Source organism: Nonomuraea sp. bgisy101 (assembly GCF_057708945.1).
In genome coordinates this window covers 1-55,908 of record NZ_JBYITD010000044.1, presented here as the reverse complement: position 1 = coordinate 55,908, position 55,908 = coordinate 1, and the positions used below count along the sequence as shown (strand labels likewise).

The following is a 55,908-nucleotide window of genomic DNA, read 5'->3' as shown; positions in this document are numbered from 1 at the left end:
CAGCGCATCGACAACGACGACCGGGTCCGCGACGCCATCAAGATCGCCGCGGACAAGGGCATCGCGCTGCTCGAAGTCACCCGCGACAAGCTCGACCGCCTCACCGAGGGGGCCGTCCACCAGGGCGTCGCCCTCCAGATCCCCGCCTACGACTACGCCCACCCCGACGAGCTGGTCGAGCTCGCCCACGACGCCGCCGAGGTGCCGCTCATCGTCGCCCTCGACAGCGTGACCGACCCCAGGAACCTGGGCGCGATCGCCCGCTCGGCGACCGCGTTCGGCGCGCACGGGCTGCTGATCCCGTCCCGCCGCGCCGCCGGCGTGACGGGCGGGGCATGGAAGACGTCCGCCGGCACCCTCGCCAACCTGCGCGTCGCCCGCGCGGCCAACCTGACGGCGGCGCTGCGCGAGTACCGCGAGGCGGGGCTGTTCGTGGTCGGCCTGGACGGAGCGGGCACCGTCGACATCGACGAGGTGTCCCTCCTCGAGGAACCGCTCGTGGTGGTCGTCGGGTCGGAGGGCAAGGGCTTGTCCCGGCTGGTACGCGAGCAGTGCGACGTGGTCGCCCGCATCCCCATGCACGCGGCGGCGGAGTCGCTGAACGCGGGAGTGGCGGCGGGAGTGACGTTGTACGAGGTCGCTCGTCATCGGCGGCGGTAGCGTCTAGACTGTGAGGCCGCGCCGACGTAGCTCAATCGGCAGAGCATCTGTCTTGTAAACAGAAGGTCAGGGGTTCGATTCCCCTCGTCGGCTCTATGGTCAAAGGCCCTTCCGGGTGATCCGGGAGGGCCTTTTTGATCTCCGTACAGCAGCGTTGTACAGCAACCTCTCCGGCTTCTGTCGGTCTTGCCTGCGATGATCTTCCCCTCTGGCTCTGGGCTGATGGAGGTCAGCGTGGTTGATGATCAGATGGCGCGTGAGACATACCTGCACTACAGGCGGTTGCTCGATGACAGCTGGATGGGAGTGGCCATCTGCTGGACGGTGTTGGTGCCCCACGACGGGTCTCGGCTGAGTCTCACGGAGATCGGCGAACGGGTGAGTGAGACGGGGCACCACAAGGTCTACGAGACGGACACCTTCGAGCATGAGGCGGCGCTCATGCACCTGTCGGATGGCGCGCCCTGGGCGATGCTCGTCGATCCTTCTGATCGGCATGTCGCGCTTTTCGAGAACAACGGGTACTGGGGAGTTCATCCACCGGTGCTATCCCGCCTGAGCATGGGTGGGCGAGCATACAGCGCGTACTGGAACGTCAACGCCCACAATTCCGTCGGCTTTGCCGTCGATGGCGAGATGGTGCTCTCCTTCGACGCCATGTACGCCGAAGAGGCGGTGGGGCTGCCTGGTTGGGAGCGGTGGCCGCAGGTGCAGGCGGTCCTTCCCTATTTCGATTGGAGGAGGGGGGAAAGCTGGCGCGCTGCTGCTCTGACGGCTATCGAGCTCGCCACAGGAGTGAGGCTGAGCGAGGAGTGGGTTGGCGAAGCGCCGTCCTTCCTGACGGGCTGATGGAACGAGCTGGACCCTCGTACATGGGAGGAAGGTCCTGCTCCTGGGCGTCACGAGTTGGGCTGGCTGTTATCGAGGCTGGCGTTCAGCCGGTCAAGGGCCTTGCGGGTTTCCGGGCTTGGGATCTGGGTGTAACGTTCATGGTCACCGAGATCTGTGAGTGCCTGAGGATGCGCATCGCGACGCGCGGATGGACGTCGAGGGCGGCCAGGAGCGAGGCGCAGGTGTGCCGGGTGTCGTGGACGCGGATGCGAGGGACACCGGCGTTCTTGCAGTGAGCGTCGAAGGCACGGTTGAGGTTGCGCGGTTCGATGGGTGTGCCGTACTTCGTGGTGAACACGAGGTCGGAGTCCTGGGCTTGGTCACCACAACGCTGACGCCGAGGTTCATCGGACGCTCAGTGATCCGGATGGCCGCTCGTCCACGATGACGGTGGAGGTCGAGCATGACCCGGCCGCCACCAGCCAGGGCAGTGGTCTGATCTGGTCGGGCAGCACCACCAGCGCTGTCGGTCGTGGCTCCGCCGCCATGATCACCATGCCCACCGGCAAGCTGAGCGACGGGTGGAAGGTGCGCTGGCGCGCCCGGGCCACCGCCGCAGGCGTCAACGGCGCCTGGACCACCTGGCACACCCTGAGCGTGGACATCTCCAGCAACTCGCCTACTGGCACCGCGAGCCAGGCGAAGATCCCCGTAGCCTCCCGAGGCCAACTCACTACCACCGCAACGGCCAGCAAGAGGTTCCCTACCAGCACGTCACGCATGACGAATGCCTCACCAATGTGGCGAAGATGAACGACCCCACGTACTCCGGTTCTTACCATCAGACGAGCTGGTATTCGAAGAACTCCTTCAGTCTCTGCTGGGCAGGATGTGCCGGACTATCTACGAGCTACAAGAGCCCGGACAGCTGCGACGAGTTTCCTTTCGCGTCCGCGTACGAGGGCGCGGCCAGCACGAGCAATCAGTACTCGGTCGAGTTGATCGACGTGAAGGACAACTGTTCTTCGGGGTCACGCCTCGGTGTCTGGTACATGAGGAACCGGATCAGGGAAGGCTCGCCGTTCGCGGTGGACGTGATTCCGTTCGGTCAGACCCGACCGGTCAGCGGCGCGCCAGGAGTGGTCGTGACGGACCCCTTGCCAGATGAAGCCGACTACTTCAACGTTTGCACGATAGACGGCGTCGGAGAATTCGTCGGCCCCATCCAGCCGCAATAAACTCATCCGATCGAGGTCGGGGCAGGAACCCTGCCCCGACCCACCCTGTCCTTCGGACAAGGAAAGATGATGATCGACCTCTTCGCCTCCTACGCCACTACACGCGACCTACTCCCCGACCAGGGATCGATCACCTGGGTCGGCATCGCCGAGACGGAAGCCCTCGTAGAACTACTGGGAAACCCGACCAGAGAGATCTCCGGTGCCACCATGGACGACGTGTGCGCCACTGCCATGGACCTCTCCGGTGAGGAGGCAATCGTCCTCGTCTCTCAGCACGGCGGGTGGACAGTGCTCTTCGAGCCGACCCCTTTCTGTGGCTCCGATCCACGCGCCTTCCAGCAATTCTCCGCACACAGCGCTGCCCTAAATGTGAGTTGGACCGTGAATCACGACGTGTGGGTCACCACGCGTCCGGCGGTCAAATCGTCGCCAGGTTCGATCCGCTCGACCTCGCAGCTGTCCAGCCGAAGTCCGGAGCCGTATGGCTTCGAGAACTTCCCGTAACCTCCTCGCAGTTGGCGGCCGACTGGATGGCGGCATGCCTGGCACTCGGCGAGCACCTCTCGGGGATCGGGCTCGATGCGAACTGGTTGCGAGCCGGCCACCGGGGCGTCGTTGTTCGCCGGAGCCCTGTAGTCAACACCGCAGTCTCGCATCTCGACCTCGATGACGACGAACTCGCTGCTGCCCAGCAGGACCCCCGGGTCGCGGCCGTGATCGCCGAACCCACGGAGGACAAGCTTCCGCTCATCACCGAACTCATCGCGCGGATCGCGGTCTCCTCCGCGAACCTGCCCGGACACGTACTGGTCGACAGAGCGTTTCAGCTGATCACAACGGACCCTGACCACCGTGGCGACACACCCGAGATGCGCGCTCAGCTACGTGCCTGGAGCAACGACCTGGTTAGGCAGGCAAACGCGGCCTTCGAGTCATCCGAGGCGAACGGCTCGGGACACGTGCTTCCAGGCCACGAGACCGCCCACGGCCGCCTGCTGCTGCAGGGAGCGGCCGTAGAAACGCTGATAAGGGCTCTGGCAAACGACGATCCGGCGTATGTCGCTTACAAGACCGCCAGTCAAGCCCAAGCGACCCACCCGAACACGGCCAATGGCGATGCCGGGCGTCTGCGGGCCCTGCTGCTGGCGGCTCATCACATCTACGAGCAAGGGTGAGTGTGGGAGTTCGCGAGCCATATTCGAGATGATCAAGGAGTGCTCTTCGCCGTCACCGCATGTTCCTGCAGCTCAAGCTTTCGGGCCACATCTAGCAACAGCCGCTCTCCTAATGCGGGTGTCGGATGGCTGCCGCGAGGCTTCCGCTCCTCGGGCCTGGCGGCCCTGCGGTGCGGGTCCTCTTGCCACCGGACATGAGGGCGGGCGGCCGTAGCTTGTTGCTGTACAGCAGAGCCGTACAGCAACACCGCCTTACACGATCACACACCACCGGACCACATGTACCGCCTGAGCAGGGCGGAAGGCCATAGACGAGGCACTTGCCCTTCCCTACGGATCTGGTGGTCAGGTGTCGTACAAGCCGTCCCAGGGTTCGTAGAAGCCGAGGTCGTCCGGGTAGAGCTCGGCGTGCTCGGTGCCTTCGAAGGTCTCAATGACGAGACCGAAGAGCACGTCGTCGACTTCGTGGCGGAAGGGCCGGATGGCGATGTCGCCGAAGCGGAGGCCGGGGAGGGCATTGAGCCACTGCTTCAGCCGCTGCTGCGCTGCGTCGCCGGCGGCCCGGTAGTTGTCGTCGGTCCCGGTGCGCTCGATGCGGGAGTCGAGGTGGTGGCCGGCGGCGTCGAAGGTGTGCAGGACGGCGTGCCAGCGTTTGTGCGCCTGCCAGTCGTCGGTGTGCGTGTTAGCAGGTGAGCACCGACCACAACCAAGCCGCAGGACGCGACCTGGCGGCCTTCTACGCCTGCTACCGCGTCTTCACCTCTGGCCAGCTCGAAGGCGGCGCGGGCAACTGGCCATCCAATGCCTTCTGGGTCAGAATCCGCAACGGCGCACCACCGTCATAACGTCATAGCCGGGAGAGGGCCTCGCCCTCTCCCGGCTCCTCCACCATCGGAAGGTGAGCATGCAGTCGCCGACGCACCTGCGCGATCTCCTAGTCTCGACCATCTTCACCGAGGGACTCGATGACGAGATGGACCTCTGGACGCTGGGATTCAGCGCCCTCTGGGTCAAAGGAATGGATCGCGACGCCGTCGCCGAGGCCTTCTCCCTGGACCTCGTCACCAGCACGCCGAGCCACCTGAACGAATTGCTCGACAACAGTGAGGAAGGCGGGCCCACCTGGGTCGGCGAGGCCGGAGGGTGGACCTGCATCATTCCGGGGCCGACCGACGACGATTTCCTGCTGCCGTTGACGGCGGGCGGGCGGGAGGCGCTCTGCTTCAGTATGGATATGGGCGGCCATGACCATTTCAAGTATCTGAAGGACGGGGAGGTGGTTGTCGCCTTCCAGCCCACCTGGCCCGACCCCATGCACGGGAGCGATCCGCACGCGCTCGACCACCTCATGGAAGGGCTGCGCTTCCAGACCAGCGGCGACGACGTCATCGAGGATCGCGTGGACGAGGGCGAGAGCATCAGCTCCGTCCTGACGCTGATCGGCCGGATCACGGGGACGGACATCGCCGCTGACTGGCTTGAGGCGACGCACTCGCTCATCTACCCTCGCTAAGGCCTGTCTGATAATTCGGTTTGGCGGAGCCACAGCATGAGGGAAGCGATGGTGACGCCCGCGAGATAGCGGCTGGCGAGCTTGTCATAGCGGGTAGCGACGGCTCGCCACTGCTTGAGCTTGGCAAAACACCGCTCGACCAGGTTGCGGTCCTTGTAGGCGGTCGCATCGAAGGAGGGCGGGCGGCCTGCGCGGTTGCCTTTGCGCTTGCGGTTGGCGATCTGGTCCCGTCGTTGCGGGATGACCGCCCGAATGCCGCGTCGTCGCAGATACACGCGGATCTTGCGGGTGGAGTAGCCCTTGTCGCCGATGAGCCGGTCTGGCCTGGTGCGGGGACGGCCGATGCGGCGGCGCAGCCGGAAGGTGGCCATCACCGACTCGAAGGCGAATCCTCGCCGAGTGCTGGGTGCCGGATTCGGGGTTGGTCCCGAATTCGGCACCCGGGCACTGAACCTTTCCGCGTAACCCTTGATCGGCCGCGACCGATTGAGAGTTTCTTTTGTGCTCCAGCGAGTACGAATTATGCGGAACGCAGGTCGCGCCGCAACGCCAAAGGGGGCATCAATGCGCGTATCGCAGTCGCAGCTCGTCCATTGCGAGGTCCCAGAAGGACCTGTAACGGTTAGCCCCGGGCAACCCTGCTTCGAGGTACCAGGCTTCCCACTCACCTTCAGCGGTGCGGACGTGGGGATTGAGGAGAGCCACTCCGTCAGCCCAATATCCGATCAGAAGGGTGTCGGGCACATACTCCCCTCTGTAATGGATGGAGTCCTGCTCCAGTCCGTAGACGAAGTAGAGCCCGTCGGGCACGCTCCATGAGTTCTCCCGCTTGGGTGCTGACCAGCTCTCGGCGATCGAGGGATCGACGTCGCGGAGCCAGCCGACTTCGTTGACGCGTAGCAGGCAGCAGTCATCATCGCTGCCCCACCCGTTGGCGAACAGGAGAAACTGCCGGTAACTCGGCGGCAGCTCCATGCCCAGCCGCTCTTCAAACTGGCGGACCTCTGCTTCGGTAGCCGAGGGATACAGATCGCCGAGTGGACTGACCGCCGGGTGACCGGAACTTTTGGTCACCGGATGCTTTGCAGGGAAGCGTTCAGGCCATGCGTACTGGGCACTCATGGCGAAGAAGATATCCCGTTTCGAGTGGCTGCTGCATTTGACGCACAAAGCTAGGGCTGCCCCTTCCGATAACCTCCAGGTGTGGGACATACGCGAGATGATCAAAGCATGGCTCTATCGATGCTTGGCATCCCCGCAGGTCACCCAGCACAGGAGCGCCACTTTCCTAAGACCGTGACTCATTTGGGGATTGATCGTTAGATCGTTCGTGGATGCGTTCCTTTGGCGGCTTGTGCCAGATGAGTTGTGGGAGTTGTTCCAACGGGTGGTTCCGCCGGCGCCGACGCGGCCGCAAGGTGGCGGGCGGCGGCGAGTCGACGATCGGGCGATCCTGGCGGCGATCGTGTATGTGGCCACCACCGGGTGTGCGTGGCGGCAGTTGCCGCCGGTGTTCGGCGCCTCCTGGCAGACGGTGCACCGTCGCTTCGCCGAGTGGAGCGCCGCGCGGGTGTGGGCCAAGCTGTATCGGATCCTGCTGGACGAGCTCGGCGCCCGAGGAGAGCTGGACTGGTCGCGGTGCGCGATCGACTCGGTCAGCGTGCGGGCGGTCAAAGGGGGGAGCTGACAGGTCCGAATCCTGTCGATCGCGGTAAGAAAGGGTCGAAGATCCACCTCATCACCGAGCGGACCGGTCTGCCCCTGGCTGTCGCGATCAGCGCTGCCAACACCCACGACAGCCTGGGCTTGGAACCGCTGGTGCGCAGCATCCCGCCCATCCGTTCCCGCCGTGGGCCTCGACGTCGCCGGCCGGGAAAACTCCATGGTGACAAGGGCTACGACTATCCCCATCTGCGGACCTTTCTGCGCGGCCGGGGCATCATCCCGCGCATCGCCCGCCGCGGGATCGAGTCCAGCCAGCGGCTGGGCCGCCATCGCTGGGTGGTGGAGCGCACCGTTTCCTGGCTTGTCGGCTGCCGCCGCTTACACCGGCGCTACGAACGCCGAGCCGACCACTTCGCATCCTTCGTCGCCATCGCCGCAGCCCTTATTTGCTACCGCCGACTCACCAAATGAGTCACCTTCTAAAGCGGGTGTCCTTGGCTGCCGCGGGGAGATCCTGGAGCGGGCCTTCGTGTTTGTCAGGACATCCTCGGGATCTTGCTAAAAGGTGGCTCCCGTTACTCGCCGATCGACTGGGCGGAGACGTCTGCCGCCGAGGCTTCCGCCGCGCGGATCACGTGAGCGTGGACACGCAGTGTGATGGACGGGTCGGCGTGGCCGAGGCGGGTCGCGACGACGTGGACGGGCGCGCCGGCCCGGAGGAGCGTGGTCGCGTGAGGTGGACGGGCTCACCCCAGCCGGTCGTGAAGACGTAGCCGTCGTCACCTCGCCGTTCAGGGCCGACGGTCTGCATTCTGTGCTGGTTGCGGAGGACCGCGATGGTGCCGTCGTCGAGGCTGACGATGCGTTTCCTGCCGCTCTTCGTGGCTCCCCGGAGCGGCAGCAGGCCTGGCGTCCTCATCGCCGGGTGCCACAGCAGGTGCTCGGCCAGTGACTCACCCTGGTCTCCGTGCCCGTTCCGGCGAGGGTGGCCGTTGTCGGCTTGAGTAACCGGTATATAGCTCTTTTTTGGACTTGCGAGTCCATTTTTGACATCGCATGATGAGTGGACCGTGAAGTCCAGAACGGAAGCTCGCCAACTTTCTGTGGTGCCCACATCACCGAGCAGCCCGCTTGAGGCTCCGGCCGGCCGGAGCGCAGCACCGGCGGGATGTCCGCCCACATCACCGGTAGAGGGATGATCGATTATGGATGCCATTGAGCGTCTGAGCATTACTGAGGATCTTCGTCGTCTGATGGCTCGCTACGTCCGTTACGCGGATCATCAGCGCTGGCAGGACCTGGCGAATCTGTTCACGCCAGACGGCACGTTCACCCCGCACAAGCCGGATGGATCGGTGTGGTTGCACATGGAGGGCCGGGAAGGGATCGCCGCCACGGTCGGCGCCAGCGGCGGCCCCGGCGTCACCCTGGTCCACCACCTGTTCTCCGACGAGATCGACGTCGACTCGGCGATGGCCGCCCATGGCGTATGGGCGATGGAGGACATCATCACCCGGCCTGAGGACGCCGACGTGTCCGAGGACATCCCTTTCAGGGGCATGCACGGCTTCGGCCATTACCACGCACGATTCGTCATGGCGAACGGCTCCTGGTACATCGCCGAGCTCAAGCAGACCCGGGTCCGCCTGGACTTCACCAACTGACGCTACCTGCGGCCCCCTCACACCTCGCCCGGCGGCCGGTCACACCCGACCACGGCACGACCGGAACACCGGCAGTCGGCGGCACCCGCCTGCCGGACAGCAACTTCTCTTTCACCACTACGCGAAAGCAGCCTTGCCGTGAGCAACAACATCAAGTTCAGCGCGCTGGAACCGTACAAGATCGATGTCTCCCATGAGGCCCTGGACGACCTCAAGGACCGTCTGAAGAAGACCCGCTTCTTCGACGACCTGGACAACGAGGAGGAGTACTACGGGATCAGCACCGCCTACCTCAAGCCGCTCGTGGAGTACTGGGCGGACGGCTTCGACTGGCGTGCGCAGGAGAAGCGGCTGAACACCCACGACCAGTACAAGGTCGAGATCGACGGCACGCCCGTGCACTTCTACTACGTGCGCGGCAAGGGCCCGAACCCGGTCCCGCTCGCCATTCATTCCGGCTGGCCGTGGTCCAGCGGGTTCAGCCTCCCGCTCATCGGCCCGCTGACCGACCCCGCCGCCCACGGCGGTGACCCGGCCGACTCCTTCGACGTCATCATCCCCGACCTGCCCGGATTCGCCTGGTCCACCCCCGTCGGCAGGGGCGACCTGAACTACTGGAAGATCGCCGACATCATGCACAAGCTCATGACCGAGGTGCTGGGCTACGAGAAGTACGCAGCGGCGGGCTCCGACTACGGCGCCCTCGTCACCAGCGCGCTCGGCCACAAGTACGCCGACAGCATCATCGGCCTGCACTACGGTCACGACATGCCTCCGGGCCAGTTCGCGAACGAGCGGTTCTGGGACCTGACCGACGGCGCCAAGATTCCCGAGGACGCCACGCCGGAGCTGCGGGCAGGCCTGGAGAACCTCGTCAGCACCTACGTCTCCCACGTCGCAGTCCACATGCTCGACGCGTCGACCCTCACCCAGGGCCTGAACGACTCTCCCATCGGCATGCTCGCCTGGCTCCTGCGGAGGTGGAAGAAGTGGAGCGACAAGAGGGGTGACTTCGACGAGAACTTCCCCCGCGACTTCATCCTCACCGAGGCCACCGCCTTCTGGGTGAACCAGGCCATCGGCTCCTCCATCCGCATGTACCGCAACGCGGTGCGCTACCCATGGGTGCCCTCCCACGATCGCCGGCCCGTCGTCGAGCCGCCGGCCGGCTTCACCTTCCTCCTTGGCGACGCCTACCCGCCCGGCGTCGACACCGTCGAAGCGCGTATCGCCGCCTTTGAGAACGGCCCCACGCGCAGCTCCTTCAACGTGATCAACGTCAACGCCCACATGAAGGGCGGCCACTTCGTCCACTACGAGAACCCCGAAGCCTTCACCGACGACGTCCGGGAGACCTTCCGAAAGCTGCGCTGACCATGTAGCCGTTCGGGCCATCCACCGGCGCCACAGGTGGAGAATCGGCGGCGGCCAAAGGCGGTTGGATCTGTTTCGAAGACGAAGCGGGCCGGGGACTGAGACCGCCTCGCGCCCGTCGCTGGGGCCGGCGCGGTCACACCCCGAGGGTGCACGTGCGTGGCAGCGGCCCGCCGGGATGGTCTGCTACGAATCCGGAGCCCGCTCCTGGCCGATCTACCGGCTGCACCTGTACCGCGGTCGCAAGGACGAGTCCAGAAGCTTCGCCCGGACTCGTCGATCGCGAGCTGCTCCTCAGGCACACCGGCAGCTGGATGCCCCGATCGTGTTGGTGTGGGACAACCTGGTCCGGCACCTGGTGCCCGGTATGAAGGCGTTCATCGAGGAGCACGCCGTAGCTGACCGTCTTCCAGCTTGTCCGGGTCATCAAGCGGGGCCTGAAGAAGATCCAGTACCGACGGATGCCTCACCGGCACCGGTCTGGCTCTCGACAGCTGACCAATTCGAGGACCTGTTGCCCCATTTCGGTAGCATCGCGTGGCCAAGATGAGGGGTTCGGCCGGACGAATCGAGTGAGCACATGAGCGACGACGTCCTCTCGGTCATCCCGACCGATCCGCACTGGCAACCCAGTAAGGCAGCCGCTGACCGCGCCGCCGCGATCGTTGCGGACCTGGCGCCCGGCACGCCTGGCGGCGTCGATGTCGAGATCGACGTCACCTGGCACGACACGCTCACTGTCGTCGACTGCGGCCAGAATCTGGAAAGGATCGGCTGTCCGCACTGCGGGGCGTCGATCGACACCGAGTGGTGGGCGGCTCTTCTGGAAGCGAACTGCGAGGACGGCTTTGCCACCCTGGCCGTCGAGGTCCCCTGCTGCGGCGTCGAGTCGACACTGGACGCGCTGGACTACGACTGGCCGTGTGGATTCGCCCGCTTCGAGATCGCCATCTGGAATCCAGACCGTATCTGGTTCACCGACGAAGAGCTGGCTGCGCTCGGGGCGGTGCTCGGGCACCCTGTGCGTCAGATCAGGGCGCACATCTGACCCTCGCCCGCCGGAAGCCAGACACCCCGATCAAGCCGACAACACGAATTCACGGTCAATACCTCTTGCCCAGGCATGCCATGGCCGTAGCCCAGGTCGGCGAGGTCCTGTCGCTCGGATGTTGGCCATGGGTGGGAGTGATCGACAGCTCGCTTCCACATGGACGATCATGCGGAATCTCGTAATGAAGATGTAGAGGCCCTGGCATTCGAGATGCTTGATCGATGAGCGTGCCGATCGGCGACAGCGAGCTACAAGAGATCGAGACCCGTGCCCAAGCCGCAACGCCTGGACCGTGGTACGTGCGGTTCCTTGACGATGACGCTGCCGCGAACCTGGTCGCTATCAGCACCGTGCCCGACGTCGGAGAGGGTAAGCGTTGGCCGGCGTGGAATGGCAGTGAGATGGTGGCGGCCACATTGGTGCAGTTTCCGAGGCCCTACGTCGCAGGTCCTGACGATCGTTGGGATGAGAACGCGACGTTCATCGCGCACGCGCGGTCCGATGTCCCGCGGTTGCTGGCCGAGATTCGGCGCCTGCGCACTCTGCTGGAAAACACGCACCGCGATGACGCCGACGACGGCCGGTCTTGCTAACGCTGCTGCTAGCAACGTCCCTGGATGCCGATGGACATTCATAGAAAGTGATCACGGCGGAGGTGTCCGTGAGCAGGCATTTCTGGCACTGGCCTGAAAGGGGTGGCGCCCTGCTGCCTCTTCTTGCGGAGCCGGCCTGGCTCATGTGGTTTTGGGGCGGTGCGGCCGTGGCCGATGTCGTACATTCCGGGCGCCGTAATGATCTGCGGCTCCGAACGGCTCGCGGGGAGTGCCGGAACGGGAATCAGCGGTAGCGGGCCGACACGTCGGCGTGGGTGACGGCCGCGACCGGGGCCGGGCCATCCTGACACCACTGGTGAGGGCCGGGCGCCGACCTCGCCCTGAACGCAAGAGGCCCGACCGGACTGGACCCCCGGCCGGGCTCGGCCGGCTGCTCTCCGCCGTATGTCAGCGGCGGCGTCAGGACGGTGACAGCCCGGTATCAGCGCGGTTGGCGAAGGTGGATGTCGAAAGCACACAGCACAAGGAGCACATGATGCAGAAGTTCGACACCCCCGCCCCGATCTCCGCCGTCCTGGACATCCCCGCGGGACGCGTCCAGTTCATCGCCGCCGACCGGGCCGACACCGCGGTCGAGGTCCGGCCCACGAACGCCGCAAAGAGCCGCGACGTGAAGGCGGCCGAGCAGACCACGGTCGAATACGCCGACGGCGTTCTGCGGATCGAGACGGCCGCGGCGAAGAACCAGTACCTCGGCCCGTCCGGATCCATCGATGTGACGGTCGAACTGCCCGCCGGTTCCCAGGTCGAGGCGAAGACGGCCAGCGCCGAACTCCGGACCGTCGGCCGCCTCGGCGACGTCGCCTTCGAAGGCGCATACCGCCAGATCAAGATCGAGGAGACCGCAAGCCTCCGCCTCACCGCGACCGACGGCGACGTCGAGGTCGGTCGGCTGGGCGGCCCCGCGGAGATCAGCACCGCACGGGGCGACATCCGGATCGCCGAGGCCACCGGCGGCAAGGTCGTGCTTCGCACCCAGTCCGGCGACATCTCGATCGTCGCCGCCGGCGGAGTCTCGGCCGCCCTGGACGCCGGCACCAGCCACGGCCGCATCACCAACGCCCTCAAGAACGACGGCACCGCCGTACTCGACATCCACGCCACCACCTCCAGCGGCGACATCACCGCCCGCAGCCTGTGACCGGCAGCCTCCAAAAGAGAGGTAGACCAAGCCCGGTGACGACGAACAGCCCTGGTCCATCGATGTGGACTGGGGCCGTTCCAGGCCCTTCACCCGGATTCGTGTGACCAGACGCAAAGTGGCTCGGAGTGACTGGGGTCTCCGGAGGGCTTACTAACGCGACCTGGGAAAACGCGCCGCAGGGGTGACTCCCGGCCATCCGCTGACGGCCTTGGACGATGGCCGCCGTTCATGGATCACGTGGGCGTAGCACGGGAGCGTGATCGCCGGGTCGGCGTGGTCGGCAGTCGGGGTTCGTTCCCGCCTGCGAAGCCCCTCAGGCCGACCGCACGATCTCGTCGATGAGGGCGGCCAGCCGGCGTGGCTGGGACAGGAACGGAGAATGACCGCCAGAGAGCCGGCGGATCTCGGCAGCTTGGGCTGCCATCTGCTCCTGCAGTGCGGGAGGGATTGCCTTGTCGTCCTCTGTGATGATGTAGGTGGACGGGATGCTCCGCCAGGCGGCTACGTCGACCTTCTCCGCGAACGATCGGATGGTCTGGTTGACCAACGTGCTCACCGCCTGCTCGGCCTCTGCATCGGGCAGATCGCCGTAGAGCGAGGTGCGCGGTTCGTTGATGAGTGGGAACAGGCCGCCCGTGTCTTCGGGATCGGGGATGCCGTGGATGGTGTACATCGACTGTCCACTGTCCGGCATGTAGGCGGCGAGGTAGATCAGCCGATCAACATTGCCCACTCCGGCGGCGGCCTCAGTGATCGGGATGCCCCCGTAGGAATGGCCGAGCAGCACGACAGGTCCTGCGATCGACGCCAGTTCCGCAGCCAAAACGGCGGCATCGTCATGCATGCCCGCGGTGGGATGTTCGCCGGCGCTCGGGAGCGCCGGCGTGTGCGTGCCATAGCCGAGCGCGTGCAATTCGGCCTCAAGCTTCGCCCAACTGTTCGGCTGGTGCCAGGCGCCGTGGACGAGCATCACGGTAGTCATGAATGGTGCTCCAAGGTTCTCATGCGATATATCGGATATAACGGCGCTCTGCCACCGGGAAAGCCCGATGGCCGCGGCCGCCTTCTGGGGTGCGCGCCGAGGTGGGGGCGATCGGCGAGCGCGGCTGGGCCGCGCCGGCGACGAGGCTTCGGTCAGCGGTCCGCTGTCGCTGTGAGCGCGTAGTCCCAGAGACGGTCCGCGGCGGCCGGGTCCACCGACCAGGCGGCGACGCCTGTGGTCGCGTCCGGGCCGCCCGACACCACCTCGGCCTCCTGGTTGTCCGAGGAGAAGAACCGGCCCGTCACGCCCTCCAGCAGTGGGGACCCGGCGAGCAGCACCGAGGTGGCGGCGCCCTGCTCCGGGGTCTTGTAGTGGTCGGGGGTCACCAGGTTCCCCTCGTCGTCCATCGCGCCCGCTGCTCGCATGGTGTCGTCGTCGAGGTGGCGCTGCAGGTTGGTGTGGATGTAGCCGGGCTCGAGCGCGTTCGCGGTGATTCCGTCGGCGGCCCAGCGCCGGGCGGCACCGACCGCGAGCAGCACGTCGGCCGTCTTCGACTGCGCGTACGCGACCCACGGGTCGTACGAGCGGCGCTCGAAGTGCGGATCGTCGAAGTCGAACGGCGCCAGCAGTTGAGCGCCGGAACTCACCATGACCACTCGCGCGTCGCCGGCCTGCCGCAGGTTCTCCCGCAGGCCGGTGATCAGTGCGAAATGCCCGAGAAAGTTCGTCGCCAACTGCAGCTCCCAGCCGTTGGCGGCGACCTGGCGGGTGGGCAACGCCATGATCCCGGCGTTCGCCACGATCGCGTGCACCGGCCCGATCCAGCCGGCCACGAACGCGCGCACCGAGCCGAGATCGCTCAGGTCCAAGGCTCGCCGGCCGCTCGTGGGGTTGCGGGTCGCGACGGTGACCTCGGCTCCCGCACCCCGCAGCGCCCGGACGGTCTCCAAGCCGATCCCCGAGGCTCCGCCCGTGACGATGATCCGCCGCCCGGTCAGGTCGAAACCGGCGAGGATCTCGGCGGCCGTGGTCTTGGCGTTGAATGGGGTGCCCATGCGCGTCATGGCCGCAACGGTAAAGATCGGGTGTTGGACTTGGAATGGTTCAGGGTCCAACATAGTTGAGTGAGCGTCCAGCAAGCCGACCCCCTCGAAGACGTCCTCGCCCTCCTCGGCACGAGCAGCCGCCTGTCCGTCAGGCTGGTGGCCGGTGGCGAGTGGGCGGTGTCGTACGAGCCGCCGCCGGCGGTCAAGTTCGTCGCGGTGCGCCGCGGCCACTGCCTGCTCACCGTCGACGGCGTACCGGAGCCGATCGAGCTGGCCGAGGGCGACTGCTTCCTGCTCACCCAGCCACGCGCGTTCGCCATGGCCAGCGGTCCAGGGGTGCGGCCGGTCCCGGCCGGCCCTGTCTTCGCGGCGGCGACCGACGGCGTGGCCCGGGTGGGGACCGGCGAGGACGCGGTTTTCATCGGCGGCCGGTTCGACTTCGGCGAGCGAGCCCGCGAACTGCTGCTCGACGTGCTGCCGCCGGTGATCCACGTGCCCGGCCGCACCGCCGAGGCCGCAGCCGTACGCTGGGCGCTCGAGCAGATCGACGCCGAGCTGCGCGACCGGTCGCTTGCCTCGACACTGGTCACCGAGCATCTCGCCCTGGTCATGCTGATCCACCTGCTGCGCCTGCACCTGGCCGTCGCCGGGCCGGGCGTGGCGTCCGGCTGGATGGCCGGGCTCACCGACCCGATTGTGGCCCCGGCGCTACGGGCCATGCACGCCCGTCCGGCCCACGCCTGGACGGTGGCAGAACTGGCCGAGGCCGCGGCGGTGTCCCGGTCCACATTCGCCGCCCGCTTCAAGCAAACGGTCGGGCAGAGCCCGCTGGACTACCTGACCGGGTGGCGGATCGAACTGGCCACCGACCGCCTGCGCCGCGGCGACGACACGGTGGCGACGATCGCCGGCAAGGTCGGCTACGGCTCGGAGAGCGCACTGAGCAACGCGTTCAAGCGCGTCACCGGCGCGTCCCCGCGCGAGTACCGCCGCCGGATCAGAACGGCGGGCGGCGGTCAGATCGTGCACAGAGCTGGGTCCGATCTTGGCGCGCAAGGGCCGTACCGCGGAGTTTCCCAGGAAACATCACCTGGATGAGTGCGGTGATGGAGTTCCAGAGAATTCCCGTCCGAGAGCACTTGGGCAGCGCGTGTGAGGGTGAGCTGCAGATCGTTCTGGGCGAGCGTGAGGCTGGTGCAGCGCCATGAACGCGCCCGCCAACAGGACGCCCAGCCGCCTCGTTCAGCGATCAGTTTGCATAGAAGTCCAGGTCATCCTCGTCGGGTTTGATCGGCGCGTACTGCCGCAGCTCACCGCCCCTCAGCATCCACACCCTGAAGAACCAGTCCTCCTGATCCATCACGAAGAACTGCAATGCGTTCGGGCACCGCCAGGGCATCTGCGCGATGTGGTCAAGGACAGCGTTCAGGTCGGCGTGGTTGAGCGCGCCGGCCCACACGTCGCACTCTGGGTACTTCCCCCCGCCCCACGCCGTGTTCTGACCGGTGGCCTCGCGGAGAAAGCCACACCCCTGCCTCGGCGGATCCCCTCGCAGCGGCGCCTCCGTCCGCAGCCACTCGCTCAACGCCGCCACGTTCGGACGGTCATCCGGATGGACCGACACCATCACGTTGGCTACCCAGCTCATCGGCCCATTGTCCGTCTCTTGGGCCTGGCGGTCCTGCACTCTGGATCGGCCTGCCGTGGGGTCCCTCTGTGGTTGCTGCCAGGCGGATGCCCCTGGACGGCGTCCGAGCCGTTCGCTTGCACACGCCAGTCTCGGGCGACCGGCGACGTTGGGCCGGGATCCGGCTTGTAGATCTTGTGGAGTCGCAGAGCGCTCGTGTCACAGCCCTCCGGGCCGAAAACCAGACACACACCATGGGTGAGGGTGCGCACCCCGCGTGCCCTGTCGCCGAGTACGAGTTCCGGGGCGTCCTTCCACGCGCATCCCGCCGCATCGAGGGCATCGAGCACCTCGGAGAGGGGGAGATGGGACGGCATGGGCATGTCCTCCTGTCCGCGGAGGCCATCGGGTAACGTGACCGACTCGCGCCAGAGGGGCAGACCTATGTCGACGACGAGTCCATGGCAGATCACGACTTCCACGTCGTCCCAGAAGTAGAGCCTGGGTCGCCGGCGACGGGGCTTGGAATCGTGCATGCGGTCGTGAAAAGGCCCGATCAGTTCCTCGACGCCTTGCAACGTCATCCCGCAGTCCAACGAACCGAGCCGGCCGCTGGAAGCGAACCGCACGACGAGATCAAGTACTCGAGTCACCGGGTCAGACAAGCAGATACCTGAGGGATGTCTCCACAGGAATGCGTCCTCGGCCATGCCTTGTAGGCCATCGCTCACCTTGTGGGGACGATGGCCTACGAGAACATCAGGCGAGGGTGTCGCGCTCGGTCACGCGGTACGCCCAGGTTGAGCAGCCGGGTCACGCAGGTGTGACGGAGTTCGTGCGTGCGCGTCTCGCCGAGGCGGGCGGTCCTGGAGCGCCCGCCACGCGGAGCCCGTGGTCAGCGGACCTTGCGGAAGAACGCTCGGACGTCGTCGACCAGCAGGTCGGGGGCCTCCATGGCGGCGAAGTGACCGCCCCGGTCGAACTCCGACCAGTGGATCACGTTGTGCTCGCGCTCGGCGACACGCCGGATCCCGCCGTCGCCGGGGAAGACCGCGACCCCGTGCGGGACCTCCGAGCGCTCGACCGGCACCCCCCACTGTGCCGAGCCCTCCTTGTAGAGCCGGGCGGACGAGGCGGCGGTGCGGGTCAGCCAGTAGACCGTCACGTCGGTGAGCATCTGGTCACGGTCGACCGCGTCCTCGGGCAGGTCGTGCGCGGGGTCGGTCCACTCCTTGAACTTCTCCACGATCCAGGCCAGCTGGGCGGCGGGGGAGTCGTGCAGGCCGAAGGCGACGGTCTGCGGCCGGGTGGCCTGGATGATCGCGTAGCCGGAGCGGTCGTCGTCGGCGTAGAGCCGCATGCGGGCCTGCTCGGCCTCGGTGAGGCCCTCCATCTCGGCCGGGTCGAAGGTCGGGAAGCCGAGCGCGCCGTTGACGTGCACGCCGACCACCTGGTCGGGGGCGACGCGGCCGAGCTCGGGGGAGATGACCGAGCCGCTGTCGCCGCCCTGGGCGCCGTAGCGCTCGTAGCCGAGGCGGCTCATCAGCTCGGCCCACGCGCGGGCGACCCGGCTCAGGTCCCAGCCGGTCTCGCGAGTGGGGCCGGAGAATCCGAAGCCGGGGATGGACGGAGCGACCACGTGGAAGGCGTCGGCGGGGTCGCCGCCGTGGGCACGCGGGTCGGTGAGCGGGCCGATGACCTTCATGAACTCGACGATCGAGCCGGGCCAGCCGTGAGTGAGTACCAGCGGCAGCGCGTCCGGTTCGGGGGACCGTACGTGCAGGAAGTGGATGTTCTGGCCGTCGATCTCGGTGGTGAACTGCGGGTACTCGTTGAGCTCCGCCTCGTGCTTCCGCCAGTCGTATCCGCTGCGCCAGTACTCGGCCAGCCGCCGCACGTACGAGACCGGGATGCCGTACGACCAGCCGACGCCGGGCAGCTCGTCGGGCCAGAGGGTGCGCGCCAGCCGGTCGTGCAGGTCGTCGAGCGCGGACTGCGGGATGTCGATGCGGAACGGGCTGATCCCCGTGGTGAACGTCATGGAGAACACGCTAGGGACGAGTTAGGACAAGTCCGGTCCTAGGAGTGGGGCAAGCTGGAGAACATGTTGGAGACATCGGCCCGGTTGCTCAGACTGCTCTCACTCCTGCAGACCCACCGGGAGTGGTCGGGCGTGGAGCTGGCGGAGCGGCTCGGCGTGACCGCCCGGACCGTCCGCCGTGACGTCGGGCGGCTGCGCGAGCTCGGCTATCCCGTGCACGCCACCGCGGGCACGGCCGGCTACCGGCTCGGCGCAGGCACCGAGCTGCCGCCGCTGCTGTTGGACGACGACGAGGCGGTGGCGGTCGCGGTGGGGCTGCGGACGGCGGCCGGGGGCTCGGTGTCGGGGATCGAGGAGACCTCCGTGCGGGCGCTGGCCAAGCTGGAGCGGGTACTGCCGTCCCGGCTCCGGCATCGCGTGCACGCACTGCGGTCGATGACCGTGCCGATGGGACGGGCGGGTTCGGTGGTGGACCCGGCGTCTCTGACGCTGATCGCCGCCGCCTGCCGCGACCATGAGACCCTGCGGTTCGACTACCGGACACGCGACGGGCAGGAGAGCGTCCGCGCCGCGGAGCCCTACCGGCTGGTCCATTCGGGGCGGCACTGGTACCTGCTGGGCTGGGACACCGGCCGGGCCGACTGGCGCACCTATCGGATCGACCGCCTGAGCCTGCGGACGCCGAACGGACCCCGGTTCGCCCCCCGCGACCTGCCCGACTCCGACGTGGCGGCCTACATGTCCCGGTCGATCTCCAGCGCGCCCTATCGGTACCAGGGTCGCTTCACGATGCACGCTCCGGCCGAGGTCGTCGCCGAGCACATGTCGGCCACCGTGGGGACGATCGAGCCGATCGACGAGTGGTCCTGCACGTTGTCCAGCGGCGCGAACGACCTTGACGAACTCGCCGTATGGGTCGCACTGATGGACATCGACTTCGAGGTGCACGAGCCGCCCGAGCTCGTCGACCGCATCCGCGTCCTCTGCGCCCGCCTCGCCTCCGCCACCGCCACCTGACCGACTCCGCGTGTCGGCCTCACGGCTGCGGCTCCCGCCGGCGGCCTGCACGCGTGCGACCGTGACTCACAAAATCGTTGGACAACCCGTACACCCATGACGATCGTTGACGGCATGCGCCAAGAGGAGATCTGGGACGTCGAGACCGCCCAGCGCTATGACACGCCGGGCACCGGCATGTTCGCGCCCGAGGTCCTGGAGCCGACCGTGGACCGCCTCGCCGAGCTCGCGGGCGATGGACGGGCGCTCGAGTTCGCCATCGGAACCGGCCGTGTGGCCGTGCCGCTCGCCGAGCGGGGGGTGCCCGTCACCGGCATCGAGCTGTCGCCTCCGATGATCGACCAGCTGCGGACGAAGGCGGACGAGGCGACGATTCCGGTGATCGTCGGCGACATGGCGACCGCTGCCGCGCCGGGGACGTATACGCTCGTCTACCTTGTCTTCAACACGATCTCCAACCTGCTCACCCAGGCCGAGCAGGTCGCGTGCTTCCGTAACGCCGCGCGTCACCTCGCGCCCGGTGGCCGGTTCGTGATCGAGCTCTGGGTGCCTGAGCTGCGCAAACTTCCACCGGGTCAGCAGGCCACGGTCTTCCATTGCGAGCCCGGCTACATCGGCCTGGACACCTACGACCTTCTGCGCCAGCACGTCGTCTCGCACCACTTCAGGTTCGATGAGAGCAGGGAGGCTCGGCTGTTCCGCAGCCCGCACCGCTACATCTGGCCGGCCGAGCTCGACCTCATGGCTCAGTTGGCCGGGTTCGCGTTGGAGTCCAGGCATGCCGACTGGGCCGGTGCCGACTTCACCGCCGAGTCGCGTTCCCACGTGTCCGTCTACCGCATCCCGCCGGGCCGCTAGCCCCGCCCGCGGACCGGACACCTGCGAAGATCCGCGGCATCTCAGCAGCATCAGCACGGCGGCGGCGACGGGCTCGGCCGGGCTGCACGGACGATGCTCCGGCCGTCCTGCGGAAGCGAAACCGCGTCACGGGCGACGGCGGCGACGGGCTCGCCGGGCGCTGTTCCGGCCGTCTCGCGGAAGCCGACCGCGTCACGGGAGGACGACGATCCTGCCGCGGGGGAGGTGGGGGTCGGTGCCCTCCTGGAGCCGGTGGGATCGGGCGGCCTCGGTGAGCGGCAGCCGCGTCCCGATCCTGGAGACCAGGGTGCCGCGAGCCAGAAGGTGGTTGATCGCCGTGGCCGCCGCGGCGAGTTCGGGAACGGTGGCGTTGCTGATCACGAAGCCGCGCAGGCTGGCGTCGCGCGTGTAGAGCTGCCCGACCGGTAGCACGGGGGCGGCGGCGAGACCGGCCATGATGATCATCCGGCCGCCGAGGGCGAGCAGGGGGACGGTCTGCTCCAGGTGGTGCCGGCCGGAGTTGTCCCAGAACACGTTCACCCCGTCAGGGGCGAGTTTGGCGATCTCGGCGTACATGTCCGGGTCGCTGTAGTCGACGACCTCGTCGGCGCCGCACCGTCGGCACCAGTCGACGTCGTCCTCGCGCGCTGTCGCGATGACCCGCGCGCCCGCCGCCGCGGCGAGTTGGACGGTGGCCGTGCCGACCCCGCCGCCCGCGCCGGTCACGACGACCGTCTCCCCGACCTGCAGGCCGGCCTGCTTGAACAGGCCGAGGTGTGCGGTGGCAGCGGTGTGCAGGGAGGCGACCGCGTTCTCCGGGTTCACGCCGCCGGGCAGGTGGTACAGCCGGTCGGCGGGCACGGCGGCGTACTCGGAGAAGGATCCCTGACGGCCGTCGAGCCCCAGGCTGTTGCTCCACACCAGGTCGCCGGGGGCGAACCCCGGCGCCTCCGTGACCACGCTCCCCACCAGGTCGCGGCCGATGACGAACGGGTAGGGCAGGCGGGTGCGGTAGGCGCCGGAGCGGACGAAGGTGTCGACGTGGTTGACGGCGAGTGCCAGCACCTTCACCAGGACCTCCGACGAGCCGGGCTCGGGCACCGGTAGCCGGCCGACCCGTATCTCGTCCGCAGGACCGGGCCGCGTGATGTACGCCGCGGTCATGGTCTCCTGGTCGCTCATCGTTCCTCGTCCAGATCGCCGAGGTAGATACGCGCCCACGCCTGCCTGAGGTCGTCCTCCGCGGCGTCGCCGAAGGTGTAGGCGGGGGACAGGATCGGCAGCACCCGCTCCACGCGCACCAGGATCACGCGATGGGCGGGGTAGCCGGGACCGTTCAGGTCGAGCAGCCATTGGTGCAGCCACTCGTAGACGGGATCGCCCGGCTCGCGGAACTCCGCCGTGCCCTTGAACCGGTAGCCCCGTCTGCGGAAGAAGTCGATCGAGTTGATCTCGATACGCGGGTCGCGTTCGAGGTTGGCGACCGTGTTCGGGGACGCGATGTCCATGAAGGCGATGTGCTCGTCGTCGTATACCCGCATCGACCCCTTGGGCGAGAGGTTGGGCGAGCCGTCGGGGCACACGGTGGCCACGAAGGACAGCCGGGCGCTGTCCACGATCAGGCGCATGTCGTCGTCGATCGTCTTCATCGTCTCTCCTTCGGCAGGGCTGAGCTTCAGCCTTGAGGGAGGAGATCAAGGTCTCGTGCTGACGCGTGCGCGCGGACCCGCGGCGCCGTGCCGTACGCGATCTCGCGGCATCGCGGGCGCGAGCCGGGCCGCGGCCCCGATCTCGCCGTCACACGCCTGCCGACCAGCGTACATGGGGAGACCACGTACACCGGAAAGGGGTGGTGGCCCATCCCCGCCCACGAGGCGCGGGCGTGACGGACCGAGGCGCTCGCCCGGCGATCAAGCAAAATGGCTGTTTATCGTCAGGTTGACGATAAAAATCCGCCCATACTAGCCTGATCTCCGTGGCACACCTGCGCATCGCCCTGGCACAGACCAACCCCGTCGTCGGCGACCTGGCGGCCAACTCCGCCAAGCTGCTGGACTGGACGCGCCAGGCCGCCGCCGGCGGCGCGCACCTGGTCCTGTTCACCGAGATGTTCCTGACCGGCTATCCCGTGGAGGATTTGGTCCTCCGCTCATCCTTCGTCGACGCCTCGATCGCCGCGCTGGAGCAGGCGGCGGCCCGGCTGGCCGAGGAGGGGCTCGGCGAGCTGCCCGTGCTCGTCGGCTTCATGGACCGGGCCGACCTCGCGCCGCGTGTCGGCCGGCCCAAGGGCGCACCGCTGGACGGCGCCGCCCTGCTCCACCAGGGCAGGATCGTCACCCGTACGGCCAAGCACCACCTGCAGAACTACGGGGTCTTCGACGAGTACCGCTACTTCGTCCGCGGCGACCGGCTGCCCGTCTTCAGGCTGCACGGCGTCGACGTGGCCGTCGCGGTCTGCGAGGACCTGTGGCAGGAGGGCGGGCCCGTGGCGGTGGTCGGCCAGGCGGGCGCCGGGCTGCTGGTCGCGCCGAACGCCTCGCCGTACGAGCGGGGGAAGGACGACGTCCGGCTGGAGCTCCTGGCCCGGCGGGCGCGGGAAGCGGGCTGCGCGCTGGCCTACGTCAACCAGGTGGGCGGGCAGGACGAGCTGGTCTTCGACGGCGACTCGATCGTGGTCGGGGCCGACGGCGAGCTCGTCGCGCGGGCGGGGCAGTTCCGCGAGGAACTGCTGCTGGTGGACCTGGACCTGCCGGTGGCCGACCGGGAGCCGGGCAGGACGGCCTACGACGCGGGCGACGGGACGACGATCACCGTGGACCGGTTCGTGCTCTCCAGCGAGCCCGTGACGATCGACTCGCCCGTCGCGCCCTCGGTCGCGCCGCGGCTGGACGACATGGCCGAGGTCTATGCGGCGCTGGTGCTGGGCGTGCGGGACTACGTGGCCAAGAACGGCTTCACGTCGGTCATCCTGGCCCTGTCGGGAGGCATCGACTCGGCCCTGACCGCCACCATCGCCTCCGACGCCATCGGCCCCGACCGGGTCCACGTCGTGATGATGCCCTCGCGCTACTCCTCCGAGCACTCCGTCGCCGACGCCGAGGAGCTGGTGCGCCGCCAGGGCGTCAACGCGCGCCTGGTGCCGATCGACGGCGTCGTCACCGGCTTCGAGAAGGAGATCGAGCTCACCGGCCCGGCGGCCGAGAACCTCCAGGCCCGGGTGCGCGGCATGGTGCTGATGGGTCTGTCCAACGAGCACGGGCACCTGGTGCTCACCACAGGGAACAAGAGCGAGCTGGCCACCGGCTACTCCACCCTCTACGGCGACTCGGCGGGCGGCTTCGCGCCGATCAAGGACGTGCCCAAGACCATGGTCTGGGAGCTGTCGCGCTGGCGTAACGCCCACACCGACGGCTGGTTCCGCATGGACGTCGCCCGGCCCATCCCGGAGAACTCCATCACCAAGGAGCCCAGCGCCGAGCTCAGCCCCGACCAGTACGACACCGACTCGCTGCCGCCGTACGAGGTGCTGGACCGGCTGCTGGACGACTACGTCGAGAAGGACCTGGGCTCGGCCGAGCTGATCGCCGCCGGTCACGACCCCGACCTGGTGGCGCGCGTCATCAGGCTGGTGGACCTGGCCGAGTACAAGCGGCGCCAGCACCCGCCCGGCCCCAAGATCACCCCGAGGAACTTCGGCAGGGACCGCCGCCTGCCCGTCACCAACCGCTGGCGCGAGACACCTGGCTAGGCGCGCCAGAGCGCGGCGAGCCGCCGGGTGGCCAGCCATGACGGTACGGCGCGCAGCGACGCGTCGCGGAGCCACGCGGCGACGCCGGTCTGTGAGGTCAGCCGCGACTGCCGGGACGCCGCCCGCATCATGCGGTTGGCGCTGGGCCGCCGCTCGGCGTCGTAGCGCAGGAGCCGCTGGGCGACGTCCGCCGGCTCGGCGCCGGCCAGGTGGCGGGTCAGCGCGGCCGCGTCTTCGAAGGCCTGGCCGGCGCCCTGGCCGAGGTCGGGCGGCATGGCGTGCGCGGCGTCGCCGAGGAGCGCGATCCTGCCGGCCGTGAACGAGGGCAGGGGTTCGGCCAGACCGGTGATCGGGTCGACGAAGATGTCGGCGGGCGGGGTGGCTTCGATCAGTTCCGTGACGAGAGGGTGCCAGTCGGCCATCAGGGACAGCATCTGCCGGCGAGCCTCGTCCGCGCCGGGCGGCGTGCCGTGCAGGACGGAGTCGGTGAACCAGTACAGGCGGTTCTCGCCGACGGGGAACAGGCCGAACATCGCCCCGCTGCGGCGGTCGACCAGCTGGCTGGCGAGCAGGTCCGTCACCAGGCCGGCAGGCCTGGGCAGCATGCCGCGCAGGTCCATCCGGCCTGTCCGCCGCAGCCCTGGATGGCAGGGGAAGAGCTGTCCGCGCAGCCTGCTGCCGATGCCGTCGGCCGCGATCACGGCGTCCGCTCTCGCGACGGGGCCGCCGCCGCTGATCACGGTGACCCCGGTGGAGTCGGGCTCCAGGCGCTGGACGGGGGTCGCGGTTCGCACCAGGTCGGCGGGCAGCGGGGCGCGTAGCACCCGGTGCAGCTCCGCCCGGTCGATGATGGCGGGCGTCCCGACCTCCTGCCGCGCCTGGACCGCATCGGTGACCAGCAGCGGCCGTCCGCGCCAGTCCCGCAGCCCCGCGCGGACGGCACGCATAACATGCCCGCGAACGTCCTCGGCCAGGCCCAGCGCGTCCAGCGCGCGGAGCCCGTTGGGCATGACCACGATCCCGGTGCCCGCCTCCCTGAGCTCGGCGCCCCGTTCGAAGAGCGTCACCTCGTGCCCCAGGCGGTGCAGGCCCACCGCGATCCGGCTGCTGGCGTCGTCGGGCGTGCATGGGCTGACCCACCGCGCGGTGGAGAAGGAGGCGGACCTTCCGCCGGGAACGGCCTCGAACTACTTCCGCAGCAGGGAAGCGCTGCTGGTGGCCGCAGCGGAGCGCATCGCCGAGCTGCATCACGCCGACACCGACCGGGCCACCGAGCGGCCCGCCACGCTGGTCGACCTGCTGACGGAATCGCTGCTCACCGCGGCGACCACGCTGCGTGACCGCTATCTGGCGATCTTCGAGCTGCAGCTGGAGGCGGCGCGCAGGCCGGCGCTGGCCGCGGCGCTCGCGGGCCTGCGGGACACGGCGTCGCAGCTGACGGCCGGGCACCACGACAAGCTCGGCCTCGCCATCCCGCGAGAGAAGATCCCCGCGCTGATCGCGCTCTACGGGGGTGCGCTGTTCACCCTGGTCACCGCGCCGCCAGGAAGCGTCAGCAGGGACGTCGTCCAGGGCGTGGTCCAGGTCATGGTGTACGGCAGCGCCGGGGTGCCGTTGCCGCCGGCCGTCCCCAGGGGTTGACCTGCGGTATCGAGCATTCATAGAGAAATCGATATCGGACGCTTCCCGATATCGCTATTAGACATCATCTGATCACGTCTGCTTGGCTCCTTGTCTCTGACAGACGGCAGCAAGGAACCTGACATGCGACACCTCCGCCCCCTCTCGAGGGCCTTGGCGATCTCTCTCCTGTTCGGTGGCGCTCTCGGCGGGAGTACGGCCTCGGCCGCGACAGCCGTCGCGGCGCCGGCAGCGGCTCCCGGAGTGGCCCAGGTCAAGGTTCCCGGAGAGGCCCAGGTCAAGAAGGACCTGCGCGAGTTGGAGGCGTCCTTCAAGGGCCGCATCGGCGCGTATGCCATGGACACGGCCACCGGAAAGACGGTGACGTACCGGGCGGGCGAGCGCTTCCCCCTGCTGTCCACCTTCAAGGCGCCTCTCTGCGCGGCCGTCCTGCACAAGGCGCGCACCTCCGAGCCCGGCCTGATGAGCAAGCTCGTCACGTGGACGGCCGCCGACATGACGCCCAACTCTCCGGTCACCGAGAAGCACGTCAAGGACGGCCTGACCGTCGCCAAGTTGTGCGAGGCGGCCGTCACCCAGAGCGACGGCACCGCGTCCAACCTGCTGCTCAAGCAGATCGGCGGACCCGCGGGCCTGACGAGGTACTTCCGTACGTTGAAGGACCCGATCTCCCGGATGGACCGCTGGCACCCCGAACTCAACGACTGGACCCGCAAGGAGAAGCGCGACACCACCACGCCCGCCGCCATCGGCCGCGACCTGCAGGTACTCGCGACGGGGAACGCGCTGGACGCCAAGGACAGGGAGCAGCTGAACGCCTGGCTGCTCGCGAACAAGACCGGCGCCGAGCGCATCCGGGCGGGCCTGCCCAAGACCTGGACGATCGGTGACAGGACCGGCACCAACTCCGACGGGTTCGGCGGCGGGAACGACATCGCTGTCATCTGGCCAGGGAAGGGCGCCGCTCCGATCATCATGGCGATCTACACCACCCGCACTCCAGGCCTCGCCACGGACAACGCGGCCATCGCGAAGACCGCCACCATCCTGGCTCGCGGGCTCGGCAAGCTCTGACGTCCGGCTCGCGGAGTACGTCCAATTCGCGGAGTACGTCCAGCCGCCGCGGACCGCGAGACGCCCGACCGAGCTGCCGCGCGCTCTGGCGGCCCGCGCGCCACTTGTGGGCGAAGAATGTAGCGTCCAACCATGGTGCGCCGTACGGCGGCGGCTGAGAGGCTTGCGGCATGTGCGCGGACATCGTCGGCCGCCAGGCAGAGCTCCAGGCGGCTGCGAGTTTCCTTGATTCGCTGGAGGCGCGGCCCGCAGCGTTGCTGCTGGAGGGCGAAGCGGGCATCGGGAAGACGACGCTCTGGCTGGCGACCGCGGAGCAGGCACGTCGGCGGGGCTTCTGTGTCCTGGCCGCCGCGCCGGCGGCCGCCGAGGCGCAGCTGTCGTACACGTCGTTGGCCGACCTGCTCTCGGGCGTCGAAGGCTCGGTATTCGAGGCCTTGCCGGAGCCGCAGCGTCGTGCGATCGATGTCGTCCTGCTGCGGGGCGGAACCGGCGGGGCGCCCACCGATCGTCGCGCGACCGGCGCGGCGTTGCTCTCTGTCGTCGAGCGGCTGGCGGTCGAGGTCCCGGTACTGCTGGCGATCGACGACCTGCAATGGGTGGACCGCTCCAGCGCCGGCGCCATCGAGTTCGCTGTCAGGCGGCTGAGCTCGCGGGTCGGTGTGCTCACGACGCTACGGACAGAGGAGCGTGGTGATCCCGGGCCATCACTTCGGCTGCTGGATCCTCATGCCACTCACCGTTTACGGGTGGGGCCGTTGAGCCTTGGCGCCCTGCACGGGGTGCTCCGCGAACGGACCGGTCGCTCGTTTCCCCGGCCGATGATGGTCCGTATCCAGCAGGTGTCCGGCGGCAATCCGTTCTACGCGGTGGAGCTGGCCCGGGACATCGGGCTCGGCGGCGCGGCCGACGTGACATCACCGTTGCCGAGCACGCTGGCTCAGCTTGTGCAGGCGCGGATCAAGGGCTCCGCGAACGTGCAGCAGGTGCTGCTCGCGGCTGCGGCGCTTGCCGAGCCAACGGTCGAGCTCGTTCAACTCGCCGTGCGTTCCGATCCCGCCGAGGTCGACCGTCTGCTCGGCGAAGCAGAAGGCGCCGGCCTCATCCGGATCGACGGCCACCGGGTCCGGTTCACGCATCCGCTGCTCCGCACGGGCGTCTACGCGGTCGCGCCACCGTCAGGCAGGCGCGCCATGCATCGCCGGCTAGCCATGATCGTGGCAGATCCGGAGGAACGCGCCCGCCACCTGGCGCTCGCCGCCGTACGTGCCGACGCGGATACCGTGGCGGCGCTCGACAGGGCGGCTGTTCGAGCGCGCTCCCGGGGCGCGCCCGCAGCCGCCGCGGAACTCCTCGACCTGGCGGTCGGGCTCGGCGCTGACGCGCCTGAGCGCCGCATTCGCTCGGCTCAGCACCACTTCGACGCCGGTGACCCGATGAGGGCTCGCGCGATGCTGGAGAAGGTGGTCGATGCGCTCGGTCCTGGACAGACCCGCGCCGAGGCGCTCCTCCTGCTGGCGACGGTGCGTCTTCATGACGACAGCTACCGAGAGGCGGCAGGCTACCTGGAGCAGGCGCTTGTCGAAGCGGACGGGAACCCGCGGCTCCGGGCGCCGATCCTGATCGAGTTACTCTTCGTGCTGGTCAACCTCGGCCGCATCCCCGACGCCCTGCGCATCGTCGACGACACCGTGGCCGACGCCGAGCGGCTGGAGGATTCCGACCTGTTGGCCAAGGCCCTCGCGTCCTCCGTCATGATCCGTTTCCTGAGCGGTCATGGACTGGACGAGCCCACGCTACAGCGCGCCCTTGCCCTGGAGAATCCCGACATTCCGGGCCCGGTGATGCTGCGTCCGACCTTGATCAGCAGCCTGCTGCTCGCCTGGACGGGACGGCTGGACGAGGCCAGGGACGGCCTGCTCGCCTTGCGGCGGCGTTGCCTCGAGCGGGGTGAGGAGAGTGACTTGATGTTCACGGCCTTTCACACCGTGATCGTCGAGTGCTGGCGCGGCGACCTCGCCGATGCGCGTTCGATCGCCGAGGACACTCTGGAACGGGCGTGGCAGCTGGGCACCGACTTCCCCCTCGCGATCGCGCTGTCGGCCCAGGCGAACGTCGCCGCGTATGCCGGTCAGCCCGATCAGGCGCGCCAGGCCGCCCTTCAGGCGCTGGCGATCTTCGAGCGGGGCAGCTGCCTGGCGGTGACCGTCTGGCCGATGGTGACCCTGGGGTTTCTGGACGTGTCGTTGGCCGACCATGCGGCCGCGGCCGCGACGTTGGGTCCGTTGGCCGAGGCCGCGACGGTCATGGGGTACGGAGAACCGACGGCCGCACCGTTCGCCCCCGACACCGTGGAGGCGTTCGTCGGGGTGGGGCGGCTGGAAGAGGCAGCCGCGCTGGTGGATCGGCTGGAGGCCAACGGCCGCAGGCTGGATCGCGCCTGGGCGCTGGCGCTCGGCGCACGCTGTCGAAGCCTTCTGCTGGCCGCACAGGGAGACCTGGACGCCGCGCTCGCAGCCGCCGAACTGGCCCTGGCCGAACATGAGCGGCTGCCGATGCCGTTCGAACTGGCCCGCACACAGCTGGTGCTGGGGCAGATCCAGCGCAGGCGGCGTCAGAAGCGTGCCGCCGCCGAAGCCTTGCGGGCCGCTGTCCGGGTCTTCGACGAACTCGGCACCTCCCTGTGGGCCGCACGCGCCAGGGCCGAACTCGAGCGGGTCACCACGAGTCCGTCAGGCGGCGCGGAGCTCACTCCGTCGGAACGAAGGGTGGCCGAGTTGGCGGCGAGCGGAATGACGAACCGCCAGGTCGCCACGGCCATGTTCATCAGCCCGAAGACGGTCGAGGCCAACCTCGCCCGCGTCTATCACAAGCTGGGCATCGGCTCGCGCGCCGAGCTCGGGCAGCGCATGGCCGAGCTGAACACATAGGGAAACACCTGATTTCCCCGGCGAAGGCGCGAACTACGTTCAGCCCATGCCGCATCGAGCACCGCCGAGCCTGACGCGCTACCTCGTGGAGTGGTACCGCCCGGGTCTGACCGACGAACTGCTGAAGGAAACCGCGCACAGGATCGGCAGCTGCGCGGGAGAGCTGTCGGCCGAGGGACGTACGGTCGATCTTCTCCTGACGCTCTTCGTGCCCGAGGACGAGGTCGCCTTCTGCTTGTTCGCGGCCGGCTCACCGGCCTCAGTCGCACAGGTATGCCGGCAGGCGGAGATTCCGGTCCACCGCCTCGTCGAGGCGATCGAGAGCGCGACGACCGGGAGATGCGCCGAGGGCGGCGACGTGGTGGATCCGCTCAACGAGCCCCATCCGAAGGGGAGAACAACATGAGAACCGCTTACAAGATCTTGGCCATCGTCGTCGCGGCCCAGGTCGTCATCCAGTCGATGGCGATGGTCTTCGCCGTCGCAGGGCAAGGCAAATGGGTCATGGAGGGCGGCGTGCTCGACGCGGCGGTCATAGAAAGCCGCGCGTTCGTCTTCCCCGAAGTTCTCGGCTACGCGATCCACGGCATGGTCGGGACGATGATCATCCCGCTGACCGCGTTGATTCTGCTGATCTGCTCCTTCTTCACGAAGATCCCTGGAGCGGTGAAGTGGGCGGCCCTGGTCCTGCTGCTCGTCGTGGCGCAGGTCGCCCTGGGCGTCCTCGGCCACGACATCCCTGTCCTGGGCGCCTTGCACGGCCTCAACGCCCTGCTGCTGTTCAGCGCGGCGATCCACGCCGCGCGCCTGGCTCGCAACGCGGGCGCGAGCCAGGCGGTGGATCCAGAGGCGCGTCTCGCGCCGCGGACCTGACGGGCACACCCAGGTGCGTCGGAACCGCCGGGGCAGCCGCGTCAGCATTGCGTGCGGCGCGACCGTCGTCGTCCTCGGGCCGCTGATCTGGCTCTGGCAGGCCAGCCTGCTTCCGGGGACGTACTCCGCGATGGACATGGGGTACGCGGACTACGGCGGCGGCCCGGCCGTCAGCGCGATGACGCATGGCGGGCACGGTCAGCACGCGACGGCTCAGCGCGGCGTCAACGCGCTGACCGCCGACCCGCGACGCACGGCCGACGTCGCCGTCACGCTGACTGCCCGTAAGGAAGCGTTCCGGTTGGCCTCAGGCCGAGTCGTCGACGGGTACACCCTGAACGGCCGGTCGCCCGGCCCGGACATCCGCGCCACCGCGGGACAGCTGGTGCAGGTACGGCTGGTCAACGAGTCGGTGCCTGAGGGCGTCACGCTGCACTGGCACGGCGTCGATGTGCCCAACGCCGAGGACGGGGTCGCGGGTGTCACCCAGGACGCGGTCGGTGTCGGCGAGGAGCACACCTACCGGTTCGTCGCGGACCAGGCCGGCACCTTCTGGTACCACTCCCACCAGGTGTCCCACGAGCAGGTCCGCGGCGGCCTGCTCGGTGCCGTGGTGGTGACCCCCGCGGAGCAGGCTGCCGAGGTCGTCGACATGGCGGCCCTGGTGCACCTGTACGGCGGAGCCCGCACCGTCAACGGCCGCGAGGACGACGTACAGGTCGAGGTTCCGCCCGGGAAACGGGCGCGTGTGCGGGTCATCAACACCGACAACGCCCCGATGTCCGCATGGGTCGCCGGTGCACCGTTCCGGCTCGTCGCCGTCGACGGCACGGATCTGAACGGGCCCACCCCGGTCCACGACACAGGGGTGCTGGTCACGGCAGGCGGCCGTGCCGACATCGAGGTGATCATGCCGGAGGACGATTCGCCGGTTCGGGTCCATCTCGGCGGTCCGTCGGCCGTCGTGCTCGGTTCGACGTCGTACGACGCACCCCCGGTCCGGCGGCCCACCACGACGCTGGACCTGCTCTCGTACGGCACGAAGGCGCCTCTGGGATTCGCCCAGGACAGGCCCGATCGACGATTCGAGTACGCCATCGGGCGCCGGCCGGGGTTTCTCGACGGGCACCCAGGGCTGTGGTGGACCGTCAACGGCCACCTCTTCCCCGACGTGCCGATGTTCGTCGTCTCCGAGGGCGACGTGGTACGGATGCGCATCTCGAATCACAGCGGAGAGGTGCATCCGATGCACCTTCACGGCCACCACGCGGTGGTACTCGGCCGCAACGGGGTGAGCAGCGTCGGGAGTCCCTGGTGGGTGGACTCGCTCGACGTCGGCGACGGTGAGTCGTACGACATCGCCTTCGTCGCGGACAATCCCGGCATCTGGCTGGACCACTGCCACAACCTGCCGCATGCGTCCGAAGGGCTCATCGCCCACCTGATGTACGAGGGAGTGACCACGCCGTTCGTCCTGGGCGGGACGGCGGGAAACGAGCCGGAGTGACTCGCCCGCGTCGACCGCGATCCGGGCATCCGCTGCCGTGCCGAACTCGGCCGGCGGCCGGCCGAGGTGAGCACATAGGGAAACACCCGATTTCCCGGGAGGGTCGTCGATCTAGCGTCAGGCCGTACGGAACGGACTGTGCACGTGGCGTTCAGATGGTGGCTCGGGTCACGCGCGGCCACCGGCACCGCGACTGAGGGGTGGAGTTGATGAACGACATCATGGCGAGGAAGACGGGTGCCTGGGCACTCCTTCTCGCTGGGTTCACCGGCGCGGCCTCGGGGGTGTTCCTCGCCTTCGTACCGCCTGCCGTGGCCGACGACCGGTTCAGTTTCCCGCTCAGCGCAAGCGGGTTCACCGCGATCCAGTCGTTCTTCTTCCTCCACCACCTGGCCATCGCCTGGGGCCTGATGGTGGTGTGGCGATCCGGGTTCGCCGGCCGCGGCGTACCGGCCCTGATCGGGGGGATCGGCAGCGTGGTGTCGATGGTGCTGCTGGCCGTACAGGAACTGGTCGCCATCTCGGTCGCGCACGCCGCCTACCCTTCGCCGGCCACGGACATCGTGGACAGCATCTACGGAGTGCTGTCCCTGCTCAACGGTGCCGCTCTCATCGTGCTCGGCATCGCCGTGGTCAGGGCGCGGCAGTGGGTCGGCTGGCGACGCTACATCCCGTTGATCCTGGGCGTCTATGTGATCGTCCCTCTCACACCGGCGATCTTCGGGCCGTTCGTCGTGGCCCGGCTGACGATCGGGGTGTGGATGCTGATCTTCGCCGCTCTCGGATTCGCCCTCGCGCGCACCGACGCCATCCCGGCGAACGCCCGTATGGAACGGCTGTGACCGGCCCGGCGTCCGGGACGGCCGATAGCCGTCCACGCTCCGGGCTCGTCCTGGTCACCGCCGGCACCATCTGCGGCATCGCCTGGGCGGCCGGCTTCCGCTCCTACATGTCCGAGCTCGCCGGAACCTCCTCCCAGATCGACTGGGCCGGTACGTTCGCTGCCATCCTCCTCCCCGGCGCCGTCACCGGCGGGCTGCTCGGCTGGGCCGAACACCTGCGGCGGACCGGGGGCCGGTCCCGGTGGAGGTGGCTCGCCCTTGCCCCGCTCGCCCTCGCCATCGTGCCGATGCTCATGCCGGGCGCCCTGGTCCAGTTCCTCACGCGGGGTCTGGGTGGTGGGGCGGTCGCCGTGGCCGCCATCGCGCTCGGCGGCGGATATGCGGTGTCCGGTCGCGGGCCACGCTGGGCCCGGCTCGTCACCGGCGTCGCCGGCGCGGCCCTCCTCGCGGCCCTGACGCTGGCCACGCCCATGATCGGCGGCGTGCGGCTCGCACTCAGCGAACCGCGAGGCGCGTGGGTCGCAGTGCTCGTCGCCTCGTTCGTCGTCGTGCTGGGGCTCGCCAGCGCGATTCCCCACCTTCCGGTGGTCGGGCCGTCGACGGACGACCGTACGCCGCGTGCCTGAGGACAACGAGCTCAGGGCGCCTTCCCGGTCAGTCGCGGGCGGCGCCCTCTTGGGCGGTGGACAACCGTTCGGCCAGGATCCGGGCGCGGGCGAGCTGGACCTTGCGTGCCTGGCCAGCGGCGAACCCGGCCAGCACCCACGGGGCCGTCAGGTCGAGCCGGTCGCTCACCCGTGTGCCGGTGCCGTCTGGCTCGAGGTCGAAGCGGTAGGCCATGTGAACGCGTCCCGGGCTCCGCACCTCGCCGTAGACGGACAGGCCGTCGGTGTGGAGGGCCACGTCGATCGGGTTGTCGTGCGTGAAGATCCAGAGGAACCGGAAGCGCTCGACGGCCGTGTACCGGATCACGCCGGGCTCCGCGCGGTCCACATCGCTGACGGCGACCACGAGAGGGGACAGTCCGATGTAGCTCTCCGGAGTCGTGAGGTGCTCGAACACCTTCTCCGGAGCGGCGTCCACGTGGAATGCGTGGGTCAGCACGCTGTTCGACACCCGGCCTCCCGTACTTGCGCGTTCTGTCGCGGAATTGTCGCAAGATTCCTTGGGGCTGGGAAGCGGGTGCGGTGCGGGCCTGGTTGAGGCCGGGTCTCGCCAGCTGGAATGATCACAGCGGTCCCTGTCACCCTTTCAGCACCGCAGGAGCACTCGTGTTAAAGCGTCGTGGTTTGACCCTGTCCGCAGCCCTTACCGCGCTCCTGGTGTGCGTCGCCGTTCCCGGCACGGCAGCGGGAACGGCGACGGATGATCCGACCGACCCGGGGCCGGTCTACAAGACGGTGACGGACAAGAACGGGCTCCTGTCATTGCAGACCAACGGGCGTCCGGACGGGCGGGACATGGTCTTCCGGATCTCGGGATCCGTCTACGCCAACATCGAGGGCAACGCTCACGACCCGCAGCTGCGCCACGGCCAGAAGCTGTTCAACCTCGAGGGCTACAACATCAGGCGGCTGTACCGGGTACCCGGTACCACGCAGCTCTACCAGCTCTCCCGCGAGATCGTCTTCTACACCGACCCCGCCGACCCCACGAAGATCCTGCGGGAATGGAAGAACCCGATCGATCTCAAGACCTACCCCGTCGTCCCCATCAACAACGACGCGGTGAACTTCGGCCCGTTCAACGTCACCCCCTCCTACGTCGGCCCGCCCATGCGGAAGATGCACGACGAGACCGTGTGGACCAGCGACATCCCGGTTCGCACGGACTTCAAGACCTCGTTGGGCGAGCAGTTCGGCCTGGTGAACGGCGTCTACGCGGCCCAGGAGATGTTCGACTTCTACGTCGACGACCGCGAGGTGGCGGTCCGCACGATCGCGGGCACCGTCCCCAAGGGCGCGATGAAGACCAAGATCAGCTGGTCCAGGACGAGCCCGTGGGCGCCGTTCATGTGCCTGCCGGAGACCGACGTCCGCGGGCAGCTCACCTACCACGCCCGCAGCTGGTCGCTGCCGTCCTACCTGGACATCGAGCCGTGGCTGCGGGCGGAGATCGACGCCGCCCACCCGCTCTACAAGGCCGCCCCCACCGAGCCCGGCCCGAGCGAGAACTCCTGGACCTCCTTCTACAACAAGCAGCTGGGCAAGGGCGCCACCACGTGGACCGGCTGGTGCGCCGCCAATGGAAAGGCATGATGACCGCAGGTGACGATCACGCCTGCCGGATCGCGGGGATCGACCCGTGAACGGCAGGCGTTCGCGGCGCACCGCCGCCGCATCGCCGGCATGCTTCACGTCTGCGCCGTGAGGAGGGCATCGGCGAGCTCGGTGCGGGCGTAGAGCACCGAGCGGCCCGCCCGGTGGGTGCTGGTCAGGCCGGCGGCTCGCAGCGCGGTCAGGTGTTGGGACACGCCCGCCGCCGAAAGGCCCGACCTGTGGGCGAGTTCGGTGGTCGAGGCTGGGGAGTCCAGCTCGGCCAGGATCAGCGCCCTGGATCGGCCGATCACGGCGGCGAGGGCGTCCATGTGCGCATGTGTCCGGCGCTCCCACAACGTGCCGATCCCGCGCGCCGGGTAGGCCAGCTGGGGTGGTTCCGACGCGGCGGTCCGGGTCAGCACCCGCGGCCAGGCGAAGACCGACGGCACCAGGAGCAGCCCGGCTCCTGTCTCGATCCTGGTGATGGCGCAGTGCCGCTGCGCCAGGTGGAGGCTGCCGTCGACCCACCGCACCGTGTGGTGCAGCTCGTCGAGCGCCTGGGCCGTACTGTGCTCGGCCACCTGGCGCCCCCGGTAGAAGACGTCCGACTCGAGCACCGAGCGGATCCTGCCCCAGTAAGGCGCTATCGCGAGCCGCCAGTAGACATCGATCTCCGCGACGATTCGCGGCAGGTAGGTCTCAGGTGTCCGGTGAAGGCTCCGCAGCCGGGAGGACAACCGGCCTTCGCGCTCGGCGGCCAGCACGTCGAGGTCCCGCCGTACCTGATCAGGAGCGGTGGCCTCGATGGCGGCCAGCTCGCCGGCGAGGCCGGGGGACGCGGACGTCGGCGCCGGGTTGAGGAAGTCGGGGAGGTGGCCGGCGGGCGGAATCATGTCGGCCAGCCAACCGCGATCGAGACCCGCGGCCGCGAGCCTCGGACGCACCTGGTCGGCCCAGCCGAGGTGCAGGTCCGGTACCGCGGCGGCGGCCAGCGCTCTGAAGCTGGTGACGACCTCCCACATGGGCGAGACGGCGAACCGGGTCTCGGCCAGATCGTTCACCGAAAAGGTCAGCCGCGCCTTCATGTCGCCTCCACTGCTTCCACATTCGGTCTGAGCTTAATCAGTGGACGCCCGCTCCCCGGCCCAGCAGCATCCCTGGAGCAGGCGCCCGCGACGCGAGTGCCGAGAATCGGAACGACGCGAAGGCGGTCATGCACATGTCTGTTGACACCACCTCCTCCACCGCTGCCGCTCGGCTGTTCCGCGGCCTGAGCACCGAGTCCGTGCTGGTGCTGCCCAACGCCTGGGACGCCGCCAGCGCCGCTGTGATCGCCGCGGCTGGCGCCCCGGCGATCGCCACGACCAGCGGCGGCGTGTCATGGTCACTGGGCCGCGGGGACGGGCAACGGCTCGGCCGGGACGAGATGGTGGAGGCCGCGCGGCGCATCGTGAACTCCGTCGACGTGCCGGTGACGGTCGACGTGGAGGGAGGCTACGGGCCGGCCCCCGCGGACGTCGCCGCGACCGTGCGGGCGGTGATCGAGGCCGGTGCGGTGGGCGTCAACCTGGAGGACTCCACGGCCGTCGGCGGTCCCCTGTACGACATCGCCGAACAGGGCGCCAGGCTGCGCGCCGCCAGGGACGCCGCGGCCGCCGCGGACCTGCAGGAACTGTTCGTCAACGCGCGCACCGACGTCTTCCTGTTCGGAATCGGCGCGCCCGACGGCCGGCTGGACGAGGTACTGGCGCGCACGGCGGCATACGCCGAGGCGGGAGCCGACGGCATCTTCGTGCCCGGCCTTCTCGACCTGGACGTGCTGAGCACTCTCTGCGCCGAGTCGCCGCTGCCGGTCAACGCGATGGCCGTCGCAGGCGGACCGGGTGTCACCGAGCTCGCGCAGGCCGGGGTGCGCAGGATCAGCCTGGGCACCGCGCTGGCCCAGGCCGCCTACACCGCGGCCCGCCGAGCCGCCGCGGAACTGCTCGGCACGGGAGGTCTCACGGCACTGGACGGCTCACTCGACTTCGGCGAACTCGACGCCCTGTTCCGTCGTTGATCGAGGCAGGGAGGACGGCTCGGACGCCCACTGCTGACGTGGCAGGTGTCCGGACCTGGCCGACGTCCTCCGATCGCACGCGTCCTGGATGACGACAACGGCGAGATCGTCGCGTCCTGATCCGTGATGAACTCAGCCGAATGAGGCTGTACAAGACGCTGATGAGCGAGATGCTCGTCTACTGTTTCGTGGTCGTCGTGCTCACCGGCGCCTTCCTCGCGTTCTTCTATCCGTCGAGCGGCCAGGCGTTCTATGACGGCCCCTACGAGCCATTACGCGGCGCCGAGGTGAGCGCCGCCTACGCCGCGGAGGTGGAGATCGCCTTCGAGGCGCCTGGCGGTCGGCTCATGCGGCAGTTGCACCAGTGGTCATCGCTGCTCTTCCTGGTGGGGATCGTCCTGCCGTCACTCGGCGCCCGCTCGTCGATGCCGCGACCTCTTGGCGGCGAGCAAGGATCGCGCTTCGCGGTCGGGGTCACTCCTTCGATACGAGGCCGATGTCGAACTGCACCTCGACGTCGTCGCTCACCTTGAGCGCGCCGAAGAACGCCGAGTAGGGCCGGATCCCCCATCGGGACTGCGCCATGGCCGCCGAGCCGTGCACTCGATCCTCGGCGAGCGAGCCCTGTACCTGGATGGGCCGGGCGACGCCGAGCATGTCGAGGTCGCCCTCCACGCGGAACGACTCCGTACCTCCCGTGACTTGCGATGATCGGAAGGTGATCGTCGGGTAGCGCTCAGAGTGAAGGACCTTCTCTCGGATGATCTTTTCGATCTCCTCGCGATCGGAGCTCGTGAGAGGTTTGACGCCGCCGGTTCCTCCCTGGACTTCGAGCGACTCGGCGTCGACTTCGACGGTCACCGAGCAGCCGGCCGGGTCGGCGGGGTCGACGGTGGCATCGCCGCGCCAGCGGGTGACCGCGATGGTGAGATCATGGCCGGCCTTCGCGCCGAGCCCGGCACGCGTCGTCTTGACCAGGATCCGTCCAGACTCCGGTCCCAACGTGTAGCTACCAGCGGTGATGCCCACACTCCCAGGCTAACCCCACCGAAGGGCGCACGTACCGTCAGGCGTCCGGAGCCTTCATACGACCCTCCCGCGAGGGATGCGGCTCGACGGCGGGGTGTGGCTCAGACGGTCAGCACGAAGCGTCGGCAGACATGGACGCGTGCGAACCGCTCGCGCATGGACTGCTCTTCTCGCAGGTCGGCGTGCAGGAAGACCATCATCGGCCGTAGCCCTGGCCGTCGTTCGCCGATGGCTCGGTCCGGCTCGCCCGCGTCGGTGTAGTGGTTCGCGTAGACGTGGAGGTAGTGCTCGCTCTCGGTGAAGCCGCTGGTCCGATACCAGCGCAAGGTGTTCGGATCGTCTCTGGTCCATGCGTCCAGCGTCGGCACGCCGAGCGCGGTGACCCGGGTGAGGGCTTCGGAGAGGAGCGCGCGGCCGATGCCCTGGTGCTGGTGGTCGGGATGGACCGCGAGGGTGTCGATGGTCGCCAGTTCGCCGTCGACGGTGACGTCCATGAGCCCTATGACGCTTCCGCGTTCCTTGGCCGCGACGAGCTCGAAGCCCGGCGCGGGGATCGTGGGCTTGCTCTGCAGGACATCGTCGAAGTAGGCGGTGTTCAGGAAGGAGAGTGCCCGGCAGCGCAGCCAGGGGGTCTCGTCCGCGGGGTTGTACTCACGTATGGCATGGCTCACGGCTGTGATCCTCAATAGGTGTGGTGATGTCGGGATGGTGAGAGTCGCGGCGTTGGAAGACCATGGCGAAGATTCTTTGCGCCGGGCCGTATTCGGGCAAGCGGATTACCGGGCCGTCGGTGCCGCCGGAGGCTGACGGTGCCGGATCCTCAGCAGTTCCGGTCTTGACTGTGTCCAGTTCGATAGTGTTTGTGCGGTGGTTGAGGGGCACCAGGAGGCGGGAGAGGCGCGCGGGAAAGTCTCGGGGGCGGCGGAGCGGGAGCTGGTCCGGGCTGCGAGCCGCTATTCGGTCTGGTTGCGTTCGGCGACCGTCGTGCCCTGCGGCGTGTTCGGTGTGCTCGCGGCGCCAGGCGGGACCAGGCCGCAGACGGCCGTGCTGGCGATCCTCGCGATCGGCTGGTCCGTTCTTCGGCTCGTCCGGGCGGGGAACGGGACGGTGTCCAGGGCGTGGACGGTCGTCGCGGTCGACGTCGTGGTGCTCGCCGCGATGGGAGTCGGCCAGGCGGTGGCGGGTGGCCAGGACTCCGCCAGCTGGGTGTACGCCCTGATCTCGATCACGGCCGTGACGTACCCGTTCGAATGGTGCACCAGGCCGCTGGTGGGGAGTGGGCTGGCGGTCCTGGCGCTCGGCGCCTACGTCGCCGGCTCCGCCGTCGCGCATTCCGGTGACTGGTCGCCTGCGGTGCTGCCGGCGGTGCGGGTGCTGATGGAGGTCGCCCTGGCCAGGCTGTCCTATGTGCTGATCCGTTCCGAGGTGCGCGCGGTGGACAGGCTCACCGAGCGGGTGGCGGCACGGCGCAGGGAGGCCGCCGTCGCGGCGGCCAGGCGCGCGGTCGAGCGTGAGTACCTCGCCACACTGCACGACACGGCGAGCACGACCCTGCTGATGGTCGCGATGGGAACCCGCGAGGCCCACGATGACGTGCGCGAACGCGCCAGGCAGGACCTGAAGATGCTCACCGTGTCCTCGGGTCCGGACGCCGGTCGGGTCGACCTCGGCGCGCTGCTGGCCACGGCGACCCTGCATCCGGGGGTGCGCGTACGGCAGGACATCGGCGGGCTGCCGCCTGTGCCCGCGGCACCGGCGCTGGCCGTCTTCCACGGCGTCCGGGAGGCGCTGACCAACGTGAACCGGCACGCGGGGGTGGCCGAGGCCGCGTTGCGCGCGGAGGTCGACGAGCACGGCAGGATCGTGGTGGAGCTGCGGGACCGCGGTCGCGGCTTCGACCCCGAGCAGGTCGCCCCGCACCGGCGCGGGATCTCCGGCTCCATCGTCGAGCGGATGGCGGCCGCGGGCGGGCGGGTGCTCGTCGCCTCGGCGCCGGGCGAGGGCACCACACTGCGCTGGATGTGGCCACGTGATCAGGCTGCTTGAACGCGCTCGGGGAGGCCGACGGGCTTCGCGCGATGGATGTGGCCGCGTGCCCAGGGTGACCGAACGCGGGCGGAGGAGAGCTGCAGGGCAGATCGAGCGGCGGCTCCTGCGCGGTGTCCGGGGGTCGGTTCTGGCGGTGACCGCGGCCGTCCAGTTCGGTCTCTGCCTGCCGGAGCTTGTCAGGAGCAGCGCGCGCTACGACCCGTTGTGGCTGGAGGTAGCCGGGTTCGCCCTTCTGGTCGGGGTCACGCTGGTCGCCGCGGTCTTCGTGGTGCGCGGCCGGGGCGTTCCGCCCGCGGTGCGGTGGGTCTGCGTGGGCCTGGTGCTCGTCGCGGTCGTGGCGGCCTCCTCCGCGGCGCCTTCACACCGGATTCCGGACGCGGCCAACTGGTCCTTCGGCCTGGTCGGCTGGTACGGCGTGCTGCTGCTGTTCGACCTGCCGCTCGGGTATCTCGGCGCGTTCCTCGGCGCCAACCTCGCCCTGGCGGTGGTCCAGGCGGTCGTCGCGGACCTGCCCGGCCCCCGGACGATGGCGTCGATGGCGCTGTCGGCGGTGTCGATCTACGGGTTCCAGTTCGCGTTCGGCCTCGTGGTCCATGCCGTACGGCGCGTCGCCGTACGGGCGAGCGAGGCGGCGGAGGAAGAGGAGCGGATCCGCACGGAGGAGGCGGTGGCCGACCACACGCACCTCGACCATCAACGGCGTTACGCCGCGCTGCTCGGCACCACGGTCCCGTTGCTCGTCGGGCTGGGTTACGGCTCGCTCGATCCTTCGGACCAGGACACCAGGCGCCGGTGCGCGCACGAGGCGGCGAGGATGCGGCGCCTGTTCGCGGAGAGCGACGACGTGTCCGACCGATTGCTGCACGAGTTGCGTGCGGTCATCGACGTCGCGGAACGCCACGAGGTCACCGTGCAGCTCGCGGTGCGGGGCGAGCCGACGGACCTGCCGAAGGAGGTGCGGCGAGAGCTCATCGACGCGGTGACGGCCGTGCTCTCCGCGGCTTCGTCGGCCGCCGTCGCCACACCGGAGCAGGTCCGGGTGACGGTGGTTCGCACGCCGGAGCAGGTTCGGGTCAGCGCGGTCGGGGACGTCCAGGGGGAGCCGCCTCCGGAGTTCGAGTTCAGGCATGTCGAGGTCAATCGTGTGGCGAAGGGGAACCGACTGTGGGTGGAGACGGTGTGGCGGCTGGGGACACCATCACGGTCGCGCTGATCGACGACCATCCGGCCGTCCTCGCGGGCGTGCGGTACTGGTACGCGACGGCCGACCCGCCGATCGAGGTCGTCGCGGCCGGTGCCACGCCGAAGGCCGCATGGCTGCCGCCAGGGGATTCGGCCGCGGTGGTGGTGCTCGACCTGCATCTGGCGGGCGGGCCGCCGGCGTTCGGCGACCTGCGCTGCCTGGTCGACGCGGGCAGGCAGGTCATCGTCTACACGATGCGCGACGACGAGCACACGGCGTTGACGTGCATGGACATCGGCGCGTTCAGCTACCTCACGAAGGCCGAGGGAGAGGAGCACCTGGTCGCGGCCACGGTCGCGGCCGCCGACGACCGGCCGTACACGCCGCCGGCGCTGGCGGGGGCGTTCGGCGCGAACAGGGCGGCGGAACGCCCGCAGCTGTCCGTTCGCGAGGAGGAGGTGCTGATCGAGTGGTTCCAGTGCGAGTCGAAGGAGCTCGTCGCCGAGAGGCTGGGCATCACGCCGCGAACCGTCAACTCCTACCTGGACCGGGTGCGGATCAAGTACGCGAACGTCGGCAGGGAGGCCAGGACGAAGGCCAAGCTCGTCGCCAGGGCCATCCAGGACGGGCTCGTGCGGGTCGACGATCTGTGACCTTCGCGGTTTTGTGGGTCGAACAGCCGTCACGCCGGTCAACCGGCTCTCCCTAACGTGGTGGCGGGTGGCACCCGCTTGCCGGGTGCCGTCATACCCGCATTCCTCCAGCCCCGGCGCACGTCGGTGCCGACGGGGCGACACGAGCACACACGAGAAGATTCGGAGTCTGGGCTGTGAAGCGAGTTTCGATGCGCTCACTCAAGGGGGCGGCCGCGCGCGGCCTGGGGACGAGCGCGGTCCTGGCCGCGGCACTGGCGCTGCCGTTGTCGTTCGCGCCGGCGGCCGGCGCCGCCACGGCCGACAGGACGGACGACAGGTTGAGCGCAGGGGAGATCCTCAAGCCGTCTGAGTCGGTGAAGTCGGACAACGGTCAGTACAAGCTGATCCAGCAGGCACAGGGCAACCTCGTCCTCTACGGCCCGGGCGGCAATGCCCTCTGGAGTTCGCCCGCGTCGGGTTCCCCCGCGTACGCGACGATGCAGCGGGAGGGCAACCTGGTCATCTACAACGCCCTGAACAAGCCGCTGTGGAGCACGAACACCGCGGGCAACGCGGGCGCCTACCTCACCGTGCAGGATGACGGGAACCTCGTCATCTACTCCGCCGACAACAGGTTCCTGTGGTCGCGCCACGCCTACGTCGGGTCGCTGCCTTCCGGGCACACCCTCAAGGCCGGACAGTGGGTCCAGTCCGAGAACGGCCAGTATCAGCTCGTCATGCAGAAGGAGGGCAACCTGGTCCTCTACACCAAGGACCACAAGGCCAGGTGGACGACGCCGACGGCGGACGCCCCCGGTGCGAAGGCCACGATGCAGAAGGAAGGCAACCTGGTCATCTACAGCTCCTCCGGCAAGGGGGTCTGGACCAGCCCGACCGCGGGCAATCCCGGCGCCTACCTGGCCGTCCAGGACGAGGGCAACGTGGTGATCTACTCCAAGGACGACAAGCCTCTCTGGTCGCCCAAGCAGACCGGCTGACCAGGGCCCTGACGTCGCGGACCGCCGGGGAGGGGTGACCGGCGGTCCGCGACGCGCCCGTGGCCGGCGGTGCGGTACGGCGACAGCGCCACCGGCCCAGCCTGTTGGCCACTGGCCAATAGGCTGGGGCCGTGAAACCCCGACGGCGCAGGCGCAGTCCTGAGGAAGCTCGCGCGGAGCTGCTGGCCGCGGCGGCACGGTTGATCGGGGAGCGGGGACCGGACAACGTCACGCTGAGACAGATCGCCGAGGCCGTCGGTGTCGCCCATGGATTGGTGACCCACTATTTCGGTACCTATGCTGCTCTGGTCCGCGAGGTGCTGGTGTCCGAGGACAAGCGGATCCAGGAGCGGATCCATGACCGCATCCAGGCCGAGCGGGGTGTTCCGACCGCGGCGGGGATCATGGGCGTGGTGTTCGACACCCTGGCGGACGAGCGTTACCTGCGGTTGTTCGTCTGGGCCGAGATGCACGCCGACTACCAGGGCGCCGTACGGCCGGACCTGCGGGAGCTGATCGACGCGATCGAGGCGGGGATCCGGTCCGCGCTGGCGGGTCGGCCGGTTCCGAGCAGGTCCCGCATCGAGGCGGTGGCGTTGATGGGGGTGTCGGCGGCGTACGGGTTCGCCATCGGCAGGCGATCGTGGCTGACGGGCATGGGGCATGATCCTGACGACCCGGCGCACGAGGCGGAGTTCCGTGCGCAGCTGACCGCGATGCTGGCTTCGCACATGGTGGAGGAGTCCGGGTTGGAGCCCGCCGAATGATTCCCACCGGGTAGCAACCATGGAATGAACATGCCGGCGGTGATCTCGTCGCTCATCGTGGTGCCCGGCATGGCCAGGCACTGACAACGGGTGACCCTCCGTCCGCCGTGACGGCCGCCGGCAGGTAAAGCCGCCCGGCGGCCATGGCAAAGGATCGCGTGTTTGCCGGGTCGGGCCTCGGCCCGGCCTGGCAGCGTCCTACGCGGCTGCCACGGCGATGAGCGATGGAGGGGCAGATGCGTCTTGTCGGGGGAGAAGAGCAGTTCGACCGCCTGCTCGCGGCTGCGAGGGCCTACTGGGACAGGCGTCCCTCCAGGTCCGGGAGCTGTGTGGTGGCCGAGGCCATGCACCAGGACATCCGGGTGGTCGTCCGCAACCTGCTGCTCGCCAACGCGATCTGCGATCTGACCTCCTCCCGGCTCGTCGTCCTCACCGGCACCGACCGCGAGTGGCGGCGGGCGCTCTGGGAGGAGTTCGAAGTCGAGCGGGTACGGCGGCTCGCGCAGGCGTTCGGCGCCGCGGAGATCGTCGACGTGCACGGCCTCGCCGACCGGCGGCTCGCCGAGCAGGGCGACACCCCCTCCGAGAGGGTCGGCAGGGCCATGCTCGACGCGCTGGAGACGGCGACGCTGGTCCGGCTCGACCGCGTGCCCCGGCTGCCGGACGTCGAGGACGAGCACCACCACGCGCGGCGTGCCCGTACCAGGGCCTTCTCCGCGGTCTACGACCGGCTGTTCACCGAGCTGGCGCCCGCGGCCCTGGTCACCAGCCACGTCGACTACGACCAGTGGGGGCTGGCCGTCGAGACGGCGATGCGCATGGACATCCCTGTCGTGCACGCCCAGAGCACAGGGTCGTTGAAGGCGTACACGCTCTTCCCCGAGGCGCGGCAGGGGACGGGCACCTTCCGCGAGGAGCTCACCCGCGAGGTCGCCCGCTACTTCGACGAGCACGTCTGGCCGCACAGGGACGCCATCATGCCGAGCGCCGAGCTGGTGGCGTGGCGCGCCAAGGAGAACCTGGGCAGGCCGAGCTGGTGGCGGGCCGGCAACATCAGCTCCTTCGAGGTCCGCACGGAGACCGAACGCCGGCAGATCCGGCAGCACGGCTGCGACCGGTTCGGCATCGATCCTGACCGCCCCGTCTTCACGGTGTTCAACCACGCCGTCTCCGACGCGGTCGGGACGAATCTCGAAGTGTTCGAGGATCTGGCGGAATGGTTCGAGGAGACGGCCGCGTTCGCCGCAGGCGAGGAGTCGGTGAACTGGCTCCTCCTCGACCATCCGAACCAGCATCGCTACGACACCACCGGCCACTTCGCCTCCGTCGCCGCACGCCATGCCGGGCGCTCGCACCTGGTCTTCGCGCCGAGCCTGTCGCTGTCGAAGAACATGCTCTGGAGCATGACCGACCTGGGCGTCACGGTCCGCGGCAGCGTCTCCAACGAACTGCCCGCCTTCGGCATCCCCGTCATCCAGGCAGGCTGGTCGGAGTGGAGCGGCTGCGGCCTGTCGCATGTGGCCGAGACCCGCTCCGACTACTGGCGGCTGCTCGCCGAGGCCGTCACCCGCCATCTCAAGGGCGAGTCCATGCTGGGGCCCGAACAGCGGGAGCGCGCCCGGCTGTGGCTGTGGCTGTACCGCAGCGGGGCCGACGTGCCCTCGCCGCTGCTGCCCCACTGGGAGATGGGGGACGGCGAGGACTACCTGCGCGCGCTCGCCGTCGCGATGCGGCACGTGGAGCGCGACGGCGACCCCCTGCACACCGCGGTGCGCCGCATGTGGGAACGGCGCGAACCGCTGCTGAGCCGGCTCGACTTCCGGGATCCAGAGGGGCTCGCCGCGGCCCTGACCACGTCGAGGAGCGCGTCATGACCACACTCCTGCACGGCCCGGCCACCGCGTTCGACGAGCCCGTCGTCGCGCTGTCGCCGCCGGCCGAGCTGTTCAACGGGCGGGCGGCGGCGCTGCAGGTGACCGACCTGTTCCACCGCGGCGACCACATCATGGGCCGGTTCGAGGGCTCGGGGCTCGTGGGGTTCAAGGTGGCCGCGGGGGGCCGCCGTCTGCGCGTCAAGGTGGTGCTGTCGGTGGACGCCACCTCCGTGCCCGGCTGGCATCTGCCCGAAGGCCCAGGCGAGGTCAGGGCAGCGCACCTCCCGCCGCGCCTCCTGCAGGTCCGCGCCCAGGGACGGGTGCGGCAGTGCGTGCTGCTGAAGGGCGGCAAGGGCACCATGAGCGCCCGGGTCGTCTTCGACCTGATGCCCGAGGAGGTGCCCGACGACGGCCTGGTCTGCGTGGAGGTCCTGGACATCGCCGAAGGCCGCGACGTCTCCCGCGAGGTGCGCGACGCGATGGCGGGCACGATCATGGACGGCGGCGCCGCCGGCGTGCGCATCGACAGGGTGGCCTTCGAGGAGTGCCCCGACGGGGCCAAGACGCCGCTGGGGGAGGCCATGGACGGCGCCCGCTGTGAGGTCGTCTCGCTCGTCAGCTCGGGCGGCCTGGCTCACCTGAACCGGCGCGGCACCCGCCCGCTGCGTACCGGCCTGTTCGTGGTGAATCCCGTCCCGCCGGGCGTCTTCGGCTCGGGCGGACGGCTGACCGTCCGGCTCGGCAGCAGGGCCGACACCAGCGCCAACAGGCCCGCCACGGCCAGGGACCGCGCGCTGATGCGCAGGGCCCTGCTGCGGGTCGGCGGCGAGGCGAAGCGGGTACGGCACGCCGCCCGCGAGGCCATGTGCTCGGCCGCGCCGTACGTGGAGGGGGTCATGAGCGTCCAGGACGGCGGTCTGACCAGGCCCGTCAGGTCCACGGACGGCAACACCCTGGAGCTGGACCTGCCCGCTCCCGTGGCATCGCCCCTGCTCGTCGTCGTCGCCCCGAGGGAGGGCGCCGTGCCCACGCTCGTCTCGGCGAGCTGGACTCCCTGACGTCCCGCGTGGGGGTCCGTGCTGGCTCGGTGGCGTTGCGCCGCTACGGGGAGTTTTCGCCCGGACCCTTCCTTCAGAAACCCCTATAAATCCGGGCTTGTCGGCGGTTGTCGGACTCGGGAAGGATGCCTAGTGGCGGACGGCGACCCCGTCCGGCACCAGGCTTCAGCTCGGACAAAGGACGCCGGATGACCCATGCCAGTCGGCCGACGGACCACCAGCGGATGGTGGCGGAACTCGTGGAACGGCGGCTGGGCCGCCCCCTCGATCCCGACCTGAACTTCTTCGAGGCGGGGCTGGACTCTTTGTCCCTGGTCGAGCTGCACGACGAGATCACCACCACCCTCGGCGTCGACCTGCCGGCCACCGCGCTGTTCACCCACCCGAACCTGGTCGCGCTCGGCCGCCTGATCGCGCAGGGCAGCGCGCCCGCGCGGGCAGACACCGGCAGGCGCAGGCCGGTCACCGGCAGCCGTCGCGACATCCGTGCCCGCCTCAGGGAGGACGGCCGGTGACCACTCCCCAGACGGAACCCGGCCCCTTATCCGAAGCGCCGGGCGGCGCGCCGGAGGTCGGGCCCGAGCTTGAGGAGAGGCCGGTCGCGGTCATCGCCCAGGGCCGGTTCGCCGCGCAGGGCGATGCCGTCGAAGAGGCGGGGCACGATCCGGCGGCGCAGGTCGTCGGCGCGTTCGACGGGGTGCGCAAGGCGTGCGCAGCGCTGCTGGCGGGGGAGTGCGAGCTGGCCGTCACCGACGGCGCGGAGGTCCCCTCGCTCACCGGAACCCTGGTGCTGCGCCTGCTCGACCGGGCGCTGCTCGACGGCGACACCGTGCACCGGGTCATCTGGCCCGACGACCTGGCGGTCGAGGACGGCTATCCCCCCGTGCACGTCCCCGCCGGCGCTGGGCCCCGCGTGGTGGTGTGGTCCGGCCGCACCCCGCAGGAGGCTGACGCGGTACGGCGGAGCCTGGCGGGCTTCTTCGCGGGGCTGCGCGAGGACCTGTTCGCCGACGCCGTCGGCACCCTGCAGCGCGGCAGGGCCGTGCACGCGGTGCGCGGAGCGGTGGTCTGCGAGAGCGCGGCCGAGGCCGCGGCGGCCCTGACGGCCGAGGACTCCTCCTCCGGCGCCTCCCGCTCCACCCCGCTCCGCCCGGCACAGGACGGCTCCGATCCGGCCGTCGTCCCCGGTGCGGTGCCGGCGGAGCTGGCGGCGGCGCTGTACGGCGTGGAGCGCGTCTTCACCGAGGCCGTGGACGTCTGCGCGGAGGCCTTCGAAAGGCACGGCCACGACCTGCCCGCGGACTGGACCGGCGACGCGGCGGCCTTCACCTCCGCCTACGCGCTGACGGCCACGCTCGCCGACTGGGGTGTCGCACGGGAGCCCACCCGCCCGCTCGACGAGCTCGTCGCCGAGGTGGTGCGAGGAGCCGGTGCCCACCGGCAGGGGGCCACCCCCGAGGAGGGCACGGGGTGGGGGCGGGACCGGCGGGAGTTCATGGCGGCCGTCGCGCGGCTCTGGGTGGCCGGGGCGCCGGTGGACTGGGCGGCTCTCGAGCCGGACCATCCGCTCCAGCGCATCCCCATCCCCCGGCCCGGTGACGAGTTGCCACCCTCGATGGAGCCCACGCGGCCGCTCACCGCCGTGCCGTACTCCTTCTGGGTCCTGGAACAGCTCGCCCCGGCCAGCGGTGTCTCCAACCTGGCCGTCGCGTTCAGGACGCGCGAGCCGCTTCGCCGCCTGCCGCTGCAGATCGCGGTGAACCGGCTGGTCAAGCGGCATCCGGCGCTCCGGCTCAGGTTCCCCGTCGTGGGCGGGGCGCCGGTCAGGCATCTCACCGCCCCGCAGGACGCGCAGCTCAAGCTCGTGACCAGGCCCACGACAGAGGAGACGCTGGTCGCCGACCTGCAGAGCTTCCTGGACGAGCCGTTCGACCTGGGCCGCGACCTGCTGGTCAGGGCAGGCCACTTCACTCTCCCCGACGGCGGGGGCAGCGTCGTCTGCCTGGTCGGCCACCACATCGTCATCGACGCCCACTCCATGCAGCTGCTGGTGGAGGAACTCGGCCGCTTCTACGACAGCCAGACGGGCCACGACCCGCTACCCGCCGAGCTGACCGGCACCGCTCCGATGCTGGAGCCTGGCACGCCGTCGCAGGAGTCGCTGGACTACTGGCTGGAGCGGCTCGACGGGGCCGACCCGGCCGCCATGGTGCTGCCGGGCAGCAGGCACTCCCCGTCCAGCCCGACCTTCGCGGGGCACACCTGCTCGTGGCAGGTCGACGAGGAGACCGTGCGGGCCCTCGAGGAGCTCAGGACGAGGCTGCGGACCACGGGCAACATCGTGCTCGCCACCGCGTTCCTGCTGACGTTGCGCGGCCACGGGGCCGGGCCCGACCTGGTGGTGGGCATGCCGGTCAGCACCAGGACCGCGGCTGGGCGCGGGCACGTCGGCTACGGCGTCAGCACGCTGCCGCTGCGCGTGCGCGCCGAACTGGACGAGGACTTCGGCCAGGTCGCCAGGCGGGTCGAGGAGACGTGGGCGGAAGGCGTCGAGCACGCCGACGCGTCCGTGGAGGCGGTGCTGACCCGCAGGGGGCACGGCACCGACGACTGGCGGGTGCCGCTGTTCCGGCACATGTTCAACTACCGGCCGTGGAGCGACGAGCAGGTGCGCATCCGCGGCGAGGTGCCCGGCTACATCGAGGACCTGTTCGACCGCAGCCGTCTCGACCTGCAGGTCGTCGCCGTGCAGGAGCCCGGCAGGCTGACGATCAGGGCGTGGCACAGCACCGAGGTGCACGACGAGGCCGAGATCGAGGCGTTCGCGGCCCGGATGGCGTCCGTGCTGCGGCAGGCGGCCGCGGGATCGGTGGCCGACGTGCTGTCCCCCGCGGACCGCGCGGTGCTCGACCGGGTCAACGACACCGCGCGCGCGTGGCCTGAACCGCTGCTGTCGAGGATCGGATCGCACAGAGCTGTCGCGCGCGAGGGCTCGGCCGACGAGCGTGCCGGCCGGACGGTCGCCGTCCGTGAGGGCGCGCGGGAGGTCACCTACGACGAGTTGCTCGGCCGCGCCGCCGCCGTCCGGGAGCTCCTCGACGCGCACGGTGTACGGCCGGGCGACCTCGTCGCGCTGGGCCTGGACCGCTCGGCCGACCTGGTGGCCGCCGTGCTCGGGACCTGGCAGGCCGGGGCGGCGTTCCTGCCGCTGGACGTCCGCCAGCCGGAGATGCGCCTGTCGTACCAGGTGTCCGACTCCGGCGCCCGCCTGGTGATCACCGGTGTGGACGAGCCGGAGTGGGCGGGGGCCACGCCCGTGGTGACGATGCCGGAAGGCCAGGCCGTATCCAGGGAGCCCGAGCGGGGAGAGATCGCGTACGTGATCTACACCTCGGGCTCCACCGGCAGGCCGAAGGGCGTCCAGGTCACCCACGCCAACCTGACGAACCTCGTGCTCGACTTCGCGGGCCGGCTGGGCGAGCCCCGGTCGGCGCTCTGGTCCACCACCCCCTCCTTCGACATCTCCTGGCTCGAGCTGCTGGTGCCGCTGGCGGGCGGCGGCACGGTCGTGGTGGCCTCGGACGAGGACCAGCTGCAGCCCCGCAGGTTCCTGGAGCTGGCGGGGACGGTCGAGGTCGTGCAGGCCACGCCGACCGCCTGGCGGCTCGTCGTGCCGGAGGCGGGGCGGGAGCTGGCCGGGCGCACGGTCCTGTGCGGCGGCGAGCCGATGCCCGCCGCGCTGGCCAGGGACCTGCTCGCGCTCGGCTGCCGGGTCTTCAACGTGTACGGGCCCACGGAGACCACCATCTGGTCCACCGCCGCCGAGCTGCTGGAGCCGCCGGGCGACCCGGTGCCCGCCGGGGCGCCGCTGGCCAACACCAGGATCTTCGTCCTCGACGCTGACGGTCGCGAGAGGCCGCCCGGCGTGCCGGGAGAGCTGTGCGTCGCGGGCGACGGGGTGAGCGCCGGCTACCTCAACCGGCCGGAGCTGACCGAGGAACGCTTCGGGCGGCACGAGCGGTACGGCCGCTTCTACCGCACCGGCGACCGGGCACGGATCCGCCACGACGGGGTCCTGGAGCTGCTGGGCCGCGACGACAGGCAGGTCAAGCTCCGCGGGCACCGCATCGAGCTGGGCGAGGTCGAGGCGGTCCTGCACGAGCACGAGGCGGTCCGCGTGGCCGCCGTCGTCCTCGACGGCGACCCCCAGACCGACGGCCGGCTGGTGGCCTTCGTGGAGGGCGCCCGCGAGGACCTGCGCGAGGAGCTCTGGCGCTTCGCCAGGACGCGGCTGCCCGACTACGCGGTGCCCACCGGGTACGTCTTCGCCGACCGCCTGCCGACCACCGCCAACGGGAAGATCGCCTACCTGGAGCTGGCGGTGCCGGAGGAGGATCGCGGCACGCCGTCCGAGTCGGGCGACGGGCTCGTCAGGCAGGTCGTGGCGCTCTGGCGGGACGCGCTTGAGCGCCCCGGCCTCGGCCCGCACGACAACTTCTTCCTCAACGGCGGCCACTCCGTGCTCGCGGTCCGCCTGATCGCCCCGCTCGAGGAACTGGCCGGCCGTTCTCTCTCGGTCAGGGCGGTGTTCGACCACCCGACCGCCGCCGAGCTGGCCGCCCATCTGGGAGGCACCCGATGACGCCATGGTTCGTCCAGCTCAAGGAGGGCGAGCGGGCGCTCATCACCTTCCCGCACGCCGGTGGGGGACCAGCCTCGCTCAACGAGCTCGCCGCCCACCTCCCGCCCGAGGTGGGCCTGTGGGCGGTGAACCTGCCGGGCCGCCAGGCCAGGCTCGCCGAAGCGCCGCGCACCGACCTCGAAGGGCTGGTCGACGACCTGGCCCGCGATCTGCTGGCGCGGCACGAGCCGTACACGCTGTTCGGGTACTGCAGCGGCGCGCTGCTGGCCTACCTCGTCTGCCGCCGCGTGGTGGAGCTGGGCGGCGCGCCCGAGCGGCTGGTCGTGGCCTCGTTCGCGGCGCCGGACGTCACGCCGCTGCTGCGCCGGCTGCCCTCGCTGCCGTCGTGGCTGTTCTGGGAGCAGCTGATCGAGCTCGGCGGGGTCCCGCCGGAGCTGGCCGAGCGGGAGGCGCTCTGGCCCGTGCTGGAGCCGGCGCTGCGCGCCGACTTCGGGCTGCTCGCCGGCTACCACCACAGGCCTGCGCCGCCGCTGCCCACCCCCGTCACGGTCCTGTACGGCGCGCGGGACGGCTCCCTGAGCAGGGGCGGCCTGCTGGGCTGGCGCAGGCACAGCGCGAGCAGGCCGGTGCTGCGCGCGCTCGACACCACCCACTGGCTGGCGGAGGAGGCCCCTGGGCCGCTGGCGGCCGCGATCGTTGAGGAGATGGGATGCGCCTCGGTTACAGCATGAGCTACTGGGGTGGCGCGGGGCTCGGCCCCGCCGACCACCTCGCGCTGGTACGGGAGGCGGAGGCGCTCGGCTACGAGTCGGTGTGGGCGGCCGAGACGTACGGCACCGACCCGGCCAGCCTGATGGCCTGGATCGCGGGCCAGACCGAGCGGATCGCGCTCGGCACCGGCGTGCTGCAGATGTCCGGGCGCAAGCCGGTCGTCGCGGCCATGACCGCGGCCACCATCGACCAGGTGTCCGGCGGCCGGGCCAGGCTCGGCGTCGGTGTGTCGGGGCCGCAGGTGGTGGAGGGCTGGCACGGGGAGCGCTTCGACCGGCCGCTGGCCCGCGCCCGCGACTACCTGGAGGTCGTGCGCCTGGCCCTCGGCGGCGCCCCTGTGAGCTACCGAGGTGAGACGCTCACGCTGCCGCTGGACGACAGCGAGGGCAAGGAACTGTCGCTGGCCGTCTCGCCGGTGCAGGAGCGGCTGCCGGTGTACCTGGCGGCGATGGGCCCGAAGACGATCGCGCTCGCGGGGGAGCTGGCCGACGGCTGGCTGGCCATCCACTTCCCCCCTGAACACCTGGCCGCGATGCGGGTGCACCTCAAGGGCCGCGACATCGACGTCGCGCCGATGCTGCTCACGCTCGTCGAGGAGGACCAGGATCTTGCCTACGACATGATGCGGCCGATGCTGGCCCTCTACCTCGGTGGCATGGGCTCGCGGCGCACCAACTTCTACAACCGGCTGGCCGCCTCGCTCGGCTTCGAGAAGGAGGCGGCCCAACTGCAGGAGGCGTTCCTGGACGGACGGCAGGGCGAGGCCATGGCCATGCTGCCGGACGCGCTCATCGACGCCATGACCCTGTGCGGCCCGGCCGGCAAGCTGCGCGAGCGGGTCGCCGCCTACCGCGAGGCGGGCGCCACCAGCCTGATCGTCGGCCTGGTCACGCCCACCCGGCGGCTGCGCAGCCGGCAGCTGAGGCTCATTGCCCAGCTGGTTCGGGCATCTGCTTGAGCTTGGCCAGCGGCGACCACGCCATCGCGGCGATCGGCACCAGCGCGCCGATCGTGATGACCACCCACAGCGCCGGCCTGATCCCCGCCACCCCGGCCAGCAGGCCGGCGCCCAGCGCGCCCAGCGGCGCGGGGATCAGGCCGAGCGAGTAGATCGAGGCCACCACGCGCCCCTGCAGCTGCGGCGGGGTGATGGTCTGCACGAGCGTGGTGTTGGTGACGAAGAAGACCTGCGCGGTGACGCCGCTGACGACCTGCGCGGCGACCAGCATGGCCACCTTCAGCCAGATCTCGCCGGTGGCCAGCGGGATGAGGAAGAGCGCCACGTTGCCGTACACCATGGACCAGACCAGCACGCCGCCGACGGAGTAGCGCTTCATCACGCGCACCGCGAGCAGCGCCCCGATGATGGCGCCCACACCCCCGCCGGCCAGGATGCCGCCGAACCAGGCGGCGGGCACGCCCAGCTCGCGGATCACGTACAGCGCGTAGATGGAGTTCATCGCGCCCAGGATGAACAGCGAGAACACCGCCGAGGAGATCGCCAGCGGGCGGATCAGCGGGTGCTTCATCACCCACAGGATCCCTTCCCAGATGGCCTTGTGGATCTGGCGTGCCGTGGTGTCGTCGGCCTCCGGCCGCGACTCGGGCCGCTTGATCAGCGCGACCGCGATGGCGGAGGCCAGGTAGGAGACCGCGTCGACGATCAGCAGCACGGGCGCGGCGATCACCTTCAGCAGCGCCGCGGCGATGCCGGGGCCGACGGTGTTGGCCAGCGACTCGGTCAGCTGCAGCTTGGAGTTGCCCTCGAGGAAGTTCTCCATGGGCACAAGGAACGGGAAGTAGCTGCGGTAGGCGACCTGGAACATGGTCCCGAGCAGCCCGATCAGGAAGATCACGACGTACAGCCAGACGAGCGTGAGCATGTCCGCGAACCAGGCGATCGGGATCAGCATGAGCAGCACGAAGCGCGCCACGTCGGTCCAGATCAGGATGGGCCGCTTGCGCACCCGGTCGGCGAGCACCCCGAACAGCAGGAACAGCACCATCGGCGCCCGCAGCAGGAAGCCGACCACGCCCATCTCCTGCGGAGTGGCGTTCAGCACGGTGACCGCGATGACGGGGATCGCGAAGTAGGTGACGTACGAGCCGAGCTGCGACAGGCTCTGCCCGGCCCATAGCCGCAGGAAGTCGGCGTTGCGCCACAGGGTGGACTGCTCACTGGTGGGGGATGCCATGGTCCATCCACTTTCTGATATCCGCGGCCGCACCGGCGACCAGGGGTTCGTACAGGATCGGGACGCGCTCCTCGGGGATCGGCGCGTGCGCGAGCCGGCCCTTGACGACGGAGGGCCACTCGCCGTCTTCGGGCGTGGGCGCGAAGAGCGCGACGTCGCCGTCGTAGGGCTCGTGGCGGAATCCGCCGACGGCGTGCGCGTTGGCCCGGAAGACCGCCAGGTAGCGGCGGGCCTGCTCGACGTCGGCGGTGTCGGGGGCCAGCCGGTTCGCGGCCGACGCCGCGCCCATGACGGCCAGCAACCGCTCCTCGGGGGGCAGATCAGCCAGCCGTTCGGGATCGAGCCCCAGGGTCTCCTCGGGGCCGCCCGCGAGCGCGTGGAAGAGCAGGACGGTGTCGTCCTCCAGCGAGGCGGGAGCCACCGGCTCCTCGGCGTTGGCGTACATCAGCACGACGAGCGGGACCTCCTCGCCGCGCTCACGCAGCCGCCGGGCGACCTCGAGGGCGATGTTCCCGCCGATGCAGAAGCCGCCCAGCACGTACGGCCCCCGCGGGCGGACGGCGAGCACGTCGTCCACATAGGCGTCGGCCATGTCGGCGAGCGAGGTGTGCGGCTCCTCACCGGCCGCCAGGCCGCGCGCGGCGATCGCGTACACCGGCTGGTCGGGGCCGAGCCTGCGGGCCAGGGGGTGGTAGCGGAACACCTGGCCGCCCAGCGCGTGGATGAGGAAGATCGGCGTCCTGTCGCCCTTCGCGTTGAGCGGCACGACCCTGCTCGCGGGGGCCAGGTCCTCGGGCTGCCTGAGCACGTCGGCCAGCTCGTGGACGGTGGGAGCGGCCAGCACGGCGGCCACCGGCAGGTTCCTGCCGAGCTCGTGCCTGATGCGGGCGGCCAGCCTGAGCGCGCTGAGCGAGTGGCCGCCGAGCTCGAAGAAGTCGTCGAGCGCGCCCACCGCTGTCACGTCCAGGACCTCTTCGTACAGCACGGCCAGGCGGGCCTCGATCTCGTCGCGCGGCGGGACGTACGGCCGGCCGCTCGCGGGTTCGGGCGCGGGCAGCGCGGCCCTGTCGAGCTTGCCGCTGGTGGTGAGAGGGAGAGCGTCGAGCGTCACCCAGACCCGCGGGATCAGATGGTCGGGAAGCCTGGAGCGCAGCCGCTCGCGCAGGTCGGGGTCGGGCTCGCCGACCACGTAGGCCACCAGGTACTGGTCGTGCGCCGTCACCGCGGCGTCGAGGATCGACGGCTCGGCCCGCAGGACCGCCTCGACCTCCCCCG

At 69.6% G+C, this 55,908-nt stretch carries 58 protein-coding genes and 1 tRNA gene (1 of these 59 only partly in view); 40 read left to right on the top strand and 19 right to left on the bottom strand.

Annotated elements, in window-relative coordinates:
* From rlmB to AC3EO4_RS48445, 3 genes are all read left to right on the top strand, one after another.
* Positions 1-660, top strand: partial view of a 23S rRNA (guanosine(2251)-2'-O)-methyltransferase RlmB gene (gene rlmB, locus AC3EO4_RS48455; RefSeq protein WP_379569292.1) — the 3' portion only. It extends 303 nt beyond the left edge of the window; 660 of the gene's 963 nt are visible here — the last part of the coding sequence; its start codon lies off the left edge, out of view; it ends in the stop codon at positions 658-660.
* 20 nt (positions 661-680) lie between these two features.
* Positions 681-753 (top strand) — tRNA-Thr (locus AC3EO4_RS48450).
* A 141-nt stretch (positions 754-894) separates the two neighbouring features.
* The gene (locus tag AC3EO4_RS48445; protein ID WP_379569290.1) at positions 895-1,509 is read left to right on the top strand and encodes a DUF6461 domain-containing protein; all 615 of its coding nucleotides are present in this window, start codon (positions 895-897) and stop codon (positions 1,507-1,509) included.
* 85 nt (positions 1,510-1,594) lie between these two features.
* Here AC3EO4_RS48445 and AC3EO4_RS48440 read toward each other — a convergent pair whose 3' ends face one another.
* Both AC3EO4_RS48440 and AC3EO4_RS48435 read right to left on the bottom strand, forming a co-directional pair.
* Positions 1,595-1,849, bottom strand: coding sequence for a tyrosine-type recombinase/integrase (locus AC3EO4_RS48440; RefSeq protein ID WP_379569288.1), 255 nt, complete (start codon positions 1,847-1,849; stop codon positions 1,595-1,597).
* Between the two features lie 46 nt (positions 1,850-1,895).
* A complete protein-coding gene (locus tag AC3EO4_RS48435; protein ID WP_379569286.1) occupies positions 1,896-2,273 on the bottom strand; it encodes a hypothetical protein in 378 nt (125 codons plus the stop codon).
* A 27-nt stretch (positions 2,274-2,300) separates the two neighbouring features.
* Here AC3EO4_RS48435 and AC3EO4_RS48430 point away from each other — a divergent pair, with 27 nt between their 5' ends.
* The 5 genes from AC3EO4_RS48430 (at position 2,301) to AC3EO4_RS48410 (ending at position 5,420) form a co-directional block, all read left to right on the top strand.
* Entirely contained in the window at positions 2,301-2,729 is a 429-nt protein-coding gene (locus AC3EO4_RS48430; protein WP_379569284.1) for a NucA/NucB deoxyribonuclease domain-containing protein, read from the top strand.
* Between the two features lie 66 nt (positions 2,730-2,795).
* Complete coding sequence (locus AC3EO4_RS48425; RefSeq protein WP_431902805.1) at positions 2,796-3,236, top strand: hypothetical protein; 441 nt, start codon at positions 2,796-2,798, stop codon at positions 3,234-3,236.
* An 11-nt stretch (positions 3,237-3,247) separates the two neighbouring features.
* A complete protein-coding gene (locus AC3EO4_RS48420) occupies positions 3,248-3,907 on the top strand; it encodes a hypothetical protein (RefSeq protein WP_431902804.1) in 660 nt (219 codons plus the stop codon).
* Between the two features lie 408 nt (positions 3,908-4,315).
* Positions 4,316-4,600 (top strand): hypothetical protein, encoded by a 285-nt coding sequence (locus AC3EO4_RS48415; protein ID WP_379569280.1) that lies wholly within the window; start codon positions 4,316-4,318, stop codon positions 4,598-4,600.
* 211 nt (positions 4,601-4,811) lie between these two features.
* Entirely contained in the window at positions 4,812-5,420 is a 609-nt protein-coding gene (locus tag AC3EO4_RS48410; RefSeq protein WP_379569725.1) for a DUF6461 domain-containing protein, read from the top strand.
* Here AC3EO4_RS48410 and AC3EO4_RS48405 read toward each other — a convergent pair.
* Positions 5,417-5,791: a transposase gene (locus tag AC3EO4_RS48405; protein ID WP_379569723.1), complete on the bottom strand. Its 375-nt coding sequence runs from the start codon at positions 5,789-5,791 to the stop codon at positions 5,417-5,419. The two genes, AC3EO4_RS48410 and AC3EO4_RS48405, sit on opposite strands and share 4 nt — an antisense overlap.
* A 190-nt stretch (positions 5,792-5,981) precedes the next feature.
* Positions 5,982-6,542 (bottom strand): SMI1/KNR4 family protein, encoded by a 561-nt coding sequence (locus AC3EO4_RS48400; RefSeq protein WP_379569278.1) that lies wholly within the window; start codon positions 6,540-6,542, stop codon positions 5,982-5,984.
* Between the two features lie 208 nt (positions 6,543-6,750).
* On the opposite strand from AC3EO4_RS48400, the gene AC3EO4_RS48395 reads away from it, so the two are divergent.
* Positions 6,751-7,556, top strand: a protein-coding gene (locus tag AC3EO4_RS48395; protein WP_431902802.1) for an IS5 family transposase whose coding sequence is annotated in 2 segments (ribosomal slippage) — positions 6,751-7,102 and positions 7,102-7,556 — 807 coding nt in all. Because the reading frame shifts where the segments join, the coding sequence is not laid out codon by codon here.
* 160 nt (positions 7,557-7,716) lie between these two features.
* Here the strand turns inward: AC3EO4_RS48395 and AC3EO4_RS48390 are convergent.
* Positions 7,717-8,004, bottom strand: coding sequence for a hypothetical protein (locus tag AC3EO4_RS48390; protein WP_431902801.1), 288 nt, complete (start codon positions 8,002-8,004; stop codon positions 7,717-7,719).
* A gap of 286 nt (positions 8,005-8,290) precedes the next feature.
* On the opposite strand from AC3EO4_RS48390, the gene AC3EO4_RS48385 reads away from it, so the two are divergent.
* The 5 genes from AC3EO4_RS48385 to AC3EO4_RS48365 all read left to right on the top strand — a co-directional run bounded on the left by AC3EO4_RS48385 (position 8,291) and on the right by AC3EO4_RS48365 (position 12,929).
* Positions 8,291-8,749, top strand: coding sequence for a nuclear transport factor 2 family protein (locus AC3EO4_RS48385; protein ID WP_379569274.1), 459 nt, complete (start codon positions 8,291-8,293; stop codon positions 8,747-8,749).
* A gap of 138 nt (positions 8,750-8,887) precedes the next feature.
* Positions 8,888-10,123 carry an epoxide hydrolase family protein gene (locus AC3EO4_RS48380; RefSeq protein ID WP_431902799.1) on the top strand — a complete coding sequence of 412 codons (1,236 nt, stop codon included), beginning with the start codon at positions 8,888-8,890 and terminating at the stop codon, positions 10,121-10,123.
* Positions 10,124-10,703: 580 nt separating this feature from the next.
* Complete coding sequence (locus AC3EO4_RS48375; protein WP_379569271.1) at positions 10,704-11,171, top strand: hypothetical protein; 468 nt, start codon at positions 10,704-10,706, stop codon at positions 11,169-11,171.
* Positions 11,172-11,395: 224 nt separating this feature from the next.
* Positions 11,396-11,767: a hypothetical protein gene (locus AC3EO4_RS48370; protein WP_431902798.1), complete on the top strand. Its 372-nt coding sequence runs from the start codon at positions 11,396-11,398 to the stop codon at positions 11,765-11,767.
* 496 nt (positions 11,768-12,263) lie between these two features.
* The gene (locus AC3EO4_RS48365) at positions 12,264-12,929 is read left to right on the top strand and encodes a DUF4097 family beta strand repeat-containing protein (RefSeq protein ID WP_431902796.1); all 666 of its coding nucleotides are present in this window, start codon (positions 12,264-12,266) and stop codon (positions 12,927-12,929) included.
* 316 nt (positions 12,930-13,245) lie between these two features.
* Here AC3EO4_RS48365 and AC3EO4_RS48360 read toward each other — a convergent pair whose 3' ends face one another.
* Together AC3EO4_RS48360 and AC3EO4_RS48355 are read right to left on the bottom strand one after the other, a co-directional pair.
* The gene (locus tag AC3EO4_RS48360) at positions 13,246-13,914 is read right to left on the bottom strand and encodes an alpha/beta hydrolase (RefSeq protein WP_431902795.1); all 669 of its coding nucleotides are present in this window, start codon (positions 13,912-13,914) and stop codon (positions 13,246-13,248) included.
* 152 nt (positions 13,915-14,066) lie between these two features.
* Positions 14,067-14,978: an SDR family NAD(P)-dependent oxidoreductase gene (locus AC3EO4_RS48355; protein WP_431902793.1), complete on the bottom strand. Its 912-nt coding sequence runs from the start codon at positions 14,976-14,978 to the stop codon at positions 14,067-14,069.
* Between the two features lie 60 nt (positions 14,979-15,038).
* On the opposite strand from AC3EO4_RS48355, the gene AC3EO4_RS48350 reads away from it, so the two are divergent.
* A complete protein-coding gene (locus AC3EO4_RS48350; protein ID WP_431902791.1) occupies positions 15,039-16,058 on the top strand; it encodes an AraC family transcriptional regulator in 1,020 nt (339 codons plus the stop codon).
* A gap of 151 nt (positions 16,059-16,209) precedes the next feature.
* Here AC3EO4_RS48350 and AC3EO4_RS48345 read toward each other — a convergent pair whose 3' ends face one another.
* From AC3EO4_RS48345 to AC3EO4_RS48335, 3 genes are all read right to left on the bottom strand, one after another.
* Positions 16,210-16,608, bottom strand: coding sequence for a hypothetical protein (locus AC3EO4_RS48345; RefSeq protein ID WP_431902789.1), 399 nt, complete (start codon positions 16,606-16,608; stop codon positions 16,210-16,212).
* Positions 16,605-17,297, bottom strand: coding sequence for a hypothetical protein (locus AC3EO4_RS48340; protein ID WP_379570216.1), 693 nt, complete (start codon positions 17,295-17,297; stop codon positions 16,605-16,607). The genes AC3EO4_RS48345 and AC3EO4_RS48340 overlap by 4 nt, the downstream gene beginning before the upstream one ends.
* A gap of 185 nt (positions 17,298-17,482) precedes the next feature.
* A complete protein-coding gene (locus AC3EO4_RS48335; protein WP_379570214.1) occupies positions 17,483-18,628 on the bottom strand; it encodes an epoxide hydrolase family protein in 1,146 nt (381 codons plus the stop codon).
* Between the two features lie 63 nt (positions 18,629-18,691).
* Here AC3EO4_RS48335 and AC3EO4_RS48330 point away from each other — a divergent pair, with 63 nt between their 5' ends.
* Complete coding sequence (locus AC3EO4_RS48330; protein WP_379570212.1) at positions 18,692-19,645, top strand: helix-turn-helix transcriptional regulator; 954 nt, start codon at positions 18,692-18,694, stop codon at positions 19,643-19,645.
* Between the two features lie 96 nt (positions 19,646-19,741).
* Positions 19,742-20,503 carry a class I SAM-dependent DNA methyltransferase gene (locus AC3EO4_RS48325; protein WP_379570210.1) on the top strand — a complete coding sequence of 254 codons (762 nt, stop codon included), beginning with the start codon at positions 19,742-19,744 and terminating at the stop codon, positions 20,501-20,503.
* A 192-nt stretch (positions 20,504-20,695) separates the two neighbouring features.
* Here the strand turns inward: AC3EO4_RS48325 and AC3EO4_RS48320 are convergent, their stop codons facing one another.
* Together AC3EO4_RS48320 and AC3EO4_RS48315 are read right to left on the bottom strand one after the other, a co-directional pair.
* Positions 20,696-21,685 (bottom strand): NADPH:quinone reductase, encoded by a 990-nt coding sequence (locus tag AC3EO4_RS48320; RefSeq protein ID WP_431902786.1) that lies wholly within the window; start codon positions 21,683-21,685, stop codon positions 20,696-20,698.
* Positions 21,682-22,152: a pyridoxamine 5'-phosphate oxidase family protein gene (locus AC3EO4_RS48315; protein WP_379570206.1), complete on the bottom strand. Its 471-nt coding sequence runs from the start codon at positions 22,150-22,152 to the stop codon at positions 21,682-21,684. The genes AC3EO4_RS48320 and AC3EO4_RS48315 overlap by 4 nt, the downstream gene beginning before the upstream one ends.
* Before the next feature lie 326 nt (positions 22,153-22,478).
* Here AC3EO4_RS48315 and AC3EO4_RS48310 point away from each other — a divergent pair, with 326 nt between their 5' ends.
* The gene (locus tag AC3EO4_RS48310; RefSeq protein ID WP_431902784.1) at positions 22,479-24,251 is read left to right on the top strand and encodes an NAD+ synthase; all 1,773 of its coding nucleotides are present in this window, start codon (positions 22,479-22,481) and stop codon (positions 24,249-24,251) included.
* Here the strand turns inward: AC3EO4_RS48310 and AC3EO4_RS48305 are convergent.
* Positions 24,248-25,345, bottom strand: coding sequence for an FAD-dependent monooxygenase (locus AC3EO4_RS48305; protein ID WP_431902782.1), 1,098 nt, complete (start codon positions 25,343-25,345; stop codon positions 24,248-24,250). The two genes, AC3EO4_RS48310 and AC3EO4_RS48305, sit on opposite strands and share 4 nt — an antisense overlap.
* On the opposite strand from AC3EO4_RS48305, the gene AC3EO4_RS48300 reads away from it, so the two are divergent.
* From AC3EO4_RS48300 to AC3EO4_RS48265, 8 genes are all read left to right on the top strand, one after another.
* Positions 25,275-25,892, top strand: coding sequence for a TetR/AcrR family transcriptional regulator (locus AC3EO4_RS48300; RefSeq protein WP_431902781.1), 618 nt, complete (start codon positions 25,275-25,277; stop codon positions 25,890-25,892). The two genes, AC3EO4_RS48305 and AC3EO4_RS48300, sit on opposite strands and share 71 nt — an antisense overlap.
* 123 nt (positions 25,893-26,015) lie before the next feature.
* Positions 26,016-26,966, top strand: coding sequence for a class A beta-lactamase (gene bla, locus AC3EO4_RS48295; RefSeq protein ID WP_431902779.1), 951 nt, complete (start codon positions 26,016-26,018; stop codon positions 26,964-26,966).
* 170 nt (positions 26,967-27,136) lie between these two features.
* Positions 27,137-29,893 carry a helix-turn-helix transcriptional regulator gene (locus AC3EO4_RS48290; protein ID WP_431902777.1) on the top strand — a complete coding sequence of 919 codons (2,757 nt, stop codon included), beginning with the start codon at positions 27,137-27,139 and terminating at the stop codon, positions 29,891-29,893.
* A gap of 46 nt (positions 29,894-29,939) precedes the next feature.
* The gene (locus tag AC3EO4_RS48285; RefSeq protein ID WP_379570194.1) at positions 29,940-30,299 is read left to right on the top strand and encodes a hypothetical protein; all 360 of its coding nucleotides are present in this window, start codon (positions 29,940-29,942) and stop codon (positions 30,297-30,299) included.
* Positions 30,296-30,766: a hypothetical protein gene (locus AC3EO4_RS48280; protein WP_379570192.1), complete on the top strand. Its 471-nt coding sequence runs from the start codon at positions 30,296-30,298 to the stop codon at positions 30,764-30,766. Before AC3EO4_RS48285 ends, AC3EO4_RS48280 begins: the two co-directional genes overlap by 4 nt.
* Before the next feature lie 13 nt (positions 30,767-30,779).
* Positions 30,780-32,273 carry a multicopper oxidase family protein gene (locus AC3EO4_RS48275; RefSeq protein WP_431902774.1) on the top strand — a complete coding sequence of 498 codons (1,494 nt, stop codon included), beginning with the start codon at positions 30,780-30,782 and terminating at the stop codon, positions 32,271-32,273.
* 209 nt (positions 32,274-32,482) lie between these two features.
* Positions 32,483-33,115 carry a hypothetical protein gene (locus AC3EO4_RS48270; RefSeq protein ID WP_379570188.1) on the top strand — a complete coding sequence of 211 codons (633 nt, stop codon included), beginning with the start codon at positions 32,483-32,485 and terminating at the stop codon, positions 33,113-33,115.
* Positions 33,112-33,741: a hypothetical protein gene (locus tag AC3EO4_RS48265; RefSeq protein ID WP_379570186.1), complete on the top strand. Its 630-nt coding sequence runs from the start codon at positions 33,112-33,114 to the stop codon at positions 33,739-33,741. Before AC3EO4_RS48270 ends, AC3EO4_RS48265 begins: the two co-directional genes overlap by 4 nt.
* A 28-nt stretch (positions 33,742-33,769) precedes the next feature.
* Here AC3EO4_RS48265 and AC3EO4_RS48260 read toward each other — a convergent pair whose 3' ends face one another.
* Complete coding sequence (locus tag AC3EO4_RS48260) at positions 33,770-34,231, bottom strand: SRPBCC family protein (protein WP_431902772.1); 462 nt, start codon at positions 34,229-34,231, stop codon at positions 33,770-33,772.
* Between the two features lie 173 nt (positions 34,232-34,404).
* Here AC3EO4_RS48260 and AC3EO4_RS48255 point away from each other — a divergent pair, with 173 nt between their 5' ends.
* Positions 34,405-35,373 (top strand): DUF1838 family protein, encoded by a 969-nt coding sequence (locus AC3EO4_RS48255; RefSeq protein WP_379570182.1) that lies wholly within the window; start codon positions 34,405-34,407, stop codon positions 35,371-35,373.
* Between the two features lie 95 nt (positions 35,374-35,468).
* On the opposite strand, the gene AC3EO4_RS48250 is transcribed toward AC3EO4_RS48255, so the two are convergent.
* A complete protein-coding gene (locus tag AC3EO4_RS48250; RefSeq protein WP_431902770.1) occupies positions 35,469-36,458 on the bottom strand; it encodes an ArsR/SmtB family transcription factor in 990 nt (329 codons plus the stop codon).
* Between the two features lie 134 nt (positions 36,459-36,592).
* Between AC3EO4_RS48250 and AC3EO4_RS48245 the strand changes: the two genes are divergently transcribed.
* Positions 36,593-37,432 (top strand): isocitrate lyase/PEP mutase family protein, encoded by an 840-nt coding sequence (locus AC3EO4_RS48245; RefSeq protein ID WP_431902768.1) that lies wholly within the window; start codon positions 36,593-36,595, stop codon positions 37,430-37,432.
* Between the two features lie 140 nt (positions 37,433-37,572).
* Positions 37,573-37,965: a hypothetical protein gene (locus tag AC3EO4_RS48240; RefSeq protein WP_431902766.1), complete on the top strand. Its 393-nt coding sequence runs from the start codon at positions 37,573-37,575 to the stop codon at positions 37,963-37,965.
* Here AC3EO4_RS48240 and AC3EO4_RS48235 read toward each other — a convergent pair.
* Positions 37,907-38,461: a YceI family protein gene (locus tag AC3EO4_RS48235; RefSeq protein ID WP_431902765.1), complete on the bottom strand. Its 555-nt coding sequence runs from the start codon at positions 38,459-38,461 to the stop codon at positions 37,907-37,909. The two genes, AC3EO4_RS48240 and AC3EO4_RS48235, sit on opposite strands and share 59 nt — an antisense overlap.
* A 101-nt stretch (positions 38,462-38,562) precedes the next feature.
* Positions 38,563-39,132 (bottom strand): GNAT family N-acetyltransferase, encoded by a 570-nt coding sequence (locus tag AC3EO4_RS48230; protein ID WP_431902763.1) that lies wholly within the window; start codon positions 39,130-39,132, stop codon positions 38,563-38,565.
* 196 nt (positions 39,133-39,328) lie between these two features.
* Here AC3EO4_RS48230 and AC3EO4_RS48225 point away from each other — a divergent pair, with 196 nt between their 5' ends.
* The 11 genes from AC3EO4_RS48225 (at position 39,329) to AC3EO4_RS48175 (ending at position 53,396) form a co-directional block, all read left to right on the top strand.
* Entirely contained in the window at positions 39,329-40,507 is a 1,179-nt protein-coding gene (locus AC3EO4_RS48225; RefSeq protein WP_431902761.1) for a sensor histidine kinase, read from the top strand.
* A gap of 46 nt (positions 40,508-40,553) precedes the next feature.
* Positions 40,554-41,723: a hypothetical protein gene (locus AC3EO4_RS48220; RefSeq protein ID WP_431902759.1), complete on the top strand. Its 1,170-nt coding sequence runs from the start codon at positions 40,554-40,556 to the stop codon at positions 41,721-41,723.
* The gene (locus AC3EO4_RS48215; protein WP_379570168.1) at positions 41,690-42,346 is read left to right on the top strand and encodes a DNA-binding response regulator; all 657 of its coding nucleotides are present in this window, start codon (positions 41,690-41,692) and stop codon (positions 42,344-42,346) included. Before AC3EO4_RS48220 ends, AC3EO4_RS48215 begins: the two co-directional genes overlap by 34 nt.
* A gap of 191 nt (positions 42,347-42,537) precedes the next feature.
* On the top strand, positions 42,538-43,326 hold the full coding sequence (locus tag AC3EO4_RS48210; RefSeq protein WP_431902757.1) for a hypothetical protein: 789 nt from the start codon (positions 42,538-42,540) through the stop codon (positions 43,324-43,326).
* 131 nt (positions 43,327-43,457) lie between these two features.
* A complete protein-coding gene (locus AC3EO4_RS48205) occupies positions 43,458-44,093 on the top strand; it encodes a TetR/AcrR family transcriptional regulator (RefSeq protein WP_379570164.1) in 636 nt (211 codons plus the stop codon).
* 236 nt (positions 44,094-44,329) lie between these two features.
* On the top strand, positions 44,330-45,967 hold the full coding sequence (locus tag AC3EO4_RS48200; protein ID WP_431902756.1) for a hypothetical protein: 1,638 nt from the start codon (positions 44,330-44,332) through the stop codon (positions 45,965-45,967).
* Positions 45,964-47,025 carry a hypothetical protein gene (locus tag AC3EO4_RS48195; protein WP_431902754.1) on the top strand — a complete coding sequence of 354 codons (1,062 nt, stop codon included), beginning with the start codon at positions 45,964-45,966 and terminating at the stop codon, positions 47,023-47,025. The genes AC3EO4_RS48200 and AC3EO4_RS48195 overlap by 4 nt, the downstream gene beginning before the upstream one ends.
* A gap of 188 nt (positions 47,026-47,213) precedes the next feature.
* Complete coding sequence (locus AC3EO4_RS48190) at positions 47,214-47,540, top strand: acyl carrier protein (protein WP_431902752.1); 327 nt, start codon at positions 47,214-47,216, stop codon at positions 47,538-47,540.
* Positions 47,537-51,667 (top strand): non-ribosomal peptide synthetase, encoded by a 4,131-nt coding sequence (locus AC3EO4_RS48185; RefSeq protein WP_431902750.1) that lies wholly within the window; start codon positions 47,537-47,539, stop codon positions 51,665-51,667. The genes AC3EO4_RS48190 and AC3EO4_RS48185 overlap by 4 nt, the downstream gene beginning before the upstream one ends.
* A complete protein-coding gene (locus AC3EO4_RS48180) occupies positions 51,664-52,398 on the top strand; it encodes a thioesterase II family protein (RefSeq protein WP_379570154.1) in 735 nt (244 codons plus the stop codon). The genes AC3EO4_RS48185 and AC3EO4_RS48180 overlap by 4 nt, the downstream gene beginning before the upstream one ends.
* A complete protein-coding gene (locus AC3EO4_RS48175; RefSeq protein ID WP_431902748.1) occupies positions 52,377-53,396 on the top strand; it encodes an LLM class flavin-dependent oxidoreductase in 1,020 nt (339 codons plus the stop codon). Before AC3EO4_RS48180 ends, AC3EO4_RS48175 begins: the two co-directional genes overlap by 22 nt.
* On the opposite strand, the gene AC3EO4_RS48170 is transcribed toward AC3EO4_RS48175, so the two are convergent.
* On the bottom strand, positions 53,365-54,633 hold the full coding sequence (locus tag AC3EO4_RS48170) for an MFS transporter (RefSeq protein ID WP_379570150.1): 1,269 nt from the start codon (positions 54,631-54,633) through the stop codon (positions 53,365-53,367). The genes AC3EO4_RS48175 and AC3EO4_RS48170 overlap by 32 nt on opposite strands.
* Positions 54,614-55,908, bottom strand: a 1,295-nt coding sequence (locus AC3EO4_RS48165; protein ID WP_431902746.1) for an alpha/beta fold hydrolase, incomplete at its 5' end; no start/stop codon positions are given. The genes AC3EO4_RS48165 and AC3EO4_RS48170, both read right to left, overlap by 20 nt.

Coding starts and splice junctions, on each gene's coding strand:
- AC3EO4_RS48330 (WP_379570212.1), top strand. CDS start 18,692: ATGTTGGAGACATCGGCCCGGTTGCTCAGACTGCTCTCACTCCTGCAG.
- AC3EO4_RS48335 (WP_379570214.1), bottom strand. CDS start 18,628: ATGACGTTCACCACGGGGATCAGCCCGTTCCGCATCGACATCCCGCAG.
- AC3EO4_RS48345 (WP_431902789.1), bottom strand. CDS start 16,608: ATGAGCTGGGTAGCCAACGTGATGGTGTCGGTCCATCCGGATGACCGT.
- AC3EO4_RS48190 (WP_431902752.1), top strand. CDS start 47,214: ATGACCCATGCCAGTCGGCCGACGGACCACCAGCGGATGGTGGCGGAA.
- AC3EO4_RS48285 (WP_379570194.1), top strand. CDS start 29,940: ATGCCGCATCGAGCACCGCCGAGCCTGACGCGCTACCTCGTGGAGTGG.
- AC3EO4_RS48315 (WP_379570206.1), bottom strand. CDS start 22,152: ATGAAGACGATCGACGACGACATGCGCCTGATCGTGGACAGCGCCCGG.
- bla (WP_431902779.1), top strand. CDS start 26,016: ATGCGACACCTCCGCCCCCTCTCGAGGGCCTTGGCGATCTCTCTCCTG.
- AC3EO4_RS48385 (WP_379569274.1), top strand. CDS start 8,291: ATGGATGCCATTGAGCGTCTGAGCATTACTGAGGATCTTCGTCGTCTG.
- AC3EO4_RS48320 (WP_431902786.1), bottom strand. CDS start 21,685: ATGAGCGACCAGGAGACCATGACCGCGGCGTACATCACGCGGCCCGGT.
- AC3EO4_RS48355 (WP_431902793.1), bottom strand. CDS start 14,978: ATGACGCGCATGGGCACCCCATTCAACGCCAAGACCACGGCCGCCGAG.
- AC3EO4_RS48430 (WP_379569284.1), top strand. CDS start 2,301: ATGAACGACCCCACGTACTCCGGTTCTTACCATCAGACGAGCTGGTAT.
- AC3EO4_RS48170 (WP_379570150.1), bottom strand. CDS start 54,633: ATGGCATCCCCCACCAGTGAGCAGTCCACCCTGTGGCGCAACGCCGAC.
- AC3EO4_RS48270 (WP_379570188.1), top strand. CDS start 32,483: ATGAACGACATCATGGCGAGGAAGACGGGTGCCTGGGCACTCCTTCTC.
- AC3EO4_RS48435 (WP_379569286.1), bottom strand. CDS start 2,273: ATGCGTGACGTGCTGGTAGGGAACCTCTTGCTGGCCGTTGCGGTGGTA.
- AC3EO4_RS48410 (WP_379569725.1), top strand. CDS start 4,812: ATGCAGTCGCCGACGCACCTGCGCGATCTCCTAGTCTCGACCATCTTC.
- AC3EO4_RS48290 (WP_431902777.1), top strand. CDS start 27,137: ATGTGCGCGGACATCGTCGGCCGCCAGGCAGAGCTCCAGGCGGCTGCG.
- AC3EO4_RS48175 (WP_431902748.1), top strand. CDS start 52,377: ATGCGCCTCGGTTACAGCATGAGCTACTGGGGTGGCGCGGGGCTCGGC.
- AC3EO4_RS48365 (WP_431902796.1), top strand. CDS start 12,264: ATGCAGAAGTTCGACACCCCCGCCCCGATCTCCGCCGTCCTGGACATC.
- AC3EO4_RS48370 (WP_431902798.1), top strand. CDS start 11,396: ATGAGCGTGCCGATCGGCGACAGCGAGCTACAAGAGATCGAGACCCGT.
- AC3EO4_RS48210 (WP_431902757.1), top strand. CDS start 42,538: ATGCGCTCACTCAAGGGGGCGGCCGCGCGCGGCCTGGGGACGAGCGCG.
- AC3EO4_RS48360 (WP_431902795.1), bottom strand. CDS start 13,914: ATGACTACCGTGATGCTCGTCCACGGCGCCTGGCACCAGCCGAACAGT.
- AC3EO4_RS48390 (WP_431902801.1), bottom strand. CDS start 8,004: ATGAGGACGCCAGGCCTGCTGCCGCTCCGGGGAGCCACGAAGAGCGGC.
- AC3EO4_RS48340 (WP_379570216.1), bottom strand. CDS start 17,297: ATGGCCGAGGACGCATTCCTGTGGAGACATCCCTCAGGTATCTGCTTG.
- AC3EO4_RS48325 (WP_379570210.1), top strand. CDS start 19,742: ATGACGATCGTTGACGGCATGCGCCAAGAGGAGATCTGGGACGTCGAG.
- AC3EO4_RS48375 (WP_379569271.1), top strand. CDS start 10,704: ATGAGCGACGACGTCCTCTCGGTCATCCCGACCGATCCGCACTGGCAA.
- AC3EO4_RS48240 (WP_431902766.1), top strand. CDS start 37,573: ATGAGGCTGTACAAGACGCTGATGAGCGAGATGCTCGTCTACTGTTTC.
- AC3EO4_RS48250 (WP_431902770.1), bottom strand. CDS start 36,458: ATGAAGGCGCGGCTGACCTTTTCGGTGAACGATCTGGCCGAGACCCGG.
- AC3EO4_RS48245 (WP_431902768.1), top strand. CDS start 36,593: ATGTCTGTTGACACCACCTCCTCCACCGCTGCCGCTCGGCTGTTCCGC.
- AC3EO4_RS48180 (WP_379570154.1), top strand. CDS start 51,664: ATGACGCCATGGTTCGTCCAGCTCAAGGAGGGCGAGCGGGCGCTCATC.
- AC3EO4_RS48280 (WP_379570192.1), top strand. CDS start 30,296: ATGAGAACCGCTTACAAGATCTTGGCCATCGTCGTCGCGGCCCAGGTC.
- AC3EO4_RS48195 (WP_431902754.1), top strand. CDS start 45,964: ATGACCACACTCCTGCACGGCCCGGCCACCGCGTTCGACGAGCCCGTC.
- AC3EO4_RS48200 (WP_431902756.1), top strand. CDS start 44,330: ATGCGTCTTGTCGGGGGAGAAGAGCAGTTCGACCGCCTGCTCGCGGCT.
- AC3EO4_RS48405 (WP_379569723.1), bottom strand. CDS start 5,791: ATGGCCACCTTCCGGCTGCGCCGCCGCATCGGCCGTCCCCGCACCAGG.
- AC3EO4_RS48400 (WP_379569278.1), bottom strand. CDS start 6,542: ATGAGTGCCCAGTACGCATGGCCTGAACGCTTCCCTGCAAAGCATCCG.
- AC3EO4_RS48425 (WP_431902805.1), top strand. CDS start 2,796: ATGATGATCGACCTCTTCGCCTCCTACGCCACTACACGCGACCTACTC.